Genomic DNA, 57,671 nt, shown 5'->3' with positions numbered 1-57,671 from the left:
AGTGAATCCGACGTGAGTAACACTGACATGTCCCTTGCCCCGGAGGATCCTGCCACCGGAATGGTGGCTGTGGTGAGGGGATACTACCGGCGTGCCCGTTGGAAGCGCTGGGCCATTGTCCTGCTTTCGGTCATTGCGGTGGCTGCTTTCCTAGTCACCATCGTGGTTGGCCCCGTGGACATCACTCTTCCCCAGCTGCTGAGAGCACTGGTCAATCCCTCCACGGTGGATGCTCAGACCAGAATGGTGCTGTGGCAATTGCGCATTCCGTCGTCGGTGATGGCGGTACTCATTGGGGTGTGCCTTTCGCTCGCAGGCGCGCACATGCAGACCATCCTGGACAACCCGCTGGCAGAACCTTTCACGTTAGGGATCTCTGCAGCAGCGGCTTTTGGGGCGGCCGCCTCTATCGTCTTGGGGTGGACGATCATTCCCAATTCCCAATTCAACGTGGCGGTCTGCGCAGCAGTGGCATCCCTTGTTGCGGTTGCCATTGTTGCCGCTGTCTCACGCCGCCGTGAAGATGGCCGGGAGTCCATGATCCTGCTTGGTATCGCCCTGGTATTCGGATTCCATGCGCTCCTGGCGCTCTTGCAGTACCGAGCCACCCCGGAGGCCCTCCAACAGATCGTCTTCTGGACGATGGGCTCCCTTCAACGGGCTACGTGGACTTCGAATGCCATCATCGCCGCCGTCCTGGCTATCGCTATTCCCATCACGATCAGGCATTCGGGGCAGCTGACCGCGTTGAGACTCGGAGATGAACGTGCTGCCGCCATGGGGGTGAATGTGCCCCGGCTGAGGTCGCGAATCCTTATTCTGGCGTCACTGCTGGCAGCAGTTACCGTCGCCTTTGCTGGGGTCATCGGATTCGTCGGTCTGGTCGGTCCCCATGTCGCCCGCATCCTGGTTGGCGAGGAGCAGCGATACTTCGCGCCTGCCTCCGCAGCTACTGGGGCCTTCCTACTAGCCACCGCCCATGCCCTGTCGATCACCATCATCCCTGGGGTGGCGATACCTATTGGGATCATCACCGCGCTAGTGGGGGTGCCAGTATTCGTTTCCCTCATCCTCACTCGGCATCGTATCTTCGGAGGGGCATCGTGAACATCCGCCTGTCTAACCTGCACTTGTCTTACGGGCAGCGTCACGTACTCGACGGGGTGAGCCTCGGTCCGCTGGAGCGGGGGACGGTCACTGGGCTGCTCGGACCCAACGGAGCGGGAAAATCCACGCTCATCAAGGCGATCGCCGGGCTGAAGACCCCTACCTCGGGAGAGGTGATCATCAGCGATGACGATGGCCATGTCAGCGGAGCCCAACTGCGCGACGTCGTGGGTTACCTACCCCAGGACGTGCTTGCCACCGCATCCCTGACCGTCCTTGAGTCGGTCCTGACCTCGGCTCGCAGCAGGAGCAAAGCGACGGTGGAACGTGCTGCTCATGTCTTGGAGCGCGTCGGTATTGCCCATATCGCCCACCGCTTCATTTCCCAGCTGTCTGGCGGACAACGGCAATTGGTGGCGTTGGCGCAGATGGTAGTTCGAGATCCTCAGGTCTTGCTGCTCGACGAGCCCACCTCTGCATTAGATCTGCACAATCAGATCGAGGTGTTGCGCCTAGTGCGCAGAGCCGTTGACAGCGGGCACAGGATGGCAATCGTCGCCCTCCACGACCTGAATCTGGCTGCCTGTTACTGTGACCGCCTGGTGTTGTTACACGAGGGCGGGGTGCATGCCGAAGGATCACCCTCGGAAGTCCTCACCCCGGACGTGTTGGAGCGCGTCTATGGGTTCCGTGCCCGGGTGCTCAGCGACGACGGCATCCCCGTCGTTCGTCCAGTGGTAACCGCGTAATCCGTCAATTGCGGGCGTTATCTTGGTCAGCTGGCTAGCCTGACGATCCACAGAATGAGGCAAACCACCGGAGCCACCCAGCGAGAACTCCACGCTCCGTAGTGAGTTTCCGTAAACATACTGTCTGCTCGAGGGTTGCTCCCTGGCAGGCTGCATGGGGCAATGGCTGTGAGCGCGAGGCTTACCGGCAACAGGATCGAGAACGGTACCGGTGTCGTCACGATTGGGGTATCCGCGAGGACCCCCATCGTGATAATCCCGCCGAGAGCCAGCATGATGGTGACCCCAGCGACGACGTCCTGCCCAGAACCGTCCGGTTCAACGAAAGATTCCACAAAGGTCAACAAGCCGGGAATCACGATGATCGCAATAAAGAGCAGCGCCCAGCTGACATTGGTGTGGGCATCCATGTTGAGGGGTTCCGTGCGCGACGCATAGTAGGTCGTCGCCATGGCTCCGAGCTGGAAGGCTGAACCGATGAAGTGATGGACGTACCACCCTGCAGAACGGCGCGAAAGATCGTCCTCAGGGGTCACGTTCCTGGACCCCCAGGATTGCAGGCGCTGGGTGAATCTCGATCGGTTCTCGTAAGTGGTGATGGCCACGACGGTATTAGTTACTCCTCGTGCGGGAAACAGTGCAAAGCGATGTCTCGACCGAAGACTGTACCCAAACGGTTCGAAAGTACCTCTATGGTGGCACCGTGGATCTCACCGTGGCACGCCGTCTGGCCAGCGATGAAGGGATCGACGCCCTCGACCTCGCCGACGCCGAGTCTGATCCAGATTCGCTGTCCGCCGCGACCAGATTGCGTCGTCACATGGATGCCGATCTCGCCGCCGCAGCCCTCGACCAAATCAGCCTGAGACGTCGAGCCGTCAGCAAGGTTGGTCCGGTCGGTGCAGACATGTTGTGGACCCGTGACGGACTCGAGCAGGCCACCCGTGGCGACGTCTCCCTGTGGCGTGCAAAATGCCTGGTCTCGGCAGGTTTCACGGACGTCGTGGACCTGGGTTGCGCATGTGGTGCAGACTCCCGGGCTTGCCTCGATGCCGGGTTGAGGGTGACGGCCGTCGAGATCGACCCGGCGACCGCTGAACTGGCCCGTCACAATCTGCCCGGAGTCAACGTGCTGTGCGCCGATGCCGCAGAGGTCGTTGATGACCTGCTCAAGGATGCGTCAGACTCCACGGTCGTCATGCTCGACCCTGCTCGACGCACTGGTCGAGGGCGGACCTGGCGCCTGGAGGACGTGCAGCCGCCATGGTCCTTCGTTGAGAAAGTGATCACGTCGACGCCGACCGTCGTCAAGCTTGGACCAGGCGTCGATCGCTCCCAACTGCCGGACCTGCCCGTCACCTACGTGGGTCATCGTGGGGATCTGGTTGAGGCGACGTTGTGGTCCGGGTTTGGCGACCGCTGGTCAGGGGATCGTGCCATTCTCGTCAGCCCCGAGACGACCCGTGAGCTGCCCGGTGCACTACCTGATCCGGACGTTGGTGATCTGGGCCCCTTCGTGGCTGAACCTCACCCGGCAGCCATTCGGGCAGGCAGTCTCTCGGCGATTGACGACTCGCTGCACACGGTGTCTGACGGCATCGCCTACCTCACTGCAGATGCCCCGGTGAATTCTCCGTGGCTGACGTGGTTTGCCGTCAAGGAGGTGCTCCCTCTCGACGTCAAGACGCTGCGTTCCTGGGTGCGTGATCACCGCGTCGGAACCCTCGAGATCAAGAAGCGTGGTGTTGACGTCGATCCCGTCGCGTGGCGACGAAAGCTCAAGCCCTCTGGGCCACGTTCCATCACTCTCATCTGCACTCCGACAAGGAAAAACGCCAAGGTTTTGGTGTGTGATCGAATGCGCTGATCCTCCAGCCGTATCCAGAATCGACCTATCTGTGATGTCATGTGCTCATGGTGGCCACTCGGCACTCGGCAAGATACCTCACTGCACTGCTGTTGACTCCGCTCCTCCTGCTGTCGGGGTGCGGAAAGTTCAACGCTGGTTTCGTCATCGAGGACGAAAACCATGTTGATGCAACCTTGACCGTCGGAGTTCTCAAGTCGGTCCTCGACGAGTTCACGGGAAGTGAGGCCGAGGAGGTCACGAAAGAGCTTCGCGATTGCTCGGAACTCAAGAAATCATATGAGTTGGATGAGAACGCTGCCGACAAGATGACGGTCAAACCCTTTGACGACGACAAGTATTTGGGCTGCACGGTGACCGGCACGATGACGGTCGCTGAGCTGACGGGCCAAGCATCCTCATCCTCGAGTAGTGCGAAACCGTCGACCACACCTTCGAAGGGTTTTGCGGGCGACGGCCCTATCTTCATCGCCTTTGATGACGACAAGGTCCGGTTCCGTCTTGATGGTTCTGATCTGCAGGACGCCATCTCTGGGTTTGGCTCCTCGGAATTGGGTGGCTCAGCCAAGGGTTTTGATTTCAAGGTCTCTGTGACCTTCCCTGGCAAAGTCCTCAGTCATTCGGGGGCGAGCAAGGTCGACGGCAAGACCGTGACCTGGACTGACATCGAGGACCTCGAATCGTATTCGGGCCTGGAGGCCTCAGGCGAGCGCGGAGGTGGCTTCCCCGGCTGGACATGGGTGGTTCTCGCGGTGGTCGTCGTCGCCATTGGTGGTGCCATTGCAGCTGTGGTCGTGGACAAGAGGAAGGCTGCCCAGGGAGGCCGTCGGCCACCCCATGCTCCTGGCGTTGAGCCTGGCCCAAACGCACACTGACCGCGAGCTCGTACGAGGCCTGGAACCATATGGCTTCCAGGGCTCCGTTTCATTGGTTTGCACATGTGGGCCTACCGTCAGGCCCCATGCCTGTGATTCCATGTGGGCATGCTGAGTGTTTCGCGCCATATGAGACGCTGTCTGGTCTTGCTTCTTGCACCCCTGTTGCTGCTCGCCGGGTGCGTCAAATTCGACACGGCAATGGAGATCAAGGACGAGGATCACATTCACGTCAAGGCCACGGTTGGTATCTCCAAGTCGATGGCCGACATGTCGGGGGAGGATCTCACCTCCCAGTTCTCCAACTGCAGTGACGTCAAGGGCATGGGCGGCGGGGCCTCGAGCGCGAAGGGTGAAAAGTTCGAGGATGATCAGTACATCGGTTGCACCTATTCGGGCGACATCACGGCAGCCGAGTACAACAAGAAGGATGACGGCAGCAAGATCACCTTCGACAAAGACAAGGTGACCTTCAAGATGAATGCGGGTTATTTCAATGACGCAGGTGGTTCCACCGAGTCCCTCGATGCGAGCATGCTCAGCGACTTCAAGGTCTCCATCATCTTCCCCGGCAAGGTGTTGAGCCACTCGGGATCGAGCAAGGTCGACGGGAACACCGTCACCTGGACCGATCCCAAGGACGTGTTCTCGAGCGAGGGGCTCAGCGCCACTGGTGAGCGCAACGATGGTGTGCCGGCGTGGGTCTGGATCGTCGTCGCGGTGGCGGCCTTGGCGATCATCGGGATCGTCGTGGCTGTCGTGCTCAAGAAGAAGGGTCCGAAGGCGAGCGAGCCGGAGAACGGTGATGCCCCGTGGGCGATGCAGTATCCGGGGCAGCCGCAGGGGCAACAGCCTCAGCAGTGGAACAGCCAGACCCCGCAGTGGGGCAGTCAACCCGACCGGGGCAATCCTCAGGCACAACAGTCGCCCTACCAGAACCCGAGCCAGAGTCAGCTAGGTCAGCCATGGGGACATGTCCCGGGGAATGTGACCGGGGCTCCTCAGCCTGATCAGCAGCCGCTCTCAAACCCTGATGACTTCTGGAAGAACCACGGATCCAACTGATTGGTGCCGATATTTGGAAGGCCGTTTCTGGCACTCCCGTTGCCTGAGTGCCAACCACGGGTGTACTTTCGTGGTTGGCACTCTCGTGGTGAGTGTGCCAACGGACCTGAAGCACCCGCGACGCCGATGGTTCGTCGCGCTCGGGGCTCGCAACCCCTGGCGAGAGACAATGACACAATCCGTCTTCAGTAGAAAGGGGTCTTGACGTGGCAACCACGATCAAGCCGCTCGAGGACCGCGTCCTCGTCCAGCCTCTCGAGGCCGAGCAGACCACCGCTTCCGGACTCGTCATCCCGGACACCGCCAAGGAGAAGCCCCAGGAGGGCAAGGTCATCTCCGCTGGCCCCGGTCGCGTCGACGACAAGGGCACCCGCGTTCCCATGGATGTCAAGGAGGGTGACGTCGTCATCTTCTCCAAGTACGGCGGCACCGACGTCAAGTACGATGGCCAGGAGTACCTGCTCCTCAACGCTCGCGACATCCTCGCCGTCGTCGAGAAGTGAGGCGCTGATACATGGCAGCCAAGCAGCTTCAGTTCGACGAGGAGGCCCGTCGCTCCCTCGAGCGCGGCGTCGACACCCTCGCTAACACCGTCAAGGTGACCCTCGGCCCCAAGGGGCGCTACGTCGTTCTCGACAAGAAGTGGGGAGCCCCGACCATCACCAACGACGGCGTGACCGTCGCCAAGGAGGTCGATCTCACCGATCCTTACGAGAACCTCGGCGCCCAGCTCGCCAAGGAGGTCGCCACCAAGACCAACGACGTGGCCGGTGATGGAACCACCACCGCCACCGTGCTCGCCCAGGCCCTCGTTCACGAGGGACTGCGCGCCGTGGCCTCCGGGGGCAACCCGGTCGGTCTCAAGCACGGTATCGAGAAGGCCGTCGACGCCGTCGTGGAGGAGCTTCGCTCTATCTCGCGCGCCATCGACACCACCTCGGACATGGCCAGTGTCGCCACTATCTCCAGCCGTGACGAGAAGATCGGTGAGCTCATCGCCGAGGCTTTCGACAAGGTTGGCAAGGACGGCGTCATCACCGTCGACGAGTCCCAGACCTTCGGCACCGAGCTCGACTTCACCGAGGGCATGCAGTTCGACAAGGGCTACCTGTCGCCCTACATGGTCACCGACCAGGACCGCATGGAGGCCGTGATCGAGGATCCTTACATCCTCGTCCACTCCGGCAAGATCTCGTCGATGAACGACCTGCTCCCGCTGTTGGAGAAGGTCATCGCCGCCCACGGTAACCTGTTCATCGTGGCCGAGGACGTCGACGGGGAGGCCCTGAGCACCCTCGTCGTCAACAAGATCCGCGGCACCTTCAACTCGGTGGCCGTCAAGGCTCCGGCCTTCGGTGACCGCCGCAAGGCCATGCTGCAGGACATCGCCACCCTCACCGGTGGTCAGGTCGTCGCTCCCGAGGTCGGGCTCAAGCTCGACCAGGTGGGCCTCGAGGTTCTGGGTCGCGCCAAGAAGGTTGTCGTCACCAAGGACAACACCACCATCGTCGACGGCGCCGGCTCCAAGGCCGACGTCGAGGGACGCGTCGCCCAGCTGCGTGCTGAGTACGACAACTCCGACTCCGAATGGGACCGCGAGAAGCTCCAGGAGCGTATTGCCAAGCTCGCCGGCGGTGTGTGTGTCATTCGCGTGGGTGCGGCCACCGAGGTCGAGCTCAACGAGAAGAAGCACCGCATCGAGGATGCTGTCTCCGCGACTCGTGCAGCGATCGAGGAGGGCATCGTCGCCGGTGGTGGCTCCGCCCTCATCCATGCCGCGCACGTGCTTGACGGGAACCTTCACCTCGAGGGTGACGAGAAGGCCGGTGTCCAGATCGTCGCCAAGGCCGTTCGCGAGCCGCTGCGCTGGATTGCCGAGAACGGTGGCGAGCCTGGCTATGTCATCGTCTCCAAGGTTGCCGAGATGGAGCCCGGACACGGCTACAACGGCAAGACTGGTCAGTACGTGGACCTCATCGCCGACGGTGTCATCGACCCTGTCAAGGTGACCCGCTCCGCGCTGGCCAACGCCGCCTCCATCGCCGCTTTGCTGCTCACCACCGAGACCCTCGTGGTGGACAAGCCGGAGGAAGAAGACGACGACAAGTGAGTCACTGATCCTCGCTGATCACTGCGGGCCCCGGAACCGTTTGGTTCCGGGGCCCGTTGCTATACGTCCGTGCCGGTGACCGGTCGGTCTTCGTGATGCGCCCGGGGAGCATTCCCCGGGCCCCGTGCACTCACGACGCGATGGCGTCAGTCCTTGAGCGGCTTGCCGTCACGGTCCATGGTGTTGAACAACTCATGGTCTTCGGGCAGATGATCCAGGTAGTCACGCTCGGTGTCTGGGGCCGTGTGTCCCAGATCGAGCTCCTCACTACGAGCGTCCATGGCTGCCGCACGCAGGGCGTACTCCTCGTCAGCAGTCTCGAGCTGCTCAGGAGTGGCCTCGTTGGCGACGATCATGCCGGCCTGGGCATCCTCAGGTACCTGAGGAATGACGCCGGCGTCCACACGCTCCCGATGACCCTTGATCTCGCGAGCCACGACCCGAGCGAGGAAGTACATGCCGATCACGTTCGGAACAGCCATGAGGAAGAGCATGGCGTCGGCCAGAGCGAGGATCGAGGCCATGTTCGTGGCCGCACCGACAACCAGCAGGAGCAGGAAGATGCCGTTGTAGATGCGCTCGGCGGTGGCCGAGTTCCCGAACAGGAAGCCAACAGCCTTCTTGCCGTAGAAGGAGTACGACAGCATCGTCGAGAAGGCGAAGAGGACGACAGCCAGGGTCAGCAGGGAGCTGAACCACGGGGCAACCGTCTCGAGAGCGTGGGCGGTCATCTGAACACCATCGGCGTCGTGATCCTTGTAGACACCGGTGATGATGATGGTGATGGCCGTCATGGTGCAGATGACGACGGAGTCGATGAACGGCTCCCACATAGCGACGAAGCCCTCCTGTGCCGGGTGACGAGTCTTCACGGCAGAGTGGGCGATGCCCGCGGTACCGACACCGGCTGCGTTCGAGAAGGCAGCACGCTGAACGCCGACGATGAGCACGCCGAGGACGCCTCCGGCGATGCCATGGCCAGTGAAGGCGCCCGACCAGATGGCCTTAAAGGCGTCACCAACTTCGGTGATGTTCGCGCCGATCACGGCCAGACACATGATGACGTAGAGGATGCCCATGAAGGGGACGATCTTGGAGGTGGCAGCGCCAATCTTGGAGGCACCGCCGACGATGACGATGCCGACGAGGATCGCGAACACCAGTCCGACAACCCACATGTGGGTGCCGATCCAGGAGTCCTTGCCACCGGCGAACATCGCCAGCTGGTAGGCGGCCTGGTTGGACTGGAACATGTTGCCCGCGCCGATGACGCCGAAGGTGGTGCAGACGGCGAACAGGGTGGCGAGGACGCGACCGAGCTTGGGCTTGTCGATCGAGGCCAGGCCATCCCGGAGGTAATACATCGGACCGCCGGAGGTGGTTCCGTCCTCATTGACGACGCGGAACTTCACACCGAGGGTCGCCTCGGACATCTTGACACTCATGCCGACCAGACCGGCAACAACGATCCAGAAAGATGCGCCTGGGCCGCCAGTTGCGATGGCGATGGCGACACCGGCGATGTTTCCCAGGCCGACGGTGCCCGACAACTCGGTGGCGAGAGCTTGGAAGCTGGTGACGTCACCAGGATCGGTGTGACGGGAGAAGTGTCCTCGCACCACATGGCTGGAATGGCGAATTGAGGCTGGGCGCAATTGCTGGAAGCCCAGGTAGATCGTGAAGAAGACTCCAGCTGCCAACAGCCACGCGAGGATGAGCGGGAATTCATTGCCTCCGGGCAATGGGATGGCCCAGAACACCGCGTCAGAAATGGTGGTGGCGATGGGGGAGAAGAATTTGTCGATGGCCTGGTCCAAGCTCAGCGGAGCTGGAATCGGGGCCTCGAGAATTGCGGAAACGGGCGATGACATGATGCCAGGTGGCACGAACGGTCCTATCCGTTGACGACGTTGGACACCGAGCCCGGCGACACCGCAATGCGGTACCGGTCTTTTCCCGACCGATCTCAACACGCACAGGGGCCAGAGACCCGGTGGGCACGACCACACCACACTCCGGTATCAGGGGGGGCAGGGCCGCACCTGTGGCGGAGCACAACCGCCTCATACACCTTAGCGGGTTGGGGTGACAATTGGCCCAAAACGCTCGACACCGTGTCTTCTCTCGTCGTCTGGCTGTGTGGTTCCCCTACGCTGAATGCTGATGACCACGACGACCCACTTCCATGATCGTCAGCCTGCGCTGGCCCATTCCCATCCCGATCGACGCCGCCTCGTCGAGGTGCTCGTGATGGGATTCGTCGGCTCCGTCATGATGGTGGTGTGGGGATGGGGTTCTCCCCATGCCGGAATGCCGGAGCAGGTGCGTCCCGTCGGGGTGGCCGTGGTTGCCAGCAGTGTCGTCGGCTTGAGCGCCATGATCATCGCGTGGTTGCGTTCCCGGAAACTTGTCGGCACTCGCCTCCTCGCCCTCGTCACGTGGTCGCTACCGCTGTTGTTCGGTCCGCCGCTGCTCAGTCGGGATGGTTGGGCCTATGCTGCTCAGGGGTGGGTCCTGGCTCAGGGTCTGGACCCCTACGTGGTTCCCCAGGGTTTGGCAGGCGTGCTTGGTCAGGCCGTCGGCACTCCGTGGGGGGGTACGACAGCGGTGTATCCGCCGGGATCGCTGTGGATCCAGGCAGCGATGGTGACGATCGCTCACGCCGATCCGTTGTGGTCGGTGCTGCTGATGCGCGTGCCGGCCATCATCGGCATCGCTCTGATGTTCTGGACGATGCCGCAGCTGGCGCGGTATGCCGGTGCCGACCCCGATCATGCCCTCTGGCTGGGGGCATGCTGCCCCTTGACGACCCTGAGCATCATCGGCGGCATGCACAATGACGGGCTCCAGGTCGGCCTGTCCCTTGCGGCGCTGATCGTGGCGATCCACCTGATCTTGTCCGGACGTGGATGGTTGGGACTCGTTGCTGGTGGGGCGATCGTCGGTCTGGCCGGCACCGTCAAGCAGCCGGGCGTGCTGGCCGGGGTGGGCGTCGTCACCCTGGCCCACGTCCACGCGGTGCGTCATGGCGGCCACCGCTGGACGAACCGGAATTGCTGGTCGGCCCTCCTCGCCCGCACCGCTGCTGGAGCCATTCCGGCCCTGGCGGTATTCGGCGGGATCTCCGCCGTCCATGGTCTGGGGCTGGGATGGCTCAACCCGACGGCAGGCAGTCCTGTCTCCGTGACGAGCGACTCACCGATCGCCCTGGTGGTTCAGATCCTGCGGGGAAGTGGTCGGATCCCGCTGGACGAGCTGGTCGGCCCGGCCATCATCGTCAGCCTGGTCCTCACCCTGGTCGCGATGGTGTGGTGCTGGGCCCGATGGGGCCCTGTCCCATCCTTGCGACGCATGGACGACTCCATCGGACAGCTGGGCAGTCCGCTGCGACTGCAGGCCGGCGTCATGATCGCCTTCGCTGTCTTCGGGGCCTCCCTGCAACCCTGGTACCTCATCGGGCCGCTGGCCCTGGTCGCCTCGATTCCATTGCGTCGCACCCACCGCGACATCGTCATCGTCGGAGTGGTGGCCGTCAGTATCCTGGCCCATCTGCAGTGGTACTGGTCGCCTTACGTGTGCCTGCCGCTGGTCATCGTCGGATGTCTCATTGTCCGGCGGGTCCCGACGGCGTGGGCTTTCGTGACGGCCACGACCTGACGGCGACCAGCGTTCCCGGCCAGCTCGGGGCGATCGGCTGGGCGACCTCGACGCCCGCGGCGATAGGATGACGTTTATCCCGGCGAAAGGTGGCTCATGACCTCGGACTCCCGCCCGACCACGATTGAGGAGCTGGCACCACTGGCCCTCACTTTTGACGACGTCCTGCTCCAGCCTGTTGAGAGCAACGTCATCCCCTCCCAGGTCGACACGACGACCAAGGTTTCCCGCAACATCGACATCGCAATCCCGCTTGTCAGCGCAGCGATGGACACCGTCACGGAGACTCGGATGGCAGTGGCGATGGCCCGTGAGGGTGGCCTCGGCATCCTGCACCGCAACCTGTCCATCGAGGACCAGGCCGCGATGGTCGATCAGGTGAAGCGCTCGGAGGCCGGCATGGTCGACGAACCCATCACCATCTCCCCGGACGCCACCCTGGCTGATGCCGAGGAGCTCTGCCACACTTACCGCATCTCCGGTGTTCCGGTCGTCGACGAGGAGGAGAACCTCGTCGGCATCATCACCAACCGCGACATGCGCTTCGAGGAGAACCCGCGGCGCCTCATCCGCGAGGTCATGACCCCGGCCCCGCTGGTCACGGCTCCGGTGGGCACCAGTCCGTCCGACGCCCTTTCCCTGCTGGCCGCGCACAAGATCGAAAAGCTGCCGTTGATCGACGCCGACGGCAAGCTGCGCGGCCTGTTCACCCTCAAGGACTTCGTCAAGGCCGACAAGTACCCCAACGCCACCAAGGATCCTCAGGGGCGTCTGCGCGTGGGTGCTGCCATCGGTTTCTTCGGCAACTCGTGGGAACGCGCCATGGCACTGGTGGAGGAGGGTGTCGACCTCATCATCGTCGACACCGCTCACGGCCACACCCAGGGCGTTCTCGACATGATCGCCAAGCTCAAGGCCGAGCCTGCCGCCAAGGGGGTAGACGTCGTCGGCGGCAACATCGCCACCTACGAGGCTGCCAAGGCGCTCTGCGAGGCCGGAGCCGACGGCATCAAGGTCGGCATCGGGCCGGGCTCGATCTGCACCACTCGTGTGGTTGCCGGTGTCGGCGTCCCCCAGGTGACTGCCATCTTCGAGGCGTCCCGCGCTGCTCGCCAGTACGGCGTGCCGGTCATCGGAGACGGTGGCCTGCAATACTCCGGCGACATCGCCAAGGCCATGGTCGCCGGTGCCGATTCCGTCATGCTCGGATCCCTGCTGGCCGGTTGCGAGGAGTCCCCGGGTGAGCTCGCCTTCATCAACGGCAAGCAGTTCAAGACCTACCGTGGCATGGGATCGATGGGTGCCATGTCAGCGCGTGGCGAGAAGCTGTCCTATTCCAAGGACCGCTACTTCCAGGGTGACGTCACCACGAATGACAAGATCATCCCGGAGGGCATTGAGGGTCAGGTTGCCTACCGTGGCCCACTGGGGGCGGTGGCCTACCAGCTGGTTGGCGGTCTGCGTCAGTCGATGTTCTACACCGGCGCCCGCACCATTGGCCAGCTGCACGAGCGTGGTCGTTTCGTGCGCATCACCTCGGCCGGTCTGCGGGAGTCTCATCCGCATGACATTCAGATGACGGTCGAGGCCCCCAACTACTCCGCCCACTGACGGGCGAGCCGGAGAATCCGGCAGGAAAGGAATCATGTACGACATCGGACGCAGCAAGCGTGCCACCCGGGCGTACAGCCTGGATGACATCGCTCTCATCCCTTCCCGGCGCACCCGCGGCACCGAGATGGTGAACTTGGAGTGGCGCATCGACGCTCTCACCTTCGACTTCCCGATCATGGCCGCCCCGATGGACTCGGTGATGAGCCCGGCGACGGCCATCGAGTTCGGGCGTCTGGGTGGCCTCGGTGTGCTCAACCTCGAGGGATTGTGGACCCGTTACGAGGACCCCACGCCGTACCTCGAGGAGCTGGCCGGGCTGAGTGACGACGTCGCCACCACCCGCCGTATGCAGGAGATCTACTCCGAGCCGATCAAGGCCGAGCTCATCACCGCCAGGATGACCGAGATTCGGGCCGCCGGAGTGCCGGTAGCCGGGTCCTTGTCGCCGAAGAATGCGTCTCGGTTCTCCGAGACTGTCGTCAACACCGGGGCTGATTTCTTCGTCATCCGTGGCACGACGGTGTCGGCCGAGCATGTCGGTAGTGGGGACGACGTCCTCGACCTGCGCAAGTTCATCTACGAGCTCGACGTCCCGGTCATCGTCGGTGGATGCGCGACCTACCAGACGGCCCTGCACCTCATGCGGACCGGCGCGGCTGGCGTGCTCGTCGGCTTCGGTGGGGGAGCGGCCCACACCACCCGCCAGGTCCTTGGCATCGAGGTGTCGATGGCGTCGGCGATCGCTGACGTCGCCGAGGCCCGTCGCGACTACATGGACGAGTCGGGGGGACGCTACGTCCACGTCATCGCCGATGGCTCGGTGGGACATTCCGGGGACATCGCCAAGGCCATCGCTTGTGGTGCTGACGCAGTCATGGTCGGATCCCCACTGGCCCGGGCCGCCGAGGCCCCTGGCAGAGGATGGCACTGGGGTGCCGAGGCATGGCACGCTGACCTGCCGCGTGGTTCTCGGGTGCACTTCGAGCCCGTGGGTACTCTCGCGGAGGTGCTCAGCGGGCCTTCGCGCGTCCCGGACGGCACCATGAACCTCGTCGGTGGGCTGCGTCAGGCCATGGCCACCACCGGCTATTCGGAGGTCAAGGAGTTCCAGCGCATCGAGCTGACGATTCGCTGACCGTCCCATCAATCAGGACACCGTCCCGGCGAACGGGATGGCTGGCTAACCTTCGGGCATGAGCGAAGTGCCCGAAGAATTGGTCGTGTTGCGCGGCGCGATTGACAACATGGACGCCGCCCTCATCCATCTGCTCGCCGAGAGGTTCCGGATCACCCGCGAGGTGGGCCGCCTCAAGGCCGAGCGCGGACTGCCGCCGGCAGATCCGGCCCGTGAGGCCGAACAGATCGCACGGTTGCGTCAGCTCGCCATCGAGTCGAACCTCGATCCCGAGTTCGCCCAGAAGGTCATCACCTTCATCGTTGCCGAGGTGGTGCGTCACCACGAGGCCATTGCAGACGAGTCCCAGGACGACCCTGCGAGCGCCCCCGAAGCGGATGCGTCCACCTCGGAGGCATTCGGCAACTGATGGGTCAGGCGATGACGTCGCCCTGGTGAACCGTCGACGGGATACCGACGACGACCGTTCCGGGGGCGACGTCCTTGATGACCAGCGCGTTGGCGCCGATCTTGCAGTCGTCACCGACGGTGATGTCACCAATGATCTTGGCACCGGCGCCGATGAGGACACGATTGCCAATCGTGGGGTGACGCTTGAAGTGTCCGCGCGCGCGTCCGCCGAGGGTGACCTGGTGGTACATCAGCACGTCGTCACCCACGACCGCCGTCTCCCCGATGACCACCCCCATGCCGTGGTCAATGAAGAACCGACGCCCGATCGTCGCTCCTGGATGGATCTCGATTCCGGTGAGATTGCGGGAGAGCTGGGACAGCAGACGAGCCAGTGGGCGCAGCGCCGGATACTTCACCCAGATGGCATGGGCGAGACGGTGTGCCCAGATGGCATGGACGCCCTGGTATGCGATGGCGACCATGAGTTTCGACGTGGCGGCGGGGTCCTCACGCATGGCGGCGTCGAGGTCCTCCATGGCGCGTTCCTTCCATCGCTTGAGGGTCCGGAGGAGTTCCGTCGTCTCATTCGTCATGGCCAGCCTCAGTTCTGCTGCAGTGAGTGGTACCGGTGAATGAACCATATCGAGCCCAGACCTGTCGACCAACGGAAAGGGCGGGCGGAGTTCCACTTCGTGGTCATCTGACGGCATTCCGACGCCCATCGGGTGGATGTTCGCGCAGTCGGGGACCGGTCGAGTGGCGCGACAGGGGGCGCTGGGCCATAGACTCGGCCTCATGGAACAACTCCACGACGTCGTTCTGGTGGTCGACTTCGGGGCGCAGTACGCCCAGCTCATTGCCCGCCGGGTGCGCGAGGTGAACGTTTACTCCGAGATCGTCCCGCACAACATGCCAGTCCGCGAGATGCTCGCCAAGGAACCTGCCGCGATCATCCTTTCCGGAGGCCCGGCCTCGGTCTACGCGGATGGGGCCCCGAGCGTCGACCCGGCCCTGTTCAACGCCGGTGTGCCGGTGATGGGCATCTGTTACGGCTTCCAGGCCATGGCTCAGGCCCTCGGTGGTCAGGTCGCCCACACCGGAGCCTCTGAATACGGACGTACCAGCCTGTGCATCACCTCCCCAGGTCAACTGCTCTCCCGTATCCCTCACACCATCAGCGTGTGGATGAGTCACGGTGACTCCGTCTCCCGTGCTCCGGAGGGGTTCTCGACCCTCGCTCGTACTGCAGGTGCCCCGGTGGCCGCCTTCGAGAACGTGGAGCGCAAGCTCGTCGGTGTGCAGTGGCACCCGGAGGTACAGCATTCCGAATCCGGGCAGACGGTTCTGGAGCACTTCCTCTTCGACATCGCCGGATGCCGTCCGGACTGGAATGCCAGCTCGATCGTCGGAGACCAGATCGCTCAGATCCGCGGACAGGTCGGTGACCGTCGTGTCATCTGTGCACTGTCTGGCGGCGTTGACTCCGCGGTCGCGGCCGCTCTGGTGCAGCGTGCCGTCGGCGACCAGCTCACCTGCGTCTTCGTCGATCACGGTCTGCTGCGTCAGGGAGAGGCCGAGCAGGTCAAGCACGACTTCGTCGAGGCCACTGGCGCTGACCTCGTGGTGGCAGACGAGTCCCAGCGTTTCCTGGACGCCCTGGCCGGAGTCACCGATCCCGAGGCCAAGCGCAAGATCATTGGTCGCGAGTTCATTCGCACCTTCGAGGACGTCGCCAAACGGCTCAACGCCGATCAGACGATCGACTTCCTGGTGCAGGGGACCCTTTACCCCGACGTCGTCGAGTCCGGCGGTGGCGAGGGAGCCGCCAACATCAAGAGCCACCACAACGTCGGAGGCCTTCCCGACGATCTGCAGTTCAGCCTCGTCGAGCCGCTGCGCACCCTCTTCAAGGATGAGGTGCGAGCCGTCGGCCTGGAGCTGGGCCTGCCCGAGGACATCGTGTGGCGCCAGCCCTTCCCAGGCCCGGGCCTGGGTATTCGCGTCATCGGCGAGGTGACCAAGGAGCGCCTTGAGGTGCTGCGTACTGCCGATGCCATCACCCGCGAGGAGATGAGCGCGGCTGGTCTGGATCGCAAGGTCTGGCAGTGTCCGGTGGTGCTGCTCGGTGACGTCCACTCGGTGGGTGTGCAGGGTGACGGACGTACCTACGGCTCGCCGATTGTGCTGCGCCCGGTGACCAGTGAGGACGCTATGACCGCTGATTGGGCCCGCATTCCCTATGACGTGCTGGAGAAGATCTCCACCCGGATCACCAACGCCTGCCCGCAGATCAACCGGGTGGTTCTCGACATCACCTCGAAGCCGCCGGCCACCATTGAGTGGGAGTGAGACGGCTCCAGGACATGACAGGGCCCGTACCGATCGATCGGTGCGGGCCCTGTCATGTAGCTGAAGGTCAGTCCTCCTTGTACGGGTTGAAGGTCTCGTCGGGACGATGGGGAGCTGTCGTCTGATTGAAGTTCCAGGTATTTTCTGAGTGACGCGATTCCTGCTTGTCCCGTGCCTTTCGGGCGGCATCACCAGCCATGCTCGCGCCGCTGCGCTCGTCCGGGATGATCACCCACAACACGAGGTAGATGAGTGGTCCCGAGCCGGCAGCGAGAATCAAGACCGCTGCGACGATGCGGACAATGGTCGGGTCCAGATCGAAGGCGTTGGCAATGCCTTGGCAGACGCCGCCGACGATGCGGCCCTCCTCGGGCCGGGTGATCTTGGTGGCCATAGGTCGGTCCTCCTGACTAGTGGCTTACATCCATCGTGCCACGTGTCTGTGAGGCGCACGGAGACATCAATGAGCGCGGGGTGTCCCGGAGGTGCCCATACATGCAGCGAGGCCCCGTCCTTGGACGGGGCCTCGCTGGAGAGGGGCGAGAGATCAGTAGGTCACTGGCTCTTCTTCTTGGTGATGACACCCCAGATCCACAGGACGATGAGGGCACCGACGATTGAGATGAGCCAGGTCCAGAGGTTCCAGAAGTCGCCAAGGGGCTTGTTGAAGATGAGGGAGCCGAGCCAGCCACCAAGAACCGCGCCGACGACGCCGAGAAGGAGGGTGACGAGGATGCCGCCGCCCTGCTTGCCCGGCATGATGGCCTTGGCGATGGCGCCGGCGATGAGTCCGAGAACAATCCATGCAAAGAATCCCATGCGTCCAGTGTCGTTGACGATGGGTCAAAACGTCCAGTAACGATCACGGATCGTAGCCGAGTACTTAACCAAAAGTGCGTATTGTTACCAGCGACAACAGTTGCCTGGCTAGGTAATACGTCATTTTTTACGCTGGCGACGGAATCTCAGAAAAATGGTCGCCATGGGGACAACAGCGCCTCGGTGAATTTTGCGACGTTGGATCGCGACTGCCATTCGTCGAGGGTGAGCTCCACGCAGTTCGCCATGTCGATCTCGAATATTTCAGCCATCCGCTCGGCGACAGTGGGATCGGTGATGGCGATGTTGACCTCATAGTTGCCCTGGAGGGACAACCTGTCGAGGTTGGCCGTGCCGATCGTCGACCAGATGCCGTCAATGGTGCAGGTCTTGGCATGCACCATGGCTCCCTGGTAGAGGAAGAGCCGTACTCCCTGATGAAGGAGCCGGTCGTAGTAGCCACGGCTCAGCCAGTCAGCGATGACGTGATTCGACTCGGCGGGAATGACGATACGCACGTCGACCCCGCGAGAGGTCGCCTGGTGAAGGGCAGCGACGACGTCATCGTCCGGAATGAGATAACCCTGGGTCATCCAGATCCGCTCACTGGCACGGTCAATGGCCTCGAGGTACATGTTCCGAATGGGATAGACGGCCATCCGCGGGGAGTTGCGGTGTACCGCGAAGGGGGTGTCCCAGTAGCGCACCCCAGGGGAGGGCAACACCGGCTGATTGCGTCGCGAGACCAACGCCCCTTTGGGTCGCTGGTTCCACATGTCGACGAAGGTGTTCTCCAATTCCCCGACAGCCGGGCCGGTGATACGGGCGTGGGTGTCACGCCACCGATCCGCGTAGAGGGACCCGATGTTGTACCCACCGATGTAGGCGACGCCGGAATCGACGACGAGGAGCTTGCGGTGGTCGCGTCCCATGTTGCGGATGGTTGGCATCCACGACGGGGTCACGAGCGGTTGGGCGCGCACATGGACGCCGTGCAGCTCGCGGAAGAAGCGCGGATCGACGACGAGGTTGGCGAAGGTGTCCCACATCGCATAGACCTCGACGCCTCGGGCAACGGCGTCGACGAGGGCCTGGCGGAACTGTCGACCGACCTCGTCGTTCTTCCAGATGAAGGTTTCGAGATAAATGGTGTGCTGAGCCGCCTCGATGTCGGCGATCATCGCAGCGTAGAGGTCACGTCCGAAGGTGAAGATCTCGACCTGGTGATCGCCCACCTCGAGGGATTCCACCGAGGCGGTGGGGAAGCGGTAGGGACGGCGACCCCGTCTCCTGACGCCGTTGAAGACGACGAGCCCTGCCATCGTGGCCATCTGGGCGGCAACCGTTCCGCCTGCTACCCAGTGCAGGACGCGGCGAAGGGTGGTTTTCTGGCGAGGGGCCCGGGTCATGTGCTCAGGGTACCGGGCCCCCGAACACCGGCTGCGAGGCAGTCGGCGTCGAGGGCCTGGAAACGTTGTGTCATGACGACTGGTTGATCACCGGCGCAGTGCCCGTCGCGCCAACCAGTTGCCCAGGAACTGGGCCAGCTGGACGACGATGATGATCGTCACGACGGCAACGGCCGTCACCGTCCAGTCGTACCGCTGATAACCGTAAGTGATGGCGAACTGCCCCAGACCGCCACCGCCCAGAGCACCGGCGATGGCCGTCATGTCGACGATCGCGATGAGGATGTAGGTGTATCCGAGAATCAGCGGGCCCAGGGCCTCACGGGCCACGACGTCGAAGAGGATCCGCCACGGACCGGCGCCCATGGCGCGCGCAGCCTCGATGACACCGGGCTCGACGGTGACGAGGTTCTGCTCGACGATTCGGGAGATCGCGAAGGTGGCCGCGATGCACAGTGGGAAGGTGGCGGCACGAACGCCGATCGTCGTTCCGACGACCTTGAGTGTCAGTGGAGCGATCGCCGTCATGAAGATGATGAACGGAATCGGCCGGATGATGTTGACGATGACGTTGAGAATGGTGTGGACGACCTTGTTGGCGAGCAGCCCACCGCGACGGGTGGCGTAGAGCAGGATGCCCAGCACCAGTCCACAGACACCGCCGATCACCAGGGTGATCAGGGCCATGAAGAGGGTTTCCCAGATGGACTGCAGATATATCGGACGCAGGTAATCACTCATCAGTGGTCCTCCTGACTGGTGGTCGTGGTGGCGGCAGCCGTGTCGGAGGCGTCGGTCAGGATCCGGGCAGCCTTCTCGACGGCCTCGTCGGGGCCCGACAAGGCCACGGTGTAATTGCCCAGCGAGCCGCCGTGGACCTCGATGACTCCACCATGGACGATCCGGAAGGAAGCCCCCGTCTGGCCGATACGAGCCAGCGCGTCCCCGAAGGCGTCACTGGACACCGAGCTGACGTCGACCAGGCGAGTGCCAGGGTTCTCCGAGCGCAGCCGGGCCTCTTCCTCCCCACTGGGATGCTGACCGATGATCGTCGACAGGAAGCGCTGGGTGGTCTCGGACTGTGGATGGGCGAAGACCTGCCGGGCGCTCCCGGTCTCGACGAGGTGTCCAGCTTCCAGCACCGAGACCTGCTGAGCGATGGAACGGACGACCTCCATCTCGTGGGTGATGACGACAACCGTCACCCCGAGAACCTCGTTGACCCGCTTGAGTAGGGAGAGGACGTCAGCCGTCGTCTCCGGGTCGAGGGCGGAGGTGGATTCGTCAGCCAACAGGATCGACGGCTTGGTGGCCAGCGCCCTGGCGATTCCGACTCGCTGCATCTGTCCGCCGGAGAGCTGGTTGGGATGATCCCATGCCTTGCTCGTCAGCCCGACGAAGCTCAGCAGCTCGGTGACGCGCTCCTTCTCCTGGGCCTTCTTCCAGCGAGCCAGCTTGAGTGGGTAGGCGACGTTGTCGTAGATAGTCCGGGACCCGAACAGGTTGAACTGCTGGAAGATCATCCCGATGTCGGTTCGCAGCGGGCGCATCGCCTTGTCGGAGAGCTGGGAGACGTCGGTGCCGTCAACCAGTACCTGCCCGCTCGTCGGGGATTCCAACCCGTTGATGAGGCGCACCAGGGTGGATTTTCCAGCGCCGGAATGTCCGATGACCGCTGAGATGGAACCTCTCTTGATCGCCAGGCTCACGTCGTCCAAGGCTCGCACCGGCCCGATACGGGTCTGGAAGTCCTTGGTGACGTGTTCGAAGACGATGTGATCAGGACACTGCGGCGCCGAAGCAGGCGCGACATCTGTTGCCATGGGGAGCCTCGCTGGGAAATCGGATAGGGATCAGGAATTCGACTTCTTGATTTCGGTGGTCAGATCGCCCAAGATCTTGTCGAGATCGGCCTGGGAACGATCAGAAACGACCTTGGCAGTGCCGCCGGACTGCTTGACGATCGACTTCTGAACCTCGGGGTCCGACCACAGCTTGGCGACCTTCTTGTAGGTCTCGTTGTTCTTGTCAGCGGCCTTGGCAGCAATGATGTTGACGTAGGGGTCGGCCGACTTGCCGGTGGCGTTGTCCTTGTAGAGAACCTTGTTGAGATCCAGGCCGGCGTCGGCGGCGAAGTTGTTGTTGATGACCGCGGCATCGACACCGTCGAGGGAGGCAGCCGTCTGGGCGGCGTCAATGGCCTTAACCTTCACCTTGGACTGGTTGGCAATGACGTCGGCAGGGGTCGACAGGGCAGACCCGCCGTTGCGTAGCTTGAGCAGTCCGGCCTTCTGCAGCACGAGAAGGGCACGTCCCTGATTGGTGGCGTCGTTCGGAATGGCAACGGTGACCCCGGCAGGAAGCTGGGAGACCTGCTGGTACTTCTTGGAGTAGATGTTCAACGGGACGACGTAGGTCGCGGAGATCGCGGTGAGGTTGTCGTGGTTCTTGACGTTGTAGTCAGCCAGGAAGAGCAGGTGCTGGAAGACGTTGAGGTCGACCTGCCCCTGGGAAAGGGCGACGTTGGGCTGGGTGTAATCGTTGAAGTTGACGACCTCGATGTTGATGCCCTCGGCGGAGGCCTTCTTCTTGAGGACCTTCCAGTAGTCGTTGGCGGCCTCGGTGGTGCCGATCTTGACGGTCGTCGTGCCGCCAGCTGCTGAGTCGTCACCCTTGTTCTTGTTCACCGCGAAGATGATGCCGGCGATGATCGCCAGCACGACGATGATGATGCCGACGATGAGGCCAGTGTGGTGGCCACCGGGCTTTTCGGGAAGAGCCTCAGGGGTCGACGCCGAGGGGGTGGATGCGCTCATGAGTTGGTCTCCTGGATATGTCTTGGGTGGATTCGGGTGAAGATGCGATCGGGTATGGCACGTCGGTCTGCATGAGTGTGCAGATGTGGGCATAGACCGACCACTAGCATGAACCAGTGGGAGAGAGGGGCCGGAAGTCCTGCCGGCGGAACCAGTCCGCCGTCAGCAGGTGCCGAGCATTCGCAGGTAGCACGAGCGGCACATCATCATCGAGGCCGCGCGAAGGTCGGCGTCGACGGTGTGGCTGAAGGCCGCAGTCATAGCAGTGCTCCTGAATTCTGGTGGCGACCCTGATCGGGTCGAGCTTTCCTTGAACTTACGGCCATTCATCCGATGCTGTCAATGCGTGAGCGTCTGTTTCACTGGATGAACACCAGTGAGTCATGGGGATCAGCGCCCTGTGGAGGGCCCTGACGGACCGGTAGGCTGTGAGCCGCCATGACGACACCGGATCTGTTTTCGTTCTTCGAGTCGACCAATGAGAGGCGCCACCCGGTCGAACCGGGGGTCTTGCCGACGCATGCCGCGATGACTACGGCAGGAGTCTCTTCCGTCGACCTGCTGGCCGACCTCAACCCGCCCCAGCGTGAGGCCGTCCTGCATGCGGGGGCCCCGGTCCTCGTGGTGGCCGGTGCTGGTTCGGGCAAGACCCGTGTCCTGACCCGTCGTATCGCGCACCTAGTGGGGGAGCGCGGTGTCCATCCCGGTTCCATTCTGGCCATCACCTTCACCAACAAGGCTGCGGCTGAGATGAAGGCGCGCGTCGTCGATCTGGTGGGCAACCGGGCCAAGCCGATGTGGGTGTCGACCTTCCATTCCGCTGCGGTGAGAATGCTGCGGACCGACATTGATCGTCTGGACATCTCGCGCAATTTCTCCATTTATGACGACACCGACGCGAAACGACTCATCACCCTGGTGACCCGCGATCAGAATCTGGACCCGAAGAAGTTCCAGCCACGGGCGATCATGAACTGGATCTCGAACCAGAAGAACGAGCTTATCACTCCCGATCAGGCTCTCGAGAATGCCAGTAGCGGAAACGATCGAACGAATGCTGAGGTCTATGTCGAGTACCAGCGTCGCCTTCGTGCTGCGAACGCCCTGGACTTCGACGACCTCATCATGTGCACCGTCACCCTGTTGAGGCGGTTCCCGGACGTGCGTGAGCAGTACCGCCGCCGTTTCTGCCACGTCCTCGTCGATGAGTACCAGGACACCAACACTGCTCAATATCAGTTCATCCGGGAGCTGTGCGGGGATGATCCGGTGCCATTGGCTGACGGAGCGCGCAGCGTCGATTCGCCCGAACTCATGGTCGTGGGTGACTCGGACCAGTCGATTTACGCCTTCCGTGGCGCGACGATTCGTAACATCCTTGATTTCGAGAAGGATTTCCCCGGCGCTCGGACGATCCTGTTGGAACAGAATTACCGTTCCACGCAGACGATCCTCACTGCCGCGAACAATCTCATCAAGGTCAACCCAAACCGTCCGGCCAAGAATCTGTGGACCGATCAGGGTGACGGCGACAAGATCGTCGGATATGTCGCTGATACCGAACATGACGAAGCGGCCTGGGTGGCGCGACGCACCGACGAGCTCGTGGACGAGGGGCGCACCAGTTACGGACAGGTCGCGGTGTTCTACCGCACCAACGCCCAGTCGCGAGCTTTTGAGGATGTCTTCATTCGTACCGGTCTGCCGTACCGGGTCGTCGGAGGCGTGAAGTTCTACGAGCGCAAGGAGGTTCGTGACGCGGTGAGTTACCTGCGCGCCATCGCCAACCCCTCCGACGACGTCTCGCTGCGACGCATCCTCAACACTCCACGCCGCGGCATTGGTGCGCGGGCCGAGGCCGCCGTCGAGATGTTCGCCACTGCTCGACGGATCAGCTTCTGGGAGGCCCTCAGGCGGATCGACGAGATCAATGGACTGGCAACGAGATCGGTCAACCAGATCCGAACCTTCGTCAGCCTGATGGAGGACCACATCGCGATGGTCGAGCAGGGCAGGCGAGCTGATGAGATCGCCAGCTCCATCCTCAAGGAATCCGGCTACATCGCCGAGCTCGAGAACTCCAAGGACCCCCAGGACGAGACGCGGCTGGAGAACCTCGTCGAGCTGGTCTCGGTGGCCCAGGAATTCGTGGCCAGGGTCCACGCCATCGACATCGATGCCGCAGAGGAAGGCGACGTCGAGGACCTCGAGTTGTCGGCCGACGACTCCCTGCCGGCCTTCCTTGAACAGATCGCCCTGGTCGCCGATTCGGACCAGTTACCGACCGGTTCCGACGGGGTCGTCACCCTGATGACCCTGCACACCGCCAAGGGCTTGGAGTTCGACACCGTCTTCATCACTGGATTCGAGGACGGCGTCTTTCCCCACATGAGGTCGCTGGCAGACGCCACCGAACTGGCGGAGGAGAGACGGCTGGCCTATGTGGGCATCACCCGTGCTCGCAAACGGTTGTTCCTGTCCCGGGCCGCGGTGCGGACGATGTGGGGGCAGGCCCAGTACAACCCGCCGAGCCGATTCGTCGACGAGATTCCCGAGCGCCTCATCGAGTGGGAGAGGCTCGGCCAGGTCTCGGTGGGATGGTCGACCTCCGCGAGTGGTCGCTCACACTCGGCACGCGGATCCTTGAATGACGGCACCCCTGCCTTCGGGTCCGGACGGGGACCCGCGAATGCGCCCAGGAGCAAGTCCCTCTCGCTGTCCGTGGGGGACAAGGTGCTGCACTCCACCTTCGGACTCGGCACCGTCAAAGCCACTTCTGGTCAAGGTGAGAACGCCAAGGCTGACGTCGATTTCGGGTCGGCTGGTCTCAAGAGATTGGCGCTGAAGTTCGCTCCGCTCGAGAAGCTGTGAGCACGGCCTCGGGAGTTTTCCCACGTCGGATCGCTCGACGTCGTGACACCGGGTGGGCACTGGACCGTCGGGGTTGTTAATCTGTTCTCGGTGGGCAAACGACCAACCGCGTCGACCTCATTGTGAACATTCTTGTGTTCGAGATGGCAGGTTGCCGTCAGCCCCGTTCCCGGCCAGGCAACGGCCGGTCGACTCGCAGAGTGGAGAGATTGTGGACCTGTACGAATACCAAGCCCGCGACCTGTTTGAGAAGCACGGTGTGCCTGTGCTTCGAGGCGTCGTCGCGGAGATTCCCGAGCAGGCGTCCGAGGCCGCAGCGAAGCTCGGCACCCCCGTCGTCGCCGTCAAGGCGCAGGTCAAGGTGGGTGGCCGTGGCAAGGCTGGCGGCGTCAAGATCGCCAAGTCCCCTCAGGAGGCGGCCGAGCACGCCAAGGCCATCCTGGGCATGGACATCAAGGGTCACACCGTTCACAAGGTGATGATCGCCGAGGGAGCTGACATTGCCGAGGAGTACTACTTCTCGATCCTGCTCGACCGTGGTGAGCGTCGCTACCTGGCGATGTGCTCTCGAGAGGGTGGCATGGACATCGAGACCCTCGCCAAGGAGCGGCCCGAGGCCCTGGCCAAGGTGCCGGTCGACCCGATCGACGGTATCGACGAGGCTAAGGCTCGTGAGATCCTTACTGAGGCTGGCTTCCCCGAGGGGGAGCAGGACGCCATCGTCCCGGCTGTCGTCAAGCTGTGGGAGACCTACCGGGACGAGGACGCCACCCTCGTCGAGGTCAACCCGATGATCAAGACCGGTGACGGACGCATCCTCGCCATCGACGGCAAGATGACCGTCGACAACAACGCCTCCTTCCGTCAGCCGGAGCATGCAGCCCTGGTGGACCGCGCCACCACCGACCCACTGGAGCTGCGCGCCGGTGAGCTCGGCCTCAACTACGTCAAGCTCGACGGCAACGTCGGCGTCATCGGAAACGGCGCCGGCCTCGTCATGAGCACCCTGGACTGCGTCGCCTACGCCGGCGAGGAGTTTCCGGGATCCCCGAAGCCTGCCAACTTCCTCGACATCGGCGGTGGCGCCTCGGCCGAGATCATGGCCAACGGCCTTGACCTCATCATGGGCGACGAGCAGGTCCGTTCCGTCTTCGTCAACGTTTTCGGCGGCATCACCGCCTGCGATCAGGTGGCGCTGGGAATCAAGGGCGCTCTCGAGAAGCTGGGCGAGAAGGCCTCCAAGCCGCTCGTCGTCCGTCTTGACGGCAACAACGTGGCCGAGGGCCGCAAGATTCTCGAGGAATTCAACCACCCGCTCGTGACCATGGTCCCGACCATGGACGAGGCCGCCAGCAAGGCCGCCGAGCTCGCATCCAAGGAGGCCTGAGACATGGCGATCATTCTCGACCAGAACTCCAAGATCATCGTCCAGGGCATGACCGGCTCGGAGGGCATGAAGCACACCCAGCGCATGCTCGACTCCGGCACCGCCGTCGTCGGTGGCGTCAACCCGCGCAAGGCGGGCACTACCGTGTCCTTCAACGGTGGCGTTACCGTCCCGGTCTACGGCAGCGTCAAGGAGGCCGTCGAGGCCACCGGCGCCAATGTGTCCGTGATCTTTGTCCCGGCCAAGTTCACCAAGTCGGCCGTCATGGAGGCCATCGAGGCCGAGGTCCCGCTGGTTGTCTGCATCACCGAGGGTGTCGCCGTCAAGGACACCGCGGAGTTCTTCACCGCCGCCCAGCGTTCCGGCAAGACCCGCATCATCGGCCCGAACTGCCCGGGCATCATCAGCCCCGGAAAGTCCAACGCCGGCATCATTCCCGCCGACATCTCCGGCCCGGGACGCGTGGGCCTGGTCTCCAAGTCCGGCACCCTGACCTACCAGCTCATGTACGAGGTGCGCGACCTGGGCATCTCGACGGCCATCGGCATCGGCGGCGACCCGATCATTGGGACCACCCACATCGATGCCCTGCAGGCCTTCGAGGACGACCCGGAGACCGACATCATCGTCATGATCGGTGAGATCGGTGGCGACGCAGAGGAGCGCGCAGCCAAGTACATCTCTGAGCACGTCACGAAGCCGGTTGTGGCTTACGTGGCTGGCTTCACCGCTCCTGAGGGAAAGACGATGGGTCACGCCGGCGCTATCGTGTCCGGTTCCTCGGGCACCGCGGCCGCCAAGAAGGAGGCTCTCGAGGCTGTTGGCGTTCGCGTCGGCAAGACCCCGACCGAGACCGCCAAGCTGGCTCACGAGGCGATGGACTCGCTCAAGAAGTGACGCCCTGATCCTGTGTTCGCACGGAACCCGGCCCCATTGTGGAGCCGGGTTCCGTGCGTTGTGTCGTGCTCACAGGTGTGGTGACTCAGAATCGTCGCCGGTGGACGGTAGGGTTCCAGATGATCTTCTTCCCCGAACCGAACAGGACTCCCACATGGGCACATCTGGCTCGACATCGACCTCGGCGAGGTTCGTCGTTGAGTCCTCCGAGGCTGACGGACCTCGTGAGCCTCGCGTCCCGTGGCCATGGCCGGTCGTCGTCCTGGCGGCCGCAGCAGCAGCCATCCTGGCCCAATGGCTCGCCTTGGCCGGGATCATCGTCCCGGAGTGGTTGTCCAGTAACGGTCGGTCCTTCCCGAGCATCCTTGTTGCGGCGTCGAGCCTCTGGCTGAGTGGCCACGGTGTGCCCATCGACATCATCGGGATCCACGTCGGCCTCATCCCGCTGGGGCTCACCTGCGTCAGCCTGCTGCTCGGTGAGGAAGCCTGCCGCTATGGCACCCGCGTCTTGTGGCATCGCCACGACGGACACCCGCCACGTCGACATATCGGTGAGGCGATTGCCCTCCACGCCACCATCGAGCTTCTCGCGGCAATCATCATGACGGCTGCCGCCGGTACGTCCCACTGGGTGACGGCCATGGTTGGTGCCCTTCTCATTGGACTGTGCTCAGGTCTCGTCGGGGCTAGTCGCGGTGCACGCGTCAACCCGTTCGGCGGCTTGCCCCACTGGGCTCGTGGACTGCCGAAGGCTGTTGGGTCGACCGTTGCCATCTGCCTGGCAGGCGGATCAGCCGCACTAGCCGTCGCCCTGCTCGTTCATGCGAGCAACGTGGTCCACCTGCACCAACAGATCGGAGCCACCGGATGGGGGGGAGTCTGCCTCATCCTGCTGCAACTGGCCTGGCTGCCCACCATGGCACTGTGGGGAACCTCATGGACGGTCGGCCCGGGGTTTGCCCTTGGAACCGAGACCTTCGTCTCCCCGCTCGGAACACACCTCGGGATCGTCCCGGCATTGCCAGTGCTTGGGGCCTTGCCCTCCAACGGTCCGTTGAGCCCGGCTGCCTGTGCCTGGTTTGCCGTCCCGGTGGTTGCCGGAATCGTCGGTGGCATTCTTGTCATGAAGTCCCTGCCGGAGGCCGGGTTTGAGATAGGAGCGGGTATCGGTGCTCTTTCTGGTCTGTTGTCCGGGCTCGTGTTGGCCATCCTGGGCCTGCTGAGTCGTGGCAGCCTGGGTGATGGACGCCTTAGTGAGGTCGGTACGATCATGCCGGCTATGGCTGGATGCGCGGTCGGTATCCTCACCCTGGTGACGATGCTGTGCGGGTTCGCCGTCGGTATGACTCGCCAGCTGCAATCCGAGGAGTCGCGTCAGGGGCGTGCAGAGCGTCGCGAGGCACACAAGGAAGCCCACGCAGCCAAGTCCGAGGAGAGGGCCCGGAGCCGGGCTGCCAGGAAACAGGCTAAGGCCGAGAAGAAAGCTGCTGCGAAAGCAGCTGACGCGGAGGAGACCCGCGCCGTTCAGGCCGAGGACCTAGATGCTGGTGAGGGTGCGACCTCGGTCGAAAATGAGTCGTCGTGGAAGGACACCGGGTCGAGGAGGACCACCCGTCCCACGGCTGCGTCCAAGGACATCAAGGCGGTCGAGGAAGAGACCATCGGCCACGGCATCTACGACTCCATTCAGAACGATCACGGGAACCCCGACAACGGGGACACCACCCACCATTCCTGAGCCGGGCGAGACCGCCTTCAGGGGTGGCGTCGCCCCCCCTGCCGACATGAACTCCTGGGATGACGCCACACGCCGTGGCAAATGGGTGCATACTTGTCCTCAAGCACACGTGCTCCGGGGTCGGTGAAAGTCCGAACCGGCGGTGACAGTCCGCGACCCGAGCCGTCCTCGTGACGGTGAGGTTGAACCGGTGGAATTCCGGTACCGACGGTTAAAGTCCGGATGGGAGGCAGCACGGCAGGTGGCTGGCGTCGTCAGCCCCGTGTGTCGTCCCTGCGCACCCCCGGAGTCGCAACGGCCCGGGAGGACAGATGGACCAGCGGTGGGACGACGCCATGACGCTCGCCCTGAACTTGGCAACGAACTCGCCATGCCCTGACCCGAATCCGCGTGTCGGCTGCGTCATCGTCGCCGATGGTCAGGTTGTCGGACAGGGATGGCATCACGGGGCGGGAACCTCACACGCCGAGGTAGAGGCACTGCATCAGGCTGGCGACGCTGCCCGGGGAGCCACTGCCGTCGTCACCCTGGAACCGTGCAATCACACCGGACGCACCGGTCCATGCAGCCATGCCCTGCGCGAGGCCGGGGTTTCCCGCGTCGTCATCGCCCAGTCCGACCCCAATCCGGTGGCAGTTGGGGGAGAACAGTTCCTGCGCACCAACGGGGTCGAGGTCGTCACGGGTGTTCTTTCCGAGGCTGCCATGGCTCTCAACGCCGACTGGACGTTCAGCCAGATCCACCGACGCCCCCGGGTGTGCTGGAAGTACGCCGCCACCCTCGACGGACGCAGCGCCGCTCCCGACGGCACAAGTCAGTGGATCACCGGGGAAGAGGCGCGTCACCAAGTGCAGATCGGCCGCTCCCGGTGCGGGGCGATCGTCGTCGGTACCGGAACAGCTCTGGCTGACGATCCTCGACTGACTGTCCGGCTGTCCGAGGTCACCTGTCAGCCGCTGCGCGTCGTGGTGGGGATGAGGGACCTGCCTGCTGGTTGCCATCTCCACGACGATTCCGCCGAGACCTTGCAGATTCGCAGCCACGACCCCGTCGAGGTGCTTGACGTGTTGTGGCATCGCGGCATCCACCGGGTCTGGCTCGAGGGCGGTCCACGCCTGGCCGGAGCATTCCTGGCCGCCGGCCTCGTTGACGAGGTCGTCGCCCACATCGCGCCGACGGTATTGGGAGACGGTCGGGCAGCCGTCATCGATCCCACCGTCACCACCTTGACCTTGGCCCACCACTTCGTCATCGACGACGTGCGCCGGCTGGGCCCTGACATCCAAATCCGCGCACACCACGAGTGAGGAGACCCATGTTCACCGGAATCATCGAGGAGATTGGCGAGGTCGTCGCCATCGACAAGGGACAGGAGTCGGCTCGACTGTCCATCCGCGGACCCGTGGTCTGTTCCGACGCCCGGCTCGGGTCGTCCGTCGCCGTCAACGGCACCTGCCTGACGGTCACCGATCTCGACGAGGTGACCTTCGGCTGTGACGTCATGGCCGAGACCCTCAACCGCACTGCCCTGGGGCGGCTGGCCCCAGGGAGCAGGGTCAATCTGGAGCGCCCGGTGGCTGTGGCGGGACGCCTCGGTGGGCACATCGTCCAGGGGCATGTCGATGGGGTCGCCGAACTTGTCTCCCGTACTCCCGGCGACCACTGGGAGGTATTCCGATTCAGCCTTCCCACCACGCTGGCCAGGTACGTCGTCGAAAAGGGGTCGATCGCGATCAACGGCACATCTCTGACGGTCTGCGAGGTCAGTTCCGAGTGGTTCGAGGTGAGCCTCATCCCGACCACCCTCACCGGCACGGTCCTCGGTGGTCTCGAACCTGGCGAACCCGTGAACATCGAGGTCGACGTCATCGCGAAGTATCTGGAATCCCTCGTGAACAAGGAGAAGTCATGCTGAACACCATCGAGGAGGCGCTGGCCGAGCTGCGCTCCGGACGTCCGGTGCTGGTTGCCGACGACGCCGACCGGGAGAACGAGGGAGACGCCATCCTCGCCGCTGAGCTGGCTGATCCACGCTGGGTCGGATGGATGGTCCGCCACACTTCCGGGTACCTGTGCGCACCCATGACCGACGAGCACGCTGACCAACTCGGTCTGCCCCTCATGTGGCCCGCCAACCAGGACCCGCTGCGAACCCGCTACACCGTCGCCGTTGACGCGGCGTCCGGGATAACGACCGGTATCGATGCCGCCCAGCGTGCTCGCACCGCCCGAGTACTCGCAAGCGCCACCTCGACCTCCGCTGACCTCGTCCGCCCCGGTCACGTCCTGCCGCTGCGGGCCCGCGCCGGGGGAGTGCTGGAGAGGCGCGGTCACACCGAGGCCGCCGTCGACCTCGCCCGGCTGGCCGGCTTGGAACCCGTCGGTCTCATCGGCGAACTCGTGGGGGATGACGGTATGTGTCTGCGTACCGACTCCATAGCCGAGCTGGCTCGCACCGAGGATCTGGCCTTCGTCACCATCGATCAACTGGCGCAGTGGCGGCTCTCCCATGATCCGGCTGACACCACTGCGGCACCTCGCGTGACGGCCCTTGCCAGCGCGGAATTGCCGACCCGGCACGGCCAATTCACGATGACCGGTTACCGCGACAACCTCACCGGGGCAGAACACGTCCTACTCATGTCTGACAAGGGGATCCACCCCGACGACGGTGGCCCAGCCTGGGTGAGGGTGCACTCGGAATGCCTCACCGGTGATGCTCTGGGATCCCTGCGTTGCGACTGCGGCGACCAGCTGACAGCCGCACAGGCCCACGTCAATGAGCATGGTGGGGCCATTATCCTGCTGCGTGGCCACGAGGGACGGGCGACTGGTCTGCTCAACAAGATCGCGGCATACCGGGCCCAGGATGGTGGACTCGACACCGTCGATGCCCAGACTCACCTTGGCCTACCCATCGACGCTCGTGAGTACGGCGCGGCGGTGGCGATTCTGGCTGATGCCGGTGTTTCTGCCGTCCGCCTGCTCACGAACAACCCTGCCAAGGTGGACGCCCTGCGTGAAGGAGGACTTGAGGTGACGATGTCGCCTCTCGAGATTCCGGCCCGTCCCGAGGACGAGCGGTACCTGCGTACGAAACGCGATCGGATGGGACATCTGCTGGCACTTGACCACGACATGCCCGAGATCACCACGCCCGACCCGAATCACCCTGAACCCACCTTGAGCACCCAAGGAGAATGATCATGAGCTCTCGTACTAATGCGGGGCCCGCCGCCCCTGATTTCAGCAACCTTGACGGCAGTGGCCTTCAGGTCGCCGTCGTCGCATCGCAATGGCATGACAAGGTCATGAATGGCCTGCTTGCCGGTGCCCTGCGTGGCCTGGCCGACGCAGGGGTGGCCGATCCCGTCGTCGTCAGGGTGCCGGGGTCCTTCGAACTCCCGGTGGCCTGTGCCGCCCTCGCCGACCACTTCGACGCCCTCGTTGCCCTCGGCGTGGTCATCAGGGGAGGAACACCGCACTTCGACTACGTCTGCGACGCCGCCACGCGGGGCATCACGGATGTCGCCGTACGCACCAGGACCCCCATCGGTTTTGGCGTCCTGACCTGCGATGATGATGCTCAGGCTCTCGACCGCGCGGGGCTGGAAGGGTCCCACGAGGACAAGGGACATGAGGCCGCTCAAGCCGCAGTCGCCACCTTCACGACCCTGTCCGCCGTCACAGCCTCGCGCCCCACACAGGCCTTGAGGGCTTAGGGTGGGGGCGTGACCGTTCGTGTTGTCGTGCTCGTCTCGGGCACCGGAACCCTGTTGCAATCCCTCATCGACAACCTGCCCGAAGAGGTGACCATCGTCGCCGTCGGCTCCGACCAGCCTGGCGCCGTCGCCCTGCAACGAGCCGAGAAGGCCGGCATCCCCACCTTTGCCGAGCCCCTCCCCAGGGCCGACGCCGACCAGCGGGTCACCATGAGGGCGGCCTGGGATGCGCGACTGACCGATGACGTCTCCCGGTTCGATCCTGACCTGGTCGTCTGTGCTGGCTTCATGAAGCTGCTCGGGACGACCTTCCTGGATCGTTTCGGGGGACGCACCATCAATTCCCACCCGGCCCTGCTGCCGTCCTTCCCCGGGATACACGGCCCCCGCGATGCCCTGGACTACGGAGTCAAGATCACCGGTGCCACCGTCTTCATAGTCGACGCCGGGGTCGACACTGGTCGGATCCTCGCCCAGCGGGCCGTGCCCGTCCTGACCGACGACACCGTCGAGTCCCTCCACGAACGTATCAAGGTGGAGGAACGAGAGATGCTCGTCGAAGTCGTCACAGAACTTGCCGGGGCTCGCCCCGGTACACAAGAACTCGGCACCGAACCGTCCCGGAAGGATCCACAGTGAGTGAACGTCAACCCATCCGTCGAGCCCTCGTCTCCGTCTATGACAAGTCTGGCCTTGGCCAGTTGGCCGAGGCCCTCATCGACGCCAAGGTCGAGGTCGTCTCGACCGGCTCGACCGCCAAGGAGCTGGCCTCCCACGGGGTGACGGTGACCGAGGTCAGTGAGGTCACCGGCTTCCCGGAGTGCCTCGACGGTCGCGTCAAGACCCTCCACCCGAAGATTCACGCCGGCATCCTTGCTGATCGCCGACTGGAGTCCCACCGTGATCAGTTGGCCGAGCTCGACGTCAAACCCTTCGACCTCGTGGTGTGCAACCTCTACCCCTTCTCCGAGACCGTGGCGCGCGGGGGAGATTTCGACGAGTGCATCGAGAAGATCGACATCGGTGGCCCGTCGATGGTCCGCGCGGCCGCCAAGAACCACGCGAGCGTTGCCGTCGTCACCAACCCTGACCAGTACGAGGACCTTGCCCGAGCCCTGTCCGAGGGCGGCTACACCGGCGAGGAGCGTCGCGTCCTGGCAGCCCGAGCATTCGCCCACACCGCTGCCTACGACGTCGCGGTGGCCACCTGGTTCACCACTCGCAACGGGGTCTCCGGCGAGGGAGTGCCTGCCTTTGTCGGCATGACTGGTGAGCTCATCCATCCGCTGCGCTACGGCGAGAACTCCCACCAAGCTGCTGCGGTCTACCAGAGCCCCGGCGAGCCCGGTCTGGCCGGAGCTCGGCAGCTGCATGGCAAGGCCATGAGCTACAACAACTACGTTGACACCAACTCGGCCCGTCGCGCCGCTTTCGACTTCGAGGAGCCGTGCGTCGCCGTCATAAAGCACTCCAATCCCTGCGGCATCGCCACCGGTTCGGACATTGCCGAGGCCCATCGCAAGGCCCACGCCTGTGACTCGCTGAGCGCCTTCGGCGGCGTCATCGCCACCAACCGCCCGGTCAGTGTCGCGATGGCCGAGCAGGTCGCTGAGATCTTCACCGAGGTTGTCGTCGCTCCCGGATACGAGGACGGGGCCGTGGAGATCCTGTCCCGCAAGAAGAACATCCGCCTGCTGGAGGCACCCGCGCCCGAGGTGGCCGGCTGGGAGCTGCGCCAGATCGACGGTGGGCTGCTGGCCATGGAGGCGGACGTCTTCCAGGCCGAGGGCGACGACCCGAGCCAGTGGACCCTCGCAGCTGGTGAGGCCGTCGACGATGCCACCCTGGCCGATCTACTCTTCGCGTGGAAGGCCTGCCGCTCGGTGAAGTCCAACGCCATCCTCCTGGCCCATGGCGGAGCCTCGGTCGGCGTCGGCATGGGTCAGGTCAACCGCGTCGACTCATGCCGTCTGGCCGTGGAGCGGGCCGGCGATCGCGCCGCCGGATCGGTGGCCGCATCCGACGCCTTCTTCCCCTTTGCCGACGGTCCTCAGGTTCTCATCGATGCCAACGTCAAGGCCATCGTCGAGCCGGGCGGATCGATTCGTGACGACGAGACCATCGAGGCCTGCCGCAAGGCTGGCGTCGCTCTCTATCTCACTGAAACGAGGCACTTCTTCCACTGATCCCGGCTCGAGGACCAACGACACGTGAAGGGGCCCGGACCATGATGGTCCGGGCCCCTCGTGGTTCTTCGGGAAGGTCAGTCGAGCTCAGCGATGTAATCCCACAGGGCGACGACGCGCTTGCCGTCAGGTGCCCAGCGAACCATGCCCTCGCCCGAGGAGGCAATGGTGTGGATCTTGAAGGTCACCTTCTGGCCCTTGTCAATCTTGGTGGGAATCGTCGATCCCTTGACCGGCTGAGCCCAGTGGTACTCACCGGCTTCGTCCTGGACGTTGAACTGCTTGACCGACAGCGGAACCGTCCCGGTTGCCTCGGAGACCGTCACCGTCCACGTGAGGTCTGCTTCCTCCGCGCCAACCTTCGTTCCAGGCGGGGCAGTAGGACCGTTGACGTTCATGACCACCGAGTTGCCACGATCAAGGTTCACCTTGACCTCGACTCCCTGATAGGAGAGGGCCGGCTTCTGGAGGGTTCCGACGACGGTTCCCGGGGCGCTCTGCGAGGGTAACCAGGAAGGCATGGACTGGGTAGCCAGCTGCTCGGCGGGGCTGCCAGCCTCGGCCGAGGCCGACGGCGCGGGCGAGGCAGCGTCGTGACCAGACGCCGAGCATCCCGAGATCAGGACGACACCTGAGCACAGACCGACGACGACAGCCCTGCGAAGGCCCGTGGCGATTGCGTGACGATTACTCATTCCCCACCTCTCAGCGTCGTTTGCGGCGGATAGCCCAGGCGGAGACGGCGGCACCGACGACGACCAGACCGGCAATTGCGGACTCCGCGGCAGCCGGGTCGGAAACCTCACCATTACCGGTGCGCGGCAGGCTGGGGCGCGAACCGTTGCCGTCGTCACCAGGAGCAGCGCCGGGGGCAGTGCTCCTGGTGGCGGTGGCAGTCGGGGCAGCGGAGGCGGGCGTGGATGCACTGGCCGAGGTGCTCGAGGTGGCGGTGGCAGTCGGGGCAGCGGAGGCGGGCGTGGATGCACTGGCCGAGGTGCTCGAGGTGGCGGTGGCAGTCGGGGCAGCGGAGGCGGGCGTGGATGCACTGGCCGAGGCGGACGGGTTCGGCTCAGTCGGTAGGTTGTTGAAGACGTCCTTGCCGAAGGTCCCCAGACCAGCCTGAGCAGCGAAACCGAGGTGGCCGTCTCCATCGAGACCGGTGGAGACGGTGCCAGCCTCAAGCTCGCGGGTGTCATTGCCCTTGGAGACCTCGAAGAGATCCTCCATGGTGCGCAGCCATGAGAAGTGGTTGTAGTAGGTGTTCGAGACGGTTCCCGGCTTGATGTACGGGGAGATGAGCACTGAACCGGTGGCGCCGCCGCCAGGGGTGGCGTCCTGGGCGTTGAAGGTGGCCAGCGGGGACTCGTCGTTAGCCAGATGGCCGGGGACACCAGTTGCCGACAAGGTCACTGAGGTGACGTCGGCGGTGGTCTTCAGAGGCTTGTCGTTGGCATCGACGATGACGAAGGAGGAGTTCGTCACATCATCCTTGGGATCGGCGACCATGTTCGGGCCCTGGTTGGCGACCTTGCCGACGTGGGCACCCTCGGGGATGCCTTCGCCGGTGACCTTGCGACCTAGATCAGTGACGGTGACCTTGCCGGTCAGCTTGGAGGTGCCAGCAGTGTTGCTGACGTCAATCGTCTTGGCCTTGGAGTAGCCCCAGCCGGCACCGGTGTTCTTGGCACCGTGTACGCAGTTGGACTTGTCGGCGTTCACCAGATCGGTGTCCTGTTCACAGGACGGCGGGCGGGTGATGTAACCGTTGTCACCCGGTCCTGGGAACAACTGGTTGCCGTGCTCGTCGGTCTCGAGGGTCGAGTTCGGGCCGGTCGGCTCCCAGTCGACGTTCTCACCGTTGATGTTCTGCCCGGCGAGGTCGGCCTTGACGTAGTTCTTCGACATCTTGGACGGCTTCGGGAAGGTGTTGGCATCGTACTTCTTGTACCCCTCCGCGAGATCCTTGATGGTCTGCGGGGAGTAGTTGTACAGCTCCTCCTTGCGAGCGGCCTTCGCAACGTCGGTGTCATCGGTGGCGTTGTTGAACGACATGTTCGTGAAGGGTGGGTTGGCCTCGTCGAAGGTGACGTCGATGAGTCCACCGTCCTTGAAGGCATCCGACTTCTCGATGAGCGGGATGTAGTAGCGCAGCCACAGATCAGCGGCGTAGAGGCCACCAGTGTGGTTCTTCGGCGGGGTGCTCAGCGGCTTGGAGTAGTCCGGCTTGCCGTCGGCGTCGAAGAGACCGGAAAGGTTGTTGCCCTTACAGGTGGCGTCGTGGGCGTCCGAGCAGTTGTTCGGGGTGATCCAGCTGAAGGCAGGCACCTCGTCCGCGGGCTTGGCCAGATCGGCGAGAAGTCCGTTGGACGGGTCGTCGGCGTTGGCAATGTGCTTGGAGTCCGACGGAATGCCACCGTCGGTCGGCTTGGTCAAGGAGTCCTTGCCAGTGCCGTCATTGCCGATGATGGAGTGGAACCACGGGAAGGGGAAGTGTTTGGCGACGTATTGGTCGTCAGGCTGAGCGCCGGTGAAGGAGGTGATGCCCTTGGCCTTGTCCTCCTCGGTCGGCTTCATGGCCTTGGGGTTCTTGTCCGGGGTGTTCTCCAGGGTGCCGGGAGAGCCAGCCAGGCCGTCCTCGCGTCCGGAGTGGTTGCGCAGGTCCTGGGCGTATCCCTTCCACGTGACGCCGGCGGCATCGAACTGGTTGAAGAGGGTGGGGACGTCCTTGGGGTAGGTGCAACCGTTCTTGCCGTCGGCTGCGTTCGGACCAGCCAACGAGAGAACCTGACCGTAGTTGTCGTCGCGCCCGAACTCCTTGCCGGTGTGACGGTCGATGATCGACGCGTTCGAGCCGAAACTGGTGTTGGCGACGTCGCAGTCGGACTGGAGGTCCATCTCGGCGGACTGTCCGGAGACCATCGAGGTGTAGTTGTCCTGCGAGTAGTGGCCGGTGCCGAAGTAGTGGGGGAGCAGAGCGCCCTGCTTCGGCAGCTCCTTCCACAGGTAGGAGTTCTGGTTGAGTCCGGAGAAAGTGGCGTCGTAGGACTTGTTCTCCAGGATGATGAGCCAGACGTGCTTGATCTTGCCGCTGGCAACGTTCGTCGAGGTGATGGTGGTGTGTTTCTTGGCGCTGCTGGATGCGCCAGGTGTGGCTTTGTTTTCGGGCTGGGCATGGCTTGCGATCGGCGCGACGAACCCGAAGGCAGCCATGCCGGCAGCAACTGAGGCGCTCACCAATCGGGTGAGGCGAGAATGCGGTGTGTGCATGGCACCGGTCTACCTGCAGGAGTCGGAGGATGAGAGAGTAGCCGGTAAACAGTGAGGGAAGTGCTGGTGAATGTGTGGTGATGACATGCCAGTGACGACGTGGGTGGCACTGGGACGTCAAGCCTCTGCCGTGGCCGCCAGATGGCTTCGTGACGGTTACTGTCTCGGTGGCGCACCGTTCCAGTGGATTCCTGCGGACACCCTCGTCGTGCCATGGTTCTGCTGTCAGACGATGGTCACTCCGTGGCAATTGGAGGGGTACCGGGTGCGACGGGTGGAGATCGGGGACGATTTCCTGGCCGACGCTGACTCCGTGGCCGCAACCATCGCGTCATGTCGACAACGACGTGAACACCCGGTGGTGCTGAGCTGCGAGACCTTTGGCATCCAGCCCGGTTCGGCCTTGACTGAGGTCTTCGAAGAAACCCGACGAAACCACATTCCCGTGGTCGTCGATCGCACCCACTCCTTCCTGGGGCCATCGTCGTCACCGGCTGACGTCGACGTCGTCAGCACCCGAAAGCTCCTGCCCCTGCCCGAGACCGCGTGGGTCAAAGCCGCTCACGACCTGTCGGGTCTGGTGGGAGCACGCGATGAGAGGGATGAGCTTCTCACGGCCGCGCGACGACAGTTCCTGGCCAGACGGGGACTGGCCGCCTTTGAGGCGGCGGAGGACCTTGCCGACGAGTGCTGGGCCCCAGTACCACCCAATGACGACGCACGTCGAGAGTTCGAGGCGTGTGATCTGGCCGGGTACGCCCGGCTCGTCGAAAGGACCAGGGACGACGTGGTGGCCGGGCTGTCCGGGACGGGGGCGATCCGTGTGGTCAATCCGGGAGCCTCCTGTCCAGTCGTCTTTCAACATCCGGATGCCGGGGAGATCGCTGACAGATTGCGAGGTGTCGGTGTCGTCGGCCCGTTGCACTGGGATCGCCCGCGTCACCTGGACGTCGAGTGGCCCGACGATCTCGTCAGCCTTCCGCCGGTGATGGACGTGAACACCATTGATCGGGTCATTGACGTTGTCACCACGGTCGTCGACAGGTGAGGGACCGTGTCTCGTGGAAAGATGGTGGCCCGTTGAGGCCGTGACACAAGGAGGATCCATGACCGCTCAGAAACTCGACGGCAAGGCCACCGCCGCCGCCATCAAGTCCGAGCTTGCCGAAACTGTGGCAGTCCTACGCGACAAGGGAGTTGTCCCGGGGCTGGGAACGGTGCTCGTCGGGGATGATCCGGCGTCGCATCAATACGTTGCCGGTAAGCATCGTGACTGTGCCCAGGTGGGCATCGAGTCGATTCGGGTCGACCTACCGGGAGATGTCACGGCGGAGGATCTTGCTCAGGAGATTCGTGGGCTCAACGCCAATCCGCGCTGCACCGGGTACATCGTCCAGCTGCCGCTGCCTCGCCACATCGACACCAACTGGGCTCTCAACCTCATTGATCCCAACAAGGACGCTGACGGTCTGACCCCCGCCTCCCTGGGGCGTCTGGTGCTCAACGAGCCGGCTCCGTTGCCGTGCACTCCGCGTGGGATCGTCGAGCTGTTGACCCGGCACGGGATCGAGCTGCCGGGAGCCAATGTCTGCGTGGTGGGTCGCGGAACGACGGTTGGTCGGCCGCTGGGACTGCTGTTGACCCGGCGTACCGAGAACTGCACCGTCACCCTGTGCCACACCGGTACCCGCAACCTCGCTGACCACACCCGGCAGGCCGACATCATCGTCGGCGCGGCCGGGTCTCCGGGACTCATTGATGCGAGCATGATCCGCGAAGGAGCTGTGCTCGTCGACGTCGGGGTGTCGCGGTCGGCGGAGGGGAAGATCCAGGGAGACTTCGCCCCTGACGTGTGGGACAAGGCCGCGTGGGTTTCGCCAAACCCGGGCGGAGTCGGTCCGATGACCCGCGCCATGCTGCTGTCCAACGTCGTCGACAGGGCTGAGCGGCTCGCTGCGGATCCTTCATGAGCCGACTGACGCCTGAAGCGCCCACCGGACGTGCCACCCGACGACCGCGACGCAATGACCGTCGTGCCGCGTCAAAGAGGCACCTGGAGTCCTGGTGGGCGCTGACCGTGTGCCTGCTGGGGGTCGCCGCGTCCGCAATCGTCATGGGGACGGGGCACTGGAGGCGCGGGGCGGTGGTCTTCGCTGCCTCGGTGCTGCTGGGAGGCGTGTTGAGGGCTGTGTTGCCTGACAATCTCGCCGGACTGCTGGCAGTACGGGCACGGTGGGTGGATTCGGTGTTTCTGCTAGGGCTGGGATCCCTCATGGTCGTCGTCATCCTGACGAGGTGACAGTTCCGACAACGTACATGTCACCAGAAACGCACCTGCGCCAGCTCTGCTCCACCTGGGAGTAGTGGCGCAGGTGACTGTTGGATCAATGTGCGTCCAGGACACTCAGCTCAATGTGCGTCCAAGACGCTCAGCTCAATGTGCGTCCAAGACGCAACGACGCCGACGGGCGAAACTGCGGGCCGAGGTCAATCCCTCACCGGTCGGCCCGGCGATGGTGAAGGTGGCGAACCCCTCGCCGTTGATGCCGATGCCGGCGAAGGACGGTCCATTCTTGACGAAGATCGTGGTCTGGATGCGGCGGGCCATGAGGTCGAGGCGCGACACGTCCTTGGAGTGCATGATCGCGGTGTGGCGGTTGCCGTGCTCCAGCTCCACGGCCAGGTCGATGGCGGCGAGATAATCGGTGGCGGGCACCACCGGGACGACCGGCATGAGCATCTCGACCTGGACGAAGGGGTCCAGCGGGTCGGTGATCATGGTGATGAGTCGGGTGTCCTGCTCGGGCTCGATGCCTGCTGCGCGCAGGATCTTCTGAGCATCCTGGCCCACCCACGCGGTGTTGGGCTTGGTGCCTGAGGGATCGAGCAGCAAGGACCGCAGCTTGACGAGGTCCTCACGATCGCTGATGACCTGGGCGCCATTGGCCTGCAGCGCGGCCATGAACTCTGGCAGCACCGAGGCGACGACGATCATCTCCTTCTCGGCGGTGCACGGCAGGTTGTTGTCGAAACTGGCTCCCTGGACGATGTCAGCAGCGGCCTTGGCAATGTTGGCGGTCTCGTCGACGACGACAGGCGGGTTGCCCGACCCGGCTCCGATGGCCTTCTTGCCGCTCGAGAGCACCATGTTGACGATCTGCGGCCCACCGGTCGCCACCAACATCGTGATGTCCGGGTGGCTGATGAGCTTCTTGGTGGTCTTCGGGGTCGGGTTCGCGATGAGGGTGATGAGGTTGGCGGGGGCGCCGGTTGCCATCATCGCGCGGTTGAGGACGTCGACCAACCAGGCGCTGAGGTGTCGGGCCCTCGGGTGGGGGCTGAAGACGACGGTGTTACCTGCCGAGAGCATGCCGATGGTGTTGCAGATGATGGTCTCGGTGGGGTTGGTCGTCGGGGTGACGGCGCCGATGACCCCGTAGGGGCTGTACTCGAGGGTGGTGAGTCCGTCATCACCCTGATGGGCCTCCATGACGAGGTCCTCCACACCGGGAGTGCGAGTCGCAGCGTAGCGGTTCTTGAGTACCTTGTGATGGGCGTTGCCCATCCTGGTCTCCTCGACGGCCGCACTGGCCATGTACTCCAGGCGGTCCTGCTGGGTCGCGGCCTCGCGGACGGCATCGACGAAGGCGCGACGCTGGGCCAGGGAGCATTCCGAGAAGGCGACGAAGGCCCTACGGGCGGCGCCCACTGCAGAATTGACATCGTTGAAGACTCCGGCGAGGTCCTCGACGCTGGGTTCGGTGACGGGACGTTCGGCTGTGATGGTCATGGCTGTTGGCTCCTTCGGGTGTGGAGTCCTGGGGAGATCCGCCTCCTTGCGGTGGACATCAGGACATCTGATGCCTCGACCATAGGAATGGCCAATCTCGTTCGTCCAGAGCTAAACCAAGAACGGGTCCGAGGTGCAGTGGAGGCAAACCTGTGTGTGCACTGATGTGCATTTCAAAGGAAGAATCAGTTGTGGTCTTTGCCACTGTTCTCCGAAGGCGGTAGAACCTCGTCAAATCCTGTTGTAACAGGATGACAAGCATCATTGCGAGCGGTCTCGGTGGTCTGAATCACTGCACATTCGTGCAGGGGTGTGGTGCATCTCTCCAGACGGACGACAACCTGCTCATAATTCCGAAAATGGCGTCACAACGCGCAGAACGGGCCCGGAACCGAAGTTCCCGGGCCCGTTCGTCAGTAGTCAGTCGATCAGATGAGGCCGAGCTCCTTGACGGCGTCGCGCTCGTCGGAGAGCTCCTTGACGGAGGCGTCGATCTTGGCGCGCGAGAAGTCGTCGATCTCGAGACCCTGGACGATCTCGACCTTGCCGTCCTTGATGGTCACGGGGAAGGAGGAGATGAGGCCTTCCGGCACTCCGTAGGAGCCGTCGGACGGGATGGCCATGGAGACCCAGTCACCCTCGGGGGTGGAGCCCATCCAGTCGCGCATGCACTCGACGGTGGCATTGGCAGCTGAAGCAGCCGAGGAGGCGCCACGTGCGTCGATGATGGCAGCGCCGCGCTTGGCGACGGTCGGGATGAACTCGTTCTCGATCCAGGCCTCATCCACCAGCTCGGTGGCCTTCTGGCCGGCGACCTCGGCGTGGAAGACGTCGGGGTACTGGGTGGAGGAGTGGTTGCCCCAGATGGTCATGTGGCGCACGTCGTTGACGGTCTTGCCGGTCTTACGGGCCAGCTGCGTCTTGGCGCGGTTGTGATCCAGACGGGTCAGGGCGGCGAAGTGATCGTTCGGGATGTCGGCCGCGTTGGTGGCGGCAATGAGGGCGTTGGTGTTGGCGGGGTTGCCGGTGACGAGAACGCGAACGTCGTCGGCGGCGACCTCGTTCAGGGCCTTGCCCTGGGCGGTGAAGATGGCACCGTTCTTGGTGAGCAGGTCGGAACGCTCCATACCGGCCTTACGGGGCATGGCGCCGACGAGGAAGGCGGCGTTGGCTCCGTCGAAGACCTTCTTCGGGTCGTCGCCGATCTCGATGTTCACGAGGTTGCCGAAGGCGCAGTCGTCAAGCTCCATGACGACACCCTCGAGGGCCTTGAGGGCCGGGGTGATCTCGAGAAGACGAAGCTCGATGGGAGTGTCCCCGAGCAGCGAACCGGAGGCGATGCGGAACAGCAGGCTGTAGCAAATCTGGCCGGCAGCACCGGTGACGGCAATCTTGACTGGGGTCTGGGTCATGGATCTCTCCTTGAAAGTCCTCGATGACACTTGGCTATTTCAAAGCCTACTCGCGGCGGCAGCGCGAGATTGGTCGGGGGAGTCATTCGCATCAGGAACAGGTCGCTGTGGTGAGAATTCTCCCGTCGTGCGCCCAGCGGTTGCGCGGGCCCTCAGCTGAGGATGACGGTACGCATGCCATCCAGGAAGGTGCGATGTTCGGCGAAGAGGCGCACCGCCTCGTTGAGGGTCGCCGACTCGGTGTCCTGTCCGACGGCCGTCAGTTGGGCGACGGTCTGGGAATGATCGACGCGCTGGACCCGCTGCTCGATGATGGGCCCCTCGTCGAGGTCGACGGTAACGAAATGGGCCGTGGCGCCGATGAGTTTGACCCCGCGGGAATGGGCCTGGCGGTAGGGGCTGGCCCCCTTGAAGCCGGGCAGGAACGAGTGGTGGATGTTGATGCATCGGCCCGACAGCTGCTCGCAGAGCTCGGGTGAGAGGATTTGCATGTAGCGGGCCAGGACCACCAACTCGACGTCGAGATCGTCGACGGTGCGCAGTACCTCCTCCTCGAAGGCCGGCTTGGACTCCTTGTCGACCTCCTGCCACCGGAACGGCACCCTGTGGAACTCCGCCAGGTTCGCGAGATCAGGATGGTTGGCCATCACCTGCACGACGTCTATGGGTAACCGTCCGGTATCTCGGTTGAACAGCAGGTGCGACAGACAGTGAGGTGCCGTGGACGCGAGGACGAGGGTGCGGACCGGACGTCCCAGCTCGTCGATGCGGAATGTCGCGTGGTAGCGCTGAGCCAGTTCCGCCACAGCGGATTCCAGGTCAGCTCGGCTGCTCACCGACTCGACCTGCAACCGGATGAAGAAGTTTCCGGTGTCGGCGCTGGTGAATTGCTGGCATTCGGTCAGGTTTCCGCCAACCTGAGCACACGCCCCGGTGACGGCATGGACGAGTCCTGGCTGATCGGGGCTGGTCCAGGTGACGACGAGCTCGTGGGGTTCCGACATGACCGGTACGGTAGTCGGCCCAACCCCATGGGGAGGGTAGTTTCGAGGAGCGGATTGAGGGACGGCTGCGGCCTTCGGGGTGTTCCGCAATGTTTCATCGCTGCTCGGGCTGTTTTGCCCACTTCCTCCACTATTGTGATGAACAGTGCCGCACCGGGCCTTCGACGGCCGCATCGCGGCGTTCCCTCGACCACAGGAGTTCGTGCATGCCCACCATCGTCTGGACCAAGATCGACGAGGCCCCCGCCCTCGCGTCGTATTCCCTGCTGCCCATCGTGGAGGGATTCCTCGACGAATCAGGTATCGACATCACGACCTCGGACATCTCCCTGGCCGGGCGAATCCTGGCTCAGTTCCCGGATCGTCTGGCCGAGGGTCAGAAGGTGGCCGACCATCTGGCCGAGCTCGGCGAGCTCACTGGCTCCCCTGACGCCAACATCATCAAGCTGCCGAACATCTCCGCCTCCGTCCCACAGCTCAAGGCCGCGATCGCTGAGCTGCAGTCCCGGGGATACGACCTGCCGGATTTCCCGGACAAGCCCTCCACCGACGAGGAGAAGGAGACAGCCGCCCGCTACGCCGCCGTGCTCGGCTCGGCCGTCAACCCGGTGCTGCGTCAGGGTAACTCTGACCGTCGTGCCCCCGCCGCCGTCAAGGCGTACGCCAAGGCCCATCCGCACCGCATGGGTAAGTGGTCCGATCAGGTCAAGGCTCGCGTCGCCCACATGGATCATGGGGACTTCTTCGACCACGAGGAGTCCTTCGTCTCCAAGGGCCAGGACCTCGACATCGTTCTCGTCGGGGCTGACGGCTCCGAGACCACCCTCGCCAATGGCATCAAGACCCTCGAGGGAGAGGTCGTCGACGCCACCTACATGTCCGTCGATGCCCTCGACGAGTTCTATGCCTCCTCCTTGGCCCTGGCCAAGGAGGAGGACCTGCTGTGGTCGGTCCACCTCAAGGCGACGATGATGAAGGTCTCCGACCCGGTCCTCTTCGGACACGCGGTGCGTACCTTCCTGGCCAACGTCTTCGACAGGTACGGCGATGATCTCGACTCCGTCGGGGTCAACCCGGATCTCGGTCTGGGCGATCTCTACGCCCGTCTGGAGAAGCTCCCGACCGACCGCGCCGCAGAGGTCAGGGCTGCCATTGATTCCGCCTTCCAGGCCCGTCCGGCCCTGGCCATGGTCGATTCCGACCACGGCATCACCAACCTGCACGCCGGCAACCTCGTCATCATCGACGCCTCGATGCCGGTCGTGGTCCGCGACTCCGGCTGCATGTGGAATGCCGAGGGTAAGCGTCAGGAGACCCTCGCCTGCATCCCCGACCGCAGCTACGCGACGATGTACGCCGCGATCATGGACGACTGCCGTCAGAACGGCGCCCTCGACCCTGCCACCATGGGCGATGTCCCGAACGTCGGCCTGATGGCCCAGAAGGCCGAGGAGTACGGCTCCCACCCGACGACCTTCACGGTCGTCCACGATGGCCGCGTCGAGGTGCGGTCCGGAGACGAGGTGCTGACGAGCCAGCAGGTTGAGACGGGCGACATCTGGCGCATGAGCCGGGTGCGAGACGTCCCGGTGCGCGACTGGGTGCGTCTGGCCGTCGAGCGAGCCCGCATCACCAACACCCCGGCCGTCTTCTGGCTCGACGAGAATCGCGCCCACGACGCCCGGGTCATCGAGAAGGTCAAGGCATACCTGCCCGAGCACGATACCGAGGGTCTGGACATCCGAATCCTCGCCCCCGCCGAGGCCATGAAGTTCACCCTGGAACGCATCCGTCGCGGAGAGGACACCATCTCGGTCACCGGCAACGTGCTGCGTGACTACCTCACGGACCTCTTCCCGATCCTTGAGATCGGCACCAGCGCCAAGATGCTCTCGGTCGTCCCACTGCTGGCCGGTGGCGGCCTGTTCGAGACCGGTGCTGGCGGCTCGGCTCCCAAGCACGTCGCCCAGTTCGTCGCTGAGGACTACCTGCGCTGGGATTCACTGGGCGAGTTCTGCGCCCTGGGCGCCTGCCTCGAACACATCGACCAGACCACCGATGGCACCAAGGCCGGAGTTCTCGCCGCCACCCTGGACAAGGCCATCGGTGCCTTCCTGGAGAACGACCGCTCTCCCGCACGCAAACTCGGTCAGATCGACAACCGTGGCTCGCACTACTGGCTGGCCCGATACTGGGCTAGCGAGTTGGCTGCCCAAAAGGATGACCCCGAGCTCGCCGACCGGTTCTCCGACGTGGCCACCGAGCTGGCCGCCCGCGAGGCCCAGATCCTTGACGAGCTCAACGGTGTCCAGGGCAATCCGGTGGACATGGGCGGTTACTACCACCCCGACGAGGAACTCGTGGAGGATGCCATGCGCCCCAGCACCACCCTCAACGCCATCATTGACTCCCTGTGAGCACTGGCCGGACTCCGGCCGTGCCTGACGACGTCGACCGATGCCGGTGGTTTATCACTATCGGCGTCGGTCTTCTCGTGTGGGTGACCCAACGCCTCGTCCTTGTTGCGGCCCTGGCGCCGGACGGTGAGGTCATTTCGCGCCTGACCCGATGGGACGGGAAGTGGTACTCGATCATTGCTGTGGGCGGATACCACTGGCCACACACCGTCTTCGGGCACACTGACCCGTGGTCGTCCGATCTCGCCTTCCTACCAGGCCTGCCAGCACTGGGCCGAGCCGTCATGCTGACGACGGGTCTGTCCGCTCGACCGGCCGTCTTCGTCGCCGGACAGATGGGGTTCTTGCTGGCCGCCGGGGTCGTCACCGCCATCGGTCTACGGATCGCGGGGCCGACGGCGGCCGTCATGCTGGTGGTGTGCTGGGGAGCCGCGCCGCGAGCCGTTGTCGAGTCGATGGGGTACACCGAGGGGTGGTTCATCGCTCTCGTCGGGCTGGGATTGTTGGCCATCCTGTCGGAACGGTGGCTCCTTGCTGGAGCCTGCGTCGGAGCCGCGGGGCTTTTCCGGGCATCCGTGGCCCCGGTGTGCATCGTCTTTGGACTGGCATGGTTGACGAGCGTGTTCTCCACGGTGCAGCGCGACCAGCGGTGGCGTCGCTTCGTGGGAATGGCGCTCAGCCCACTCGGATTGCTGACATGGTTCCTCATCGTCGCCTGTCGAACTGGCAAGTGGAATGGCTACCTACTGGTCCAGAAGGCCTGGGGGAGCGAGATGGGTACCCCAGCCGATACCTGGACATTCATTCAGGGGAAGCTGTCACAACCGCCATGTGACTGGCGGTATTTTGGTCTCGTCGCACTGTCATGGTGCCTGTACCTCCTCCTCGGCCTCGTCACGGCGGTTCGCCAGGAGAATGTCTGGCTGACGGTCTACGTTCTCGTCACCGTGGTCTTCGTGGGGCTCATGCAAGGATTCTTCAATGCGAAGGCTCGGTTCCTCCTGCCCGCGTTCCCGGCATTTCTGCCGGTGGCGAGACTGTTGGCCAGCTGTCCGCGATGGGTCCAGGTGGTTTTCGTCTTTGCTGTGACGGGGATCTCGACGTGGTGGAGCTTGGACGTTCTGAGCGGCAATATTTCGCCCTGACCACTTCTTCCTTGGAGTTTTGCCGCGCAGAACCCTTATTCTTGGTCCTATGCACAACGATGACCGGGAGGGCGATAGTCCCGACACCTTCATCCTTGCCTCCATGACGAGAGGAATGGTGAAGGTCCGTGGCTGACGTCCTTGAGAACGCCGCCATCATTCTGCTGTTCATCCTCCTGGGAGGAGTGTTCTCGGCTGCCGAGATGGCGCTGGTGAGCCTCCGCGATTCCCAGGTCAAGCAATTGGCGGCCACCCGTGGATCGCGCGGCCGCTCGATCCAGCAGCTGCAATCAGATCCCAACCGCTTCCTGTCTGCTGTCCAGATTGGCGTCACCCTGTCGGGTTTCCTGGCCTCGGCATTCGGTGGTGCCACACTGGCGAATGAGCTCGCGCCGGTTTTTGAGTCCTGGGGAATGTCGGCCTCCGTTGCCGGCACCGTCGCCCTCGTCATCATCACGATCATCATTTCTTATTTCTCGATCGTGTTGGGAGAGCTGGTCGCCAAGCGGCTGGCCATGCAACGAGCCGAGGGGTTCTCCCTGGTGCTGGGCCCGATGGTCAACGGCATTGCGACCCTGTTCCGCCCGATCATCTGGTTCCTGGGTGTCTCGACCGATTTCGTCGTCAAGATCCTTGGTGGTGACCCCGCAGCTGCCCGCGAGGAGGTCACCGACGAGGAGATCCGCTCGATGGTCGTCTCGTCGGCCACCTTGGGTGACGAGGAGCGCACCATCCTCGACGAGGTCTTCGCCGTCGGGGAGAAGTCCCTGCGTGAGGTCATGGTGCCCCGAACCGAGGTGGACTTCCTGCAGGGGTCGATGAAGGCCGTTCAGGGGGCCCAGGTGGTCCGGGACGGATCCCACTCCCGCTACCCGGTCATCGACGGCTCGGCGGACCGAGTGCTCGGATTCGTCCACGTACGTGACCTGCTCGAGCTCGATCCCCAGATCCGTAACAGCCGGGTGTCCCAGCTCGTGCGCACCGTCGTCTCCCTGCCCGACACCGTGAAGGTGCTCAAGGCCCTCACGGAGATGCGTCGAGCCCATGCCCACCTGGCCATCGTCCTTGACGAGTACGGCGGCACGGCCGGCATCGTCACCTTGGAGGACCTCGTCGAGGAGATCGTCGGCGACATCACTGACGAGTACGACACCGTCGAGCCCTCCGATTTGGCCCACGTCCGACAGCGTGACATCGACGGTCTGACGACCATCGAGGAGTTCGCGGAGAAGGTCGGTCTGGTACTGCCCGAGGGGCCCTACGACACCGTCGCCGGATACTTCATGGCCCAGACCGGACAGGTTCCTGTCAAGGGGGCCCAGGTCGACGTCCACCTCTACCCGGTCGGTTTCGTGGCCGAGGAGGAGAACGAGGACGAGGAACCCACTCCCAATGTCGAACTGACGGTGACCGAGGCCGACGGCCTTCGTGCTGCATGGCTGAGGATTCGTAGGCTCGACGCGCCGGCTGCTCCGATCGTGACCGCTGGAGCCTCTGCTGCCCCGCGCCCCCAGCGGGAGGCGGCAAGCGCGTGAGACGACCTGCGTGGCTCGGCGGTCCTGGGAAGGACGCTGACGGGGCGGTTCTGCTCACCAGCCCGGAAGCCGAAGAACTGCTGAAGGCGGCCGTCGAGCACGCCGGCGGGATCCTGCTGGAATGGCACCTCGACCATGTCGACGCCAACCCCGGCCAGTCCACCACAGCGACCTACCAGGCGCGTGTGCACTGGCCGACGGGGGAGCGGCAGGAGCTCTTTGGTATGAGTGCTCGTGCCAGTGGTCCTGCGATGACCGATTCTCGCGCGGACATCTACGTTGACGGCTCGCGGGAGGTCGCCGTGTGGCGGTACCCCGACGATCCCGACCTGCCGGGGTTGTCCCGGGCCGCCTATCCCGAACAGATGGCGGCCATCATCTCGGACCTGGGGTTGGTCGACGGTCGCGTCAGTGCCGATCAGATCAACCTTCGGATGATCGGGTACCGGCCCAGGCGTCGCGCGGTGTTATGCGTGGAGGTCGCCAACCGACGCCTCTACGTCAAGGTGCTACGCGATGGCATCTTCCAGGCGACCGTGGCCCGACATGATCTCCTCACGCGTGCTTCCGTGCCGAGTCCCCGCGTCGCCGGGATCACTGACGACAATCTGCTCTTCCTGACCGAATTGCCGGGGCACCCTCTCAGCAAGGCCCTCTTCGAACTCGGGAATCCTTGCACCGCCGAGAGTCTTGTCGGGCTGCTCGACCAGCTCCCTCCGCAGGTGTGCGACCTGCCCCGACGATCCTCGTGGAGTGACTCGGTGGACCATTACTGTCGCATGGTCGCTGCCGCAATGCCCGATCAACAAGCTCGCCTGGACAGGATGGCGCGGATCATTTCCCAGGGGTTGATGGGTGTGCCACAGGGCAACGAACCCACCCATGGTGACTTCCATGAAGGTCAGATCCATGTCTGGAATGGTCAGGTGTGCGGGATTCTCGACGTCGACACCATCGGACCGGGCCGTCGTGCCGACGATCTCGCCTGCCTGGTGGCCCATCTGTCGACGGTGCAACACATGAATGCCGTCCAGGCCGACCGGGTGCGGCAGATCTTGGCGGCCTGGGTGCCCGTCTTCGATTCCCGAGTTGACCCGGTGGAGCTGAGATTGCGCTCCGCCGCGGTGGCGATATCACTGGCCACCGGTCCTTATCGCAGCCAGGAGGCGAACTGGGGCCCTGAGACGCTGTCGATCATCGACGCGGCGGAGGCCCTGGTCAATCAGGTCGCGTGATGGCCTCATTCGTCCCATGAATTGGACGCACCGGCGAGAAGTGGGGTGGCATTTTCCCACTTCCTGGGCTCAGTTTGTCCGTTGAGGTGTCGATTCCGCTACGGAAGGGTTACAGTTTGATGGCCCGATCGGCGAAACCTGCCACATGGGCTCCCCATTCGTCGGATCATCGTCTGCTCCAGGAGGCAGTCCGTGAAGAAGTCACACCTCGCTATTCCCGCTGTTCTTGCAGCCGCAGCGCTGTCGCTGTCGGCGTGCGCGCAGGCTCCGGACGCGTCCTCGGGGTCCTCGTCGAGTTCCACCGCCACCTCGGCGACCGCAAAGGACAACTCGAACTCTGGTGAGTTCAAGGCCTGCATGGTCTCCGATTCCGCCGGTTTCAACGACAAGTCCTTCAACGAGACCTCTATGCAGGGCCTCAGCAAGGCCGCCAGCGACCTCGGTGTCAAGACCGCCAAGGTGGAGTCGAAGGACGACAAGGACTACGCCACCAACCTGCAGTCCATGGTTGACGCCAAGTGCTCGATCATCGTCTCCGTCGGATTCCTGCTCGAGAAGCCCACCGTGGCTGCTGCCAAGGCCAACCCGAACGTCGAGTTCGCCATTGTCGACGACAACCCTCAGGGCGCCCCGTCGAACTTCAAGCCGCTGATCTTCAACACCGCTCAGTCCTCCTTCGAGGCCGGCTACCTGGCCGCCTCGCTGACCAAGACCGGCAAGGTGGCCACCTTCGGCGGCATGAAGATCCCGACCGTGACCATCTTCATGGACGGCTTCGCCCAGGGTGTCGATTACTACAACAAGCAGAAGAGCAAGTCGGTGCAGGTCATCGGCTGGAACGCCGAGAAGCAGGACGGCCAGTTCGTTCCGCAGCCCAACCCGTTCCAGAACGTCTCTGGTGGTAAGACAACCGCTCAGGCTCTGCTCAACCAGGGTGCGGACATCATCCTCCCGGTCGCTGGTAACGCTGGCAACGGCGCTCTGCAGGCCGTGAAGTCCTCCGGCGGCAAGGCCAACGCCATCTGGGTCGACGGCGACGGCTGCAAGACCCAGCCCTCCTACTGCTCCAACATCATCACCTCGGTGTACAAGGGCATGGACGTCGCCGTGTTCGACGCCATCAAGGCTGCCAAGGACGGAAGCTTCGACAGCAAGCCGTACATCGGCTCCCTCGAAGACAATGGCACCGGCCTGTCCCCGTTCCACGAGTTCGACTCCAAGATCCCCGCTGAGGTCAAGGACGAGCTGAAGACGATCAAGGCCGACATCACCTCCGGCAAGATCAAGATCACCTCGAAGGCTCAGCCCAAGTGAGCGTGAAGCGCGAACTCGGTTCGCGCAGCTCCTGAGTTGCCAACCACGTGAGCCGACGACGCGCCGATCTCCACGGGAGGTCGGCGCGTCGTCGTCGGTTCACACGACATCAGGGAACAGACGTGGAAGGATCTGCCCCGTGACAATGAACACCACCGCTGTCCCACCCGGCGACCGCGCTCCAGTCAAGGAAGGACTGAGTCTGCGCGGAGTCACGAAGAGATTCGGGACGCTTACGGCCAACGACCACATCGACCTCGACATCGTTCCCGGGCGCATCCATTGCCTGCTCGGTGAGAACGGTGCCGGCAAGTCGACCCTCATGAACATCCTGTACGGGCTGCTGCCCTCGGACGAGGGATCGGTCTACATCGATGGCGTGGAGCAGCACTTCGACAATCCCAAGCAGGCCATGGCGGCCGGTATCGGGATGGTCCACCAGCATTTCATGCTCGTCAACGTGTTCACGGTGGCCGAGAACATCGTGCTCGGACGAGAGGAATCGACTGCCGGTGTGCTGTCGATGGGACGAGCCCGCTCGAAGGTGCGCGAGCTGTCTGATCGCTATCACTTCGACGTCAACCCGGACTCGGTGATCGAGAACCTGCCGGTCGGCGTCCAGCAGCGCGTCGAGATCCTCAAGTCCCTGGCCAATGACGCCAAGTACCTCATCTTGGACGAGCCCACCGCCGTGCTCACCCCGCAGGAGATCGACGAGCTCATGGCGGTCATGAAGACGCTGCGCGACGAGGGCCGAGCCATCGTCTTCATCACCCACAAGCTGCGCGAGGTCCGTGCCATTGCTGACGACATCACGGTGGTTCGTCGCGGCAAGATCGTCGGCGAGGCCTCTGCCGATCAGTCCGAGGCCGAGCTTGCCGAGATGATGGTGGGTCGAGCCGTCAAGCTGGTCGTCGACAAGGACGAGGCCAGACCGACCGGGCCACGTCTCGAGGTCGAGAACCTCACGGTGGCCGATGACCTCGGATCTGTCGTCGTCGACAATGTCTCTCTCACCGTCGAGGGCGGGGAGATCCTTGGTGTCGCCGGTGTGCAGGGCAACGGCCAGACCGAACTTGCGTCGTCCCTGCTCGGTCTCATCAAGCCGACCTCAGGGTCCATCCGCATCGACGGCAAGGACACCACCGGCGCGGCCCCGATCAAGACCATCGGAGCTGGCCTGGGATTCGTGCCTGAGGATCGTCAGCGTGACGGTTTCGTCGGGGAGTTCTCCATCGCGGAGAACCTCATCCTGAACCAGGTGGGTGCCTACTCCAAGCACGGCAACCTTCAGCTCAGGCGCATCGCTGACAACGCCCGCGACCGCGTCGAGGAGTTCGACATCCGTACTCCCTCGGCATCGCTTCCGGTGTCCTCCCTGTCGGGTGGTAACCAGCAGAAGGTCGTCCTGGCTCGCGAGCTGTCGCGTCCGCTGAGTGTGCTCGTGGCATCACAGCCGACCCGTGGGGTGGACGTTGGCGCCATCGAGTTCCTGCACCAGCGGATCGTCGAGGAACGGGACAACGGCACCGCCGTGCTCATCGTTTCCACCGAGCTCGACGAGATCGAGGCGTTGTCGGACCGCATCGCGGTGATGTACCGCGGTCGTATCGTCGGCATCGCCCCGACGGGAACTCCCCGCGACGTCCTCGGCCTCATGATGGCCGGATTCAGTTATGACGAGGCGTGTGACAGCGTCGCCAAGGGACACAAGGAGGTCTCGGAATGAGTACCGAATCCCCGAAGCCCACCCCGTCGAAGGAGACGACGGCGCCTGCCGCGACCAAGGTGGAGCCCAAGCCGCCTCGCTCCTTCCGGTGGAATGACCTGTGGGTGACGATTGCCGCGTTCGTGCTGGCCTTCATCGTCTCGGCCATCGTCATGGTCGCTGCGGATCCGGAGATCAACAAGGAGTGGAGCTATCTCTTCTCCCGTCCTGACGCCCTGACCGATTCCTGGGCTCAGGTCTCCTCGGCCTACGCCGCCCTGTTCCAGGGAGCCTTCGGGTCCTGGCAGGCCCTCACTGCGACGACGGCCCAGTCCGCGCCGCTCATCTGTGGTGGTCTTGCCATCGGTCTGGGCTTCAAGGCTGGCCTGTTCAATATCGGTGGTCAGGGCCAGGCCATTGCCGGAGCGACGCTGGCTGCCTGGGTGGGATTCAACTTCCACTCCCTGCCGCTGCCCATCCACCTGCTGTTCGCCGTGATTGCCGGTTTCGTGGGCGGAGCCATCTGGGGTGCCATCGCCGGCGTCCTCAAGGCCCGCGCTGGCGCCAACGAGGTCATCGTGACGATCATGCTCAACTACATCGCCAGTGGTCTGTTGGCGTGGTTGTTGACGACGAAGGCCTTCCAGATGCCTGGTCGTACCGACCCGATCGCCCCGATCGTCGACTGGAACGCCACCTTCCCACGGCTGGCCGGGTCCCAGTTGCACCTGGGATTCTTCCTGGCTCTGCTGCTGGCCGTGGGCACCTGGTGGCTGCTGGATCGCACCCATCTGGGCTTCCAGATCCGCGCAGTCGGTGCCAACCCGAATGCCTCGGCCACTGCCGGTATGAACACCAACTCGATCATCGCCTGGACCATGGTCATCTCCGGTGGCCTGGCAGGTATGGCCGGGGTCGAGGTCGCCCTGGGCCCGATCTCGGGAGCCACCCCGACCCAGCTGTCCATCGGCCTGGTCGGAACCATCGGCTTCGACGCCATCACGGTGGCCCTGCTGGGCCGCTCCAAGCCGCTCGGCATCGTGCTGGCCGGTCTGTTCTGGGGAGCCATGAACCAGGGTGGTCTGCGCATGCAGGCCATGACCCAGACCTCTCTGGACCTCGTCCGAGTAATCCAGGCCGTCATCGTCATGTTCGTGGCAGCGCCGATGCTGGTCAAGACGATCCTGCCCTTCCTCAAGACGCGCAAGGAAAAGCGAGGCAGGAACCGTGACCGCGGTCCGGTCCCGGCTGACACCACCACGAAGGGGGCCCTGGCATGAGCCCGGCATCGCGTTTTCCTCGTCCCACCACGTCCGACATCACCAAGACTGGTGTGGAGCTGCCCCCCGAGGCCAGCGAGGGCCTCGACAAGGAGCTGGAGTTCGAGCGGGTGGAATCCCGCGAGGGTCGCACCCACCGTCTGTCGGCGGGCGTGCTCATCGCCATCATGGCGGTGATCCTGTTCTTCCTGCTGAGCAAGACCTCCGGCAAGGCCCACTTCGCCTTCACGGATGCCCTGGCCGGCAAGGAACTGGGAACCCTGACCGTCTCCGGTTTCCCGATCGCCCTCGTCAGCGCCATCGCGTGTCTGTTGGCGTCCGCTGCCTTCTTCATGGGCCGTAGCCGTCACACCCTCACCGTCACCGCCGGTGTGGTGGCCGGCGTCGCGATCATCATCGGATTCCTGAGCTGGGCGGCCGCCGGCCGTGAACTGCCCTTCCAGGTGGCCGGCCAGTTGCAGGGCACCTTGTCGGTGGCCACCCCGCTGGTCCTCGGCGCCCTCTGCGGTGTCATGTGCGAGCGTGCCGGCGTCGTCAATGTCGCCATCGAGGGTCAGATGCTCACTGCAGCCTTCGCTGCGGCCCTGGTCGGATCGATGACCCACTCGGTCTTCGCGGCCATCGTCGCGGCGATCATCGCCTCGGTGCTGACTGCCGCCCTGCTCGCCGTCTTCACCATCAAGTACTTCGTCGACCAGGTCGTCATGGGCGTGGTGGTGAACCTCTTCGCATCCGGCCTGACAGGCTTCCTCTACACTCAGCTGCTCTCGCCCGAGGCCGAGAAGTACAACACTGCGCCGATTATGGAGGCGGTGCCGATTCCGGTGCTGTCCAAGATCCCGTTCTTCGGCCCCATCTTCTTCGACCAGACGATCTTGGTGTACATCGGCTTCCTCTGCATCCCGCTGGTGTGGTTCCTGCTGTGGCGCACCAAGTGGGGTCTGCGGGTGCGTTCCGTGGGTGAGCATCCCGAGGCTGCCGACACCGTCGGTATCTCCGTCGCCAGTGTTCGTTGGTCGGCCGTGCTTGTCGGTGGCGTCTTCGCCGGTCTGGGCGGTGCTTACTTCACCATCGGTACCGTCGGATCCTTCTCGAAGGACATCACGGTGGGTAATGGCTTCATTGCCCTGGCGGCCCTCATCATGGGCCGCTGGCGTCCGGGCCTGGCTGCCGTCATGGCACTGTTCTTCAGCTTCGTGACACAGCTGTCCACCGAGCTGTCGACGATCAGCGCCCCGATGCCCTCGCAGTTCCTGCTCATCCTGCCGTACATCGCGACGATCGTCGCCGTCGCCGGGCTAGTGGGCAAGGTGAGGTCGCCAGCAGCCGACGGCACCCCGTACATCAAGGAGTGACGTGGACGTCAACTGGGAGGCGCTGCGCCGTCGCGCCCGTGAACTGACCAAGCGTGCCTATGCGCCGTACTCCCACTTCCCTGTAGGCGCGGCCGGACTTGCCGAGGATGGTCGCGTCGTCGTCGGGTGCAATGTCGAGAACGCTGGCTACGGCGTCACCCTGTGTGCCGAGTGCGGGTTGATCAGCGATCTGGTGGCCGGGGGAGGGGGACATCTCCTCGCCTTCTGCTGCGTCGATGCGATGGGTGCGACGATCATGCCGTGCGGACGGTGTCGTCAGCTGCTGTGGGAACATGGCGGTCCGACGATGCTCATCGACACCCCGGCAGGGGTGCAGACGATGGCCGAGGTGCTGCCGCAGGCATTCGGCATCGACGACCTGGACCGAGTAACCAACCAACAGGAGAAGTCATGATCGTGGCCGCCGCCGATGGGTCCTCCCTCGACAACCCGGGACCAGCCGGCTGGGCCTGGTACATCGACGACGACACCTGGGCTGCGGGCGGTTGGCCGCGCGGCACGAACAACATGGGCGAGCTCATGGCCGTCCTCGACCTGCTACGGTCCACCGGCGGCCTCGGCGAGTCGCTGACAATCCTGTGTGACTCCCAGTACGCCATCAATTGCTGCACCAAGTGGATGCCAGGATGGAAGCGCAAGGGGTGGCGCAAGGCCGACGGAAAACCCGTCCTCAACCGTGACCTGCTCGAGCAGATCGACGTCCAGCTGCGTGGGCGTGACGTCACCTTCGAGTGGGTCAAGGGGCATGCGGGCCATGCCCTCAACGAGGCCGCGGACATGCGAGCCCGGGCCGCTGCCACCGCTTTCCGGGACGGCACCCCGGTCGACCACGGACCGGGGATGACAGTTGCCGACGATTCCCTCTCGCCCGGATCGGACCGGTCCCAGGAGGCCGTCGAAGCCCAGTCAGAGCTGTTCGACCTTCCGCCCGCCCCCGCCAATCCCGACCAGGTGCTCACTGCCGAACTCGTCGCCTTGGAGCGCCGACTCGTCGACCCCGACCCCTACCGGCGTCAGAGGGCGTTGACCGAGCTGCTCGACGAGGACTTCGTCGAACACGGGGTGAGCGGGAGGATCTGGACGAGGGGCCGTGTGCTGGCCGAGGCCCGAAGTCAGACACTCGGAAGCCGTGTCGGCATCGAGGCGCTGGGCGTGGTGAGGCTGTCCGAGCAGACCGTCCTGCTGCGCTGGCGCCACCGGTCCGGGGCGCGGGAGTCGTTGCGCGCGTCGCTGTGGCGGCGCGGCCCTCATGGGTGGAAGCTGATCTTCCATCAGGGTACGGTCGTACGAGATGGTGGGGGATACCGGTAATACACATATCTGCCGCCATGAGGTGACTGTCCTGTCTTTGGTCGGGGAAAGCGTGGGCATGGTGCACAAGCGGTTCTCGAGGCGTGACTGGTTCATGGGGGCCACCCTCAT

General features: G+C 64.0%; 49 protein-coding genes, 2 pseudogenes and 1 riboswitch (1 of these 52 only partly in view). Of the genes and pseudogenes, 37 read left to right on the top strand and 14 right to left on the bottom strand.

Going from position 1 to position 57,671, the window contains the following annotated elements; translation table 11 throughout:
* The 3 genes in view from ACP8ML_RS09395 to ACP8ML_RS09385 are tightly spaced (at most 22 nt apart) and all read left to right on the top strand, a layout consistent with a single transcriptional unit that may run on beyond the window.
* A protein-coding gene (locus ACP8ML_RS09395; protein ID WP_117189635.1) for an ABC transporter substrate-binding protein crosses the window boundary here: on the top strand, positions 1-5 show its end. The gene continues 1,165 nt to the left of window position 1, outside the view; the window shows 5 of its 1,170 coding nt (coding positions 1,166-1,170); the start codon falls outside the window, past its left edge; the stop codon is at positions 3-5.
* A gap of 22 nt (positions 6-27) precedes the next feature.
* Complete coding sequence (locus ACP8ML_RS09390; RefSeq protein ID WP_117189636.1) at positions 28-1,107, top strand: FecCD family ABC transporter permease; 1,080 nt, start codon at positions 28-30, stop codon at positions 1,105-1,107.
* Complete coding sequence (locus ACP8ML_RS09385) at positions 1,104-1,856, top strand: ABC transporter ATP-binding protein (protein WP_002514783.1); 753 nt, start codon at positions 1,104-1,106, stop codon at positions 1,854-1,856. The genes ACP8ML_RS09390 and ACP8ML_RS09385 overlap by 4 nt, the downstream gene beginning before the upstream one ends.
* Before the next feature lie 26 nt (positions 1,857-1,882).
* Here the strand turns inward: ACP8ML_RS09385 and ACP8ML_RS09380 are convergent, their stop codons facing one another.
* On the bottom strand, positions 1,883-2,308 hold the full coding sequence (locus ACP8ML_RS09380) for a hypothetical protein (protein ID WP_117189637.1): 426 nt from the start codon (positions 2,306-2,308) through the stop codon (positions 1,883-1,885).
* Between the two features lie 251 nt (positions 2,309-2,559).
* Between ACP8ML_RS09380 and ACP8ML_RS09375 the strand changes: the two genes are divergently transcribed.
* From ACP8ML_RS09375 to groL, 5 genes are all read left to right on the top strand, one after another.
* Complete coding sequence (locus ACP8ML_RS09375; protein ID WP_117189638.1) at positions 2,560-3,723, top strand: THUMP-like domain-containing protein; 1,164 nt, start codon at positions 2,560-2,562, stop codon at positions 3,721-3,723.
* Positions 3,724-3,770: 47 nt separating this feature from the next.
* Positions 3,771-4,598, top strand: a complete 828-nt coding sequence (locus tag ACP8ML_RS09370) for an LppM family (lipo)protein (RefSeq protein WP_117189639.1) — start codon at positions 3,771-3,773, stop codon at positions 4,596-4,598.
* Between the two features lie 102 nt (positions 4,599-4,700).
* On the top strand, positions 4,701-5,663 hold the full coding sequence (locus ACP8ML_RS09365) for an LppM family (lipo)protein (RefSeq protein ID WP_249361309.1): 963 nt from the start codon (positions 4,701-4,703) through the stop codon (positions 5,661-5,663).
* A gap of 206 nt (positions 5,664-5,869) precedes the next feature.
* Positions 5,870-6,166 carry a co-chaperone GroES gene (groES, locus tag ACP8ML_RS09360; protein ID WP_065673843.1) on the top strand — a complete coding sequence of 99 codons (297 nt, stop codon included), beginning with the start codon at positions 5,870-5,872 and terminating at the stop codon, positions 6,164-6,166.
* A gap of 11 nt (positions 6,167-6,177) precedes the next feature.
* The gene (groL, locus tag ACP8ML_RS09355) at positions 6,178-7,773 is read left to right on the top strand and encodes a chaperonin GroEL (RefSeq protein ID WP_016666017.1); all 1,596 of its coding nucleotides are present in this window, start codon (positions 6,178-6,180) and stop codon (positions 7,771-7,773) included.
* 146 nt (positions 7,774-7,919) lie between these two features.
* On the opposite strand, the gene ACP8ML_RS09350 is transcribed toward groL, so the two are convergent.
* Positions 7,920-9,644, bottom strand: coding sequence for an alanine/glycine:cation symporter family protein (locus ACP8ML_RS09350; RefSeq protein ID WP_171048655.1), 1,725 nt, complete (start codon positions 9,642-9,644; stop codon positions 7,920-7,922).
* Between the two features lie 286 nt (positions 9,645-9,930).
* Between ACP8ML_RS09350 and mptB the strand changes: the two genes are divergently transcribed.
* The 4 genes from mptB to ACP8ML_RS09330 all read left to right on the top strand — a co-directional run bounded on the left by mptB (position 9,931) and on the right by ACP8ML_RS09330 (position 14,588).
* On the top strand, positions 9,931-11,430 hold the full coding sequence (gene mptB, locus ACP8ML_RS09345) for a polyprenol phosphomannose-dependent alpha 1,6 mannosyltransferase MptB (RefSeq protein WP_117189642.1): 1,500 nt from the start codon (positions 9,931-9,933) through the stop codon (positions 11,428-11,430).
* A 96-nt stretch (positions 11,431-11,526) separates the two neighbouring features.
* Positions 11,527-13,041 (top strand): IMP dehydrogenase, encoded by a 1,515-nt coding sequence (gene guaB, locus ACP8ML_RS09340; protein ID WP_015582215.1) that lies wholly within the window; start codon positions 11,527-11,529, stop codon positions 13,039-13,041.
* Positions 13,042-13,075: 34 nt separating this feature from the next.
* Positions 13,076-14,179: a GuaB3 family IMP dehydrogenase-related protein gene (locus ACP8ML_RS09335; RefSeq protein WP_023033142.1), complete on the top strand. Its 1,104-nt coding sequence runs from the start codon at positions 13,076-13,078 to the stop codon at positions 14,177-14,179.
* A gap of 58 nt (positions 14,180-14,237) precedes the next feature.
* Positions 14,238-14,588 carry a chorismate mutase gene (locus tag ACP8ML_RS09330; RefSeq protein WP_065673839.1) on the top strand — a complete coding sequence of 117 codons (351 nt, stop codon included), beginning with the start codon at positions 14,238-14,240 and terminating at the stop codon, positions 14,586-14,588.
* A gap of 4 nt (positions 14,589-14,592) precedes the next feature.
* On the opposite strand, the gene cysE is transcribed toward ACP8ML_RS09330, so the two are convergent.
* Positions 14,593-15,165 carry a serine O-acetyltransferase gene (cysE, locus tag ACP8ML_RS09325; RefSeq protein WP_065673838.1) on the bottom strand — a complete coding sequence of 191 codons (573 nt, stop codon included), beginning with the start codon at positions 15,163-15,165 and terminating at the stop codon, positions 14,593-14,595.
* A gap of 202 nt (positions 15,166-15,367) precedes the next feature.
* Between cysE and guaA the strand changes: the two genes are divergently transcribed.
* Complete coding sequence (gene guaA / locus ACP8ML_RS09320; protein WP_065673837.1) at positions 15,368-16,921, top strand: glutamine-hydrolyzing GMP synthase; 1,554 nt, start codon at positions 15,368-15,370, stop codon at positions 16,919-16,921.
* Positions 16,922-16,988: 67 nt separating this feature from the next.
* On the opposite strand, the gene ACP8ML_RS09315 is transcribed toward guaA, so the two are convergent.
* The 6 genes from ACP8ML_RS09315 to ACP8ML_RS09290 form a co-directional block, all read right to left on the bottom strand.
* A complete protein-coding gene (locus ACP8ML_RS09315) occupies positions 16,989-17,315 on the bottom strand; it encodes a PspC domain-containing protein (protein ID WP_065673836.1) in 327 nt (108 codons plus the stop codon).
* A 161-nt stretch (positions 17,316-17,476) separates the two neighbouring features.
* Complete coding sequence (locus ACP8ML_RS09310; protein ID WP_004808934.1) at positions 17,477-17,740, bottom strand: GlsB/YeaQ/YmgE family stress response membrane protein; 264 nt, start codon at positions 17,738-17,740, stop codon at positions 17,477-17,479.
* 146 nt (positions 17,741-17,886) lie between these two features.
* The gene (locus ACP8ML_RS09305) at positions 17,887-19,149 is read right to left on the bottom strand and encodes a phospholipase D-like domain-containing protein (protein ID WP_065673835.1); all 1,263 of its coding nucleotides are present in this window, start codon (positions 19,147-19,149) and stop codon (positions 17,887-17,889) included.
* Positions 19,150-19,236: 87 nt separating this feature from the next.
* The gene (locus ACP8ML_RS09300; RefSeq protein ID WP_065673834.1) at positions 19,237-19,890 is read right to left on the bottom strand and encodes a methionine ABC transporter permease; all 654 of its coding nucleotides are present in this window, start codon (positions 19,888-19,890) and stop codon (positions 19,237-19,239) included.
* The gene (locus ACP8ML_RS09295; RefSeq protein ID WP_065673833.1) at positions 19,890-20,972 is read right to left on the bottom strand and encodes a methionine ABC transporter ATP-binding protein; all 1,083 of its coding nucleotides are present in this window, start codon (positions 20,970-20,972) and stop codon (positions 19,890-19,892) included. The genes ACP8ML_RS09300 and ACP8ML_RS09295 overlap by 1 nt, the downstream gene beginning before the upstream one ends.
* Positions 20,973-21,002: 30 nt before the next feature.
* On the bottom strand, positions 21,003-21,965 hold the full coding sequence (locus ACP8ML_RS09290) for a MetQ/NlpA family ABC transporter substrate-binding protein (protein ID WP_117189643.1): 963 nt from the start codon (positions 21,963-21,965) through the stop codon (positions 21,003-21,005).
* A 139-nt stretch (positions 21,966-22,104) separates the two neighbouring features.
* On the opposite strand from ACP8ML_RS09290, the pseudogene ACP8ML_RS09285 reads away from it, so the two are divergent.
* The 11 genes and pseudogenes from ACP8ML_RS09285 (at position 22,105) to purH (ending at position 34,766) form a co-directional block, all read left to right on the top strand.
* Positions 22,105-22,335: pseudogene (locus tag ACP8ML_RS09285) on the top strand (hypothetical protein).
* A 68-nt stretch (positions 22,336-22,403) separates the two neighbouring features.
* Positions 22,404-24,836 (top strand): DNA helicase PcrA, encoded by a 2,433-nt coding sequence (gene pcrA, locus ACP8ML_RS09280; protein ID WP_462552823.1) that lies wholly within the window; start codon positions 22,404-22,406, stop codon positions 24,834-24,836.
* 211 nt (positions 24,837-25,047) lie between these two features.
* Entirely contained in the window at positions 25,048-26,223 is a 1,176-nt protein-coding gene (gene sucC, locus ACP8ML_RS09275; protein WP_117189645.1) for an ADP-forming succinate--CoA ligase subunit beta, read from the top strand.
* A 3-nt stretch (positions 26,224-26,226) separates the two neighbouring features.
* Complete coding sequence (gene sucD, locus ACP8ML_RS09270; RefSeq protein WP_063279532.1) at positions 26,227-27,120, top strand: succinate--CoA ligase subunit alpha; 894 nt, start codon at positions 26,227-26,229, stop codon at positions 27,118-27,120.
* A gap of 154 nt (positions 27,121-27,274) precedes the next feature.
* Entirely contained in the window at positions 27,275-28,858 is a 1,584-nt protein-coding gene (locus ACP8ML_RS09265) for a cell division protein PerM (protein ID WP_117189646.1), read from the top strand.
* Between the two features lie 105 nt (positions 28,859-28,963).
* Positions 28,964-29,098: riboswitch (FMN riboswitch) on the top strand.
* A gap of 71 nt (positions 29,099-29,169) precedes the next feature.
* Positions 29,170-30,165, top strand: a complete 996-nt coding sequence (gene ribD / locus ACP8ML_RS09260; RefSeq protein WP_065673817.1) for a bifunctional diaminohydroxyphosphoribosylaminopyrimidine deaminase/5-amino-6-(5-phosphoribosylamino)uracil reductase RibD — start codon at positions 29,170-29,172, stop codon at positions 30,163-30,165.
* Positions 30,166-30,173: 8 nt separating this feature from the next.
* Entirely contained in the window at positions 30,174-30,773 is a 600-nt protein-coding gene (locus tag ACP8ML_RS09255) for a riboflavin synthase (RefSeq protein WP_016665980.1), read from the top strand.
* Positions 30,767-32,062 (top strand): 3,4-dihydroxy-2-butanone-4-phosphate synthase, encoded by a 1,296-nt coding sequence (gene ribB, locus ACP8ML_RS09250; protein ID WP_016665979.1) that lies wholly within the window; start codon positions 30,767-30,769, stop codon positions 32,060-32,062. Before ACP8ML_RS09255 ends, ribB begins: the two co-directional genes overlap by 7 nt.
* 2 nt (positions 32,063-32,064) lie before the next feature.
* Positions 32,065-32,580 (top strand): 6,7-dimethyl-8-ribityllumazine synthase, encoded by a 516-nt coding sequence (ribH, locus tag ACP8ML_RS09245; RefSeq protein WP_016665978.1) that lies wholly within the window; start codon positions 32,065-32,067, stop codon positions 32,578-32,580.
* A gap of 9 nt (positions 32,581-32,589) precedes the next feature.
* A complete protein-coding gene (gene purN / locus ACP8ML_RS09240; RefSeq protein ID WP_016665977.1) occupies positions 32,590-33,219 on the top strand; it encodes a phosphoribosylglycinamide formyltransferase in 630 nt (209 codons plus the stop codon).
* Complete coding sequence (purH, locus tag ACP8ML_RS09235) at positions 33,216-34,766, top strand: bifunctional phosphoribosylaminoimidazolecarboxamide formyltransferase/IMP cyclohydrolase (RefSeq protein ID WP_117189647.1); 1,551 nt, start codon at positions 33,216-33,218, stop codon at positions 34,764-34,766. The genes purN and purH overlap by 4 nt, the downstream gene beginning before the upstream one ends.
* A 77-nt stretch (positions 34,767-34,843) precedes the next feature.
* Here the strand turns inward: purH and ACP8ML_RS09230 are convergent, their stop codons facing one another.
* Positions 34,844-35,164, bottom strand: a complete 321-nt coding sequence (locus ACP8ML_RS09230; RefSeq protein ID WP_171048660.1) for a hypothetical protein — start codon at positions 35,162-35,164, stop codon at positions 34,844-34,846.
* A gap of 307 nt (positions 35,165-35,471) precedes the next feature.
* Positions 35,472-38,033, bottom strand: coding sequence for an alkaline phosphatase family protein (locus tag ACP8ML_RS09225; RefSeq protein WP_249361311.1), 2,562 nt, complete (start codon positions 38,031-38,033; stop codon positions 35,472-35,474).
* A gap of 85 nt (positions 38,034-38,118) precedes the next feature.
* Here ACP8ML_RS09225 and ACP8ML_RS09220 point away from each other — a divergent pair.
* The 3 genes and pseudogenes from ACP8ML_RS09220 (at position 38,119) to ACP8ML_RS09210 (ending at position 40,332) form a co-directional block, all read left to right on the top strand.
* Positions 38,119-39,125, top strand: a pseudogene (locus tag ACP8ML_RS09220) (hypothetical protein).
* Positions 39,126-39,139: 14 nt separating this feature from the next.
* Positions 39,140-40,003: a bifunctional methylenetetrahydrofolate dehydrogenase/methenyltetrahydrofolate cyclohydrolase gene (locus tag ACP8ML_RS09215; RefSeq protein ID WP_016665972.1), complete on the top strand. Its 864-nt coding sequence runs from the start codon at positions 39,140-39,142 to the stop codon at positions 40,001-40,003.
* Entirely contained in the window at positions 40,000-40,332 is a 333-nt protein-coding gene (locus tag ACP8ML_RS09210) for a DUF3017 domain-containing protein (protein WP_117189650.1), read from the top strand. Before ACP8ML_RS09215 ends, ACP8ML_RS09210 begins: the two co-directional genes overlap by 4 nt.
* 135 nt (positions 40,333-40,467) lie before the next feature.
* Here the strand turns inward: ACP8ML_RS09210 and ACP8ML_RS09205 are convergent, their stop codons facing one another.
* The 3 genes from ACP8ML_RS09205 to ACP8ML_RS09195 form a co-directional block, all read right to left on the bottom strand.
* Positions 40,468-41,823, bottom strand: coding sequence for an aldehyde dehydrogenase family protein (locus tag ACP8ML_RS09205; RefSeq protein ID WP_117189651.1), 1,356 nt, complete (start codon positions 41,821-41,823; stop codon positions 40,468-40,470).
* Positions 41,824-42,251: 428 nt separating this feature from the next.
* A complete protein-coding gene (locus tag ACP8ML_RS09200) occupies positions 42,252-43,235 on the bottom strand; it encodes a malate dehydrogenase (RefSeq protein WP_117189652.1) in 984 nt (327 codons plus the stop codon).
* 152 nt (positions 43,236-43,387) lie between these two features.
* Entirely contained in the window at positions 43,388-44,239 is an 852-nt protein-coding gene (locus ACP8ML_RS09195) for a formyltetrahydrofolate deformylase (RefSeq protein WP_065673810.1), read from the bottom strand.
* A 206-nt stretch (positions 44,240-44,445) separates the two neighbouring features.
* Between ACP8ML_RS09195 and ACP8ML_RS09190 the strand changes: the two genes are divergently transcribed.
* The 10 genes from ACP8ML_RS09190 to ACP8ML_RS09145 all read left to right on the top strand — a co-directional run bounded on the left by ACP8ML_RS09190 (position 44,446) and on the right by ACP8ML_RS09145 (position 57,560).
* Complete coding sequence (locus ACP8ML_RS09190; RefSeq protein ID WP_117189653.1) at positions 44,446-46,656, top strand: NADP-dependent isocitrate dehydrogenase; 2,211 nt, start codon at positions 44,446-44,448, stop codon at positions 46,654-46,656.
* Positions 46,653-47,801, top strand: a complete 1,149-nt coding sequence (locus ACP8ML_RS09185; RefSeq protein WP_117189654.1) for a hypothetical protein — start codon at positions 46,653-46,655, stop codon at positions 47,799-47,801. The genes ACP8ML_RS09190 and ACP8ML_RS09185 overlap by 4 nt, the downstream gene beginning before the upstream one ends.
* Positions 47,802-47,929: 128 nt before the next feature.
* Positions 47,930-49,336, top strand: a complete 1,407-nt coding sequence (locus tag ACP8ML_RS09180; RefSeq protein WP_117189655.1) for a hemolysin family protein — start codon at positions 47,930-47,932, stop codon at positions 49,334-49,336.
* Complete coding sequence (locus ACP8ML_RS09175) at positions 49,333-50,571, top strand: aminoglycoside phosphotransferase family protein (protein WP_117189656.1); 1,239 nt, start codon at positions 49,333-49,335, stop codon at positions 50,569-50,571. The genes ACP8ML_RS09180 and ACP8ML_RS09175 overlap by 4 nt, the downstream gene beginning before the upstream one ends.
* Before the next feature lie 192 nt (positions 50,572-50,763).
* Positions 50,764-51,885: a BMP family lipoprotein gene (locus ACP8ML_RS09170; protein ID WP_171048656.1), complete on the top strand. Its 1,122-nt coding sequence runs from the start codon at positions 50,764-50,766 to the stop codon at positions 51,883-51,885.
* A 139-nt stretch (positions 51,886-52,024) separates the two neighbouring features.
* Positions 52,025-53,614 (top strand): ABC transporter ATP-binding protein, encoded by a 1,590-nt coding sequence (locus ACP8ML_RS09165; protein ID WP_063279525.1) that lies wholly within the window; start codon positions 52,025-52,027, stop codon positions 53,612-53,614.
* Positions 53,611-54,873, top strand: coding sequence for an ABC transporter permease (locus tag ACP8ML_RS09160; protein WP_117189658.1), 1,263 nt, complete (start codon positions 53,611-53,613; stop codon positions 54,871-54,873). Before ACP8ML_RS09165 ends, ACP8ML_RS09160 begins: the two co-directional genes overlap by 4 nt.
* The gene (locus ACP8ML_RS09155; protein ID WP_117189659.1) at positions 54,870-56,228 is read left to right on the top strand and encodes an ABC transporter permease; all 1,359 of its coding nucleotides are present in this window, start codon (positions 54,870-54,872) and stop codon (positions 56,226-56,228) included. Before ACP8ML_RS09160 ends, ACP8ML_RS09155 begins: the two co-directional genes overlap by 4 nt.
* A gap of 1 nt (position 56,229) precedes the next feature.
* Positions 56,230-56,643, top strand: a complete 414-nt coding sequence (locus tag ACP8ML_RS09150) for a cytidine deaminase (RefSeq protein WP_063279522.1) — start codon at positions 56,230-56,232, stop codon at positions 56,641-56,643.
* Positions 56,640-57,560 carry an RNase H family protein gene (locus tag ACP8ML_RS09145; protein ID WP_065673804.1) on the top strand — a complete coding sequence of 307 codons (921 nt, stop codon included), beginning with the start codon at positions 56,640-56,642 and terminating at the stop codon, positions 57,558-57,560. Before ACP8ML_RS09150 ends, ACP8ML_RS09145 begins: the two co-directional genes overlap by 4 nt.
* The last annotated feature ends 111 nt before the right edge of the window (positions 57,561-57,671 follow it).

This window comes from Cutibacterium sp. LaCa_255, assembly GCF_057458005.1.
Note: the sequence above shows the minus strand (reverse complement) of the source record. Positions and strands in the feature narration are given on the sequence as shown.

What these genes read in the sequence shown, in the direction of transcription:
- ACP8ML_RS09315 (WP_065673836.1), bottom strand. Translation starts at nt 17,315, where the DNA reads ATGGCCACCAAGATCACCCGGCCCGAGGAGGGCCGCATCGTCGGCGGC.
- ACP8ML_RS09225 (WP_249361311.1), bottom strand. Translation starts at nt 38,033, where the DNA reads ATGCACACACCGCATTCTCGCCTCACCCGATTGGTGAGCGCCTCAGTT.
- guaB (WP_015582215.1), top strand. Translation starts at nt 11,527, where the DNA reads ATGACCTCGGACTCCCGCCCGACCACGATTGAGGAGCTGGCACCACTG.
- ribD (WP_065673817.1), top strand. Translation starts at nt 29,170, where the DNA reads ATGGACCAGCGGTGGGACGACGCCATGACGCTCGCCCTGAACTTGGCA.
- ACP8ML_RS09195 (WP_065673810.1), bottom strand. Translation starts at nt 44,239, where the DNA reads ATGTCGGAACCCCACGAGCTCGTCGTCACCTGGACCAGCCCCGATCAG.
- ACP8ML_RS09335 (WP_023033142.1), top strand. Translation starts at nt 13,076, where the DNA reads ATGTACGACATCGGACGCAGCAAGCGTGCCACCCGGGCGTACAGCCTG.
- ACP8ML_RS09155 (WP_117189659.1), top strand. Translation starts at nt 54,870, where the DNA reads ATGAGCCCGGCATCGCGTTTTCCTCGTCCCACCACGTCCGACATCACC.
- cysE (WP_065673838.1), bottom strand. Translation starts at nt 15,165, where the DNA reads ATGACGAATGAGACGACGGAACTCCTCCGGACCCTCAAGCGATGGAAG.
- ACP8ML_RS09255 (WP_016665980.1), top strand. Translation starts at nt 30,174, where the DNA reads ATGTTCACCGGAATCATCGAGGAGATTGGCGAGGTCGTCGCCATCGAC.
- ACP8ML_RS09330 (WP_065673839.1), top strand. Translation starts at nt 14,238, where the DNA reads ATGAGCGAAGTGCCCGAAGAATTGGTCGTGTTGCGCGGCGCGATTGAC.
- ACP8ML_RS09215 (WP_016665972.1), top strand. Translation starts at nt 39,140, where the DNA reads ATGACCGCTCAGAAACTCGACGGCAAGGCCACCGCCGCCGCCATCAAG.
- groL (WP_016666017.1), top strand. Translation starts at nt 6,178, where the DNA reads ATGGCAGCCAAGCAGCTTCAGTTCGACGAGGAGGCCCGTCGCTCCCTC.
- ACP8ML_RS09305 (WP_065673835.1), bottom strand. Translation starts at nt 19,149, where the DNA reads ATGACCCGGGCCCCTCGCCAGAAAACCACCCTTCGCCGCGTCCTGCAC.
- ACP8ML_RS09370 (WP_117189639.1), top strand. Translation starts at nt 3,771, where the DNA reads ATGGTGGCCACTCGGCACTCGGCAAGATACCTCACTGCACTGCTGTTG.
- ACP8ML_RS09300 (WP_065673834.1), bottom strand. Translation starts at nt 19,890, where the DNA reads ATGAGTGATTACCTGCGTCCGATATATCTGCAGTCCATCTGGGAAACC.
- ACP8ML_RS09380 (WP_117189637.1), bottom strand. Translation starts at nt 2,308, where the DNA reads ATGGCGACGACCTACTATGCGTCGCGCACGGAACCCCTCAACATGGAT.
- ACP8ML_RS09145 (WP_065673804.1), top strand. Translation starts at nt 56,640, where the DNA reads ATGATCGTGGCCGCCGCCGATGGGTCCTCCCTCGACAACCCGGGACCA.
- ACP8ML_RS09350 (WP_171048655.1), bottom strand. Translation starts at nt 9,644, where the DNA reads ATGTCATCGCCCGTTTCCGCAATTCTCGAGGCCCCGATTCCAGCTCCG.
- ribH (WP_016665978.1), top strand. Translation starts at nt 32,065, where the DNA reads ATGAGCTCTCGTACTAATGCGGGGCCCGCCGCCCCTGATTTCAGCAAC.
- ACP8ML_RS09210 (WP_117189650.1), top strand. Translation starts at nt 40,000, where the DNA reads ATGAGCCGACTGACGCCTGAAGCGCCCACCGGACGTGCCACCCGACGA.
- pcrA (WP_462552823.1), top strand. Translation starts at nt 22,404, where the DNA reads ATGACGACACCGGATCTGTTTTCGTTCTTCGAGTCGACCAATGAGAGG.
- ACP8ML_RS09160 (WP_117189658.1), top strand. Translation starts at nt 53,611, where the DNA reads ATGAGTACCGAATCCCCGAAGCCCACCCCGTCGAAGGAGACGACGGCG.
- ribB (WP_016665979.1), top strand. Translation starts at nt 30,767, where the DNA reads ATGCTGAACACCATCGAGGAGGCGCTGGCCGAGCTGCGCTCCGGACGT.
- ACP8ML_RS09190 (WP_117189653.1), top strand. Translation starts at nt 44,446, where the DNA reads ATGCCCACCATCGTCTGGACCAAGATCGACGAGGCCCCCGCCCTCGCG.
- ACP8ML_RS09265 (WP_117189646.1), top strand. Translation starts at nt 27,275, where the DNA reads ATGGGCACATCTGGCTCGACATCGACCTCGGCGAGGTTCGTCGTTGAG.
- ACP8ML_RS09200 (WP_117189652.1), bottom strand. Translation starts at nt 43,235, where the DNA reads ATGACCCAGACCCCAGTCAAGATTGCCGTCACCGGTGCTGCCGGCCAG.
- ACP8ML_RS09310 (WP_004808934.1), bottom strand. Translation starts at nt 17,740, where the DNA reads ATGGGATTCTTTGCATGGATTGTTCTCGGACTCATCGCCGGCGCCATC.
- ACP8ML_RS09295 (WP_065673833.1), bottom strand. Translation starts at nt 20,972, where the DNA reads ATGGCAACAGATGTCGCGCCTGCTTCGGCGCCGCAGTGTCCTGATCAC.
- mptB (WP_117189642.1), top strand. Translation starts at nt 9,931, where the DNA reads ATGCTGATGACCACGACGACCCACTTCCATGATCGTCAGCCTGCGCTG.
- ACP8ML_RS09205 (WP_117189651.1), bottom strand. Translation starts at nt 41,823, where the DNA reads ATGACCATCACAGCCGAACGTCCCGTCACCGAACCCAGCGTCGAGGAC.
- ACP8ML_RS09390 (WP_117189636.1), top strand. Translation starts at nt 28, where the DNA reads ATGTCCCTTGCCCCGGAGGATCCTGCCACCGGAATGGTGGCTGTGGTG.
- sucD (WP_063279532.1), top strand. Translation starts at nt 26,227, where the DNA reads ATGGCGATCATTCTCGACCAGAACTCCAAGATCATCGTCCAGGGCATG.
- guaA (WP_065673837.1), top strand. Translation starts at nt 15,368, where the DNA reads ATGGAACAACTCCACGACGTCGTTCTGGTGGTCGACTTCGGGGCGCAG.
- ACP8ML_RS09230 (WP_171048660.1), bottom strand. Translation starts at nt 35,164, where the DNA reads ATGAACGTCAACGGTCCTACTGCCCCGCCTGGAACGAAGGTTGGCGCG.
- ACP8ML_RS09290 (WP_117189643.1), bottom strand. Translation starts at nt 21,965, where the DNA reads ATGAGCGCATCCACCCCCTCGGCGTCGACCCCTGAGGCTCTTCCCGAA.